The organism is Microbacterium sp. NPDC089987 (assembly GCF_044748505.1).
Classification (GTDB): domain Bacteria; phylum Actinomycetota; class Actinomycetes; order Actinomycetales; family Microbacteriaceae; genus Microbacterium.
On record NZ_JBIVGE010000002.1, the window covers coordinates 279,498 to 336,045 of the forward strand.

Annotated in this window: 52 protein-coding genes and 3 tRNA genes (1 of these 55 running past the window's edge); 26 read left to right on the top strand and 29 right to left on the bottom strand. The window is 67.6% G+C overall.

The features are described 5' to 3' along the window. Positions 1 to 71: the end of a YbdK family carboxylate-amine ligase gene (locus ACIPV2_RS09025; RefSeq protein WP_400840471.1), read on the top strand. Its footprint begins 988 nt before the window's first position; only the last 71 of its 1,059 coding nucleotides appear in the window; its start codon lies beyond the left edge, outside the window; it ends in the stop codon at positions 69 to 71. Positions 72 to 101: 30 nt separating this feature from the next. Further along, positions 102 to 431: a hypothetical protein gene (locus tag ACIPV2_RS09030; protein WP_400840473.1), complete on the top strand. Its 330-nt coding sequence runs from the start codon at positions 102 to 104 to the stop codon at positions 429 to 431. A 59-nt stretch (positions 432 to 490) separates the two neighbouring features. Here the strand turns inward: ACIPV2_RS09030 and ACIPV2_RS09035 are convergent. After that, positions 491 to 574: transfer RNA gene (locus ACIPV2_RS09035), tRNA-Leu, on the bottom strand. Positions 575 to 712: 138 nt separating this feature from the next. On the opposite strand from ACIPV2_RS09035, the gene ACIPV2_RS09040 reads away from it, so the two are divergent. The 7 genes from ACIPV2_RS09040 to pknB are packed head-to-tail and all read left to right on the top strand — an operon-like array spanning position 713 to position 9,623. After that, the gene (locus ACIPV2_RS09040) at positions 713 to 1,417 is read left to right on the top strand and encodes a DUF3662 and FHA domain-containing protein (protein ID WP_101188865.1); all 705 of its coding nucleotides are present in this window, start codon (positions 713 to 715) and stop codon (positions 1,415 to 1,417) included. Continuing rightward, positions 1,414 to 1,905 carry an FHA domain-containing protein gene (locus ACIPV2_RS09045; RefSeq protein WP_400840475.1) on the top strand — a complete coding sequence of 164 codons (492 nt, stop codon included), beginning with the start codon at positions 1,414 to 1,416 and terminating at the stop codon, positions 1,903 to 1,905. Before ACIPV2_RS09040 ends, ACIPV2_RS09045 begins: the two co-directional genes overlap by 4 nt. Positions 1,906 to 1,919: 14 nt before the next feature. Then, positions 1,920 to 3,212, top strand: a complete 1,293-nt coding sequence (locus ACIPV2_RS09050; RefSeq protein ID WP_400840477.1) for a PP2C family protein-serine/threonine phosphatase — start codon at positions 1,920 to 1,922, stop codon at positions 3,210 to 3,212. Beyond that, on the top strand, positions 3,209 to 4,591 hold the full coding sequence (locus tag ACIPV2_RS09055; RefSeq protein WP_400840478.1) for an FtsW/RodA/SpoVE family cell cycle protein: 1,383 nt from the start codon (positions 3,209 to 3,211) through the stop codon (positions 4,589 to 4,591). The genes ACIPV2_RS09050 and ACIPV2_RS09055 overlap by 4 nt, the downstream gene beginning before the upstream one ends. Continuing rightward, entirely contained in the window at positions 4,591 to 6,045 is a 1,455-nt protein-coding gene (locus ACIPV2_RS09060; RefSeq protein ID WP_400840480.1) for a peptidoglycan D,D-transpeptidase FtsI family protein, read from the top strand. The genes ACIPV2_RS09055 and ACIPV2_RS09060 overlap by 1 nt, the downstream gene beginning before the upstream one ends. Continuing rightward, positions 6,042 to 7,820, top strand: a complete 1,779-nt coding sequence (locus ACIPV2_RS09065; protein WP_400840482.1) for a serine/threonine-protein kinase — start codon at positions 6,042 to 6,044, stop codon at positions 7,818 to 7,820. Before ACIPV2_RS09060 ends, ACIPV2_RS09065 begins: the two co-directional genes overlap by 4 nt. A gap of 39 nt (positions 7,821 to 7,859) precedes the next feature. Beyond that, positions 7,860 to 9,623, top strand: a complete 1,764-nt coding sequence (gene pknB / locus ACIPV2_RS09070) for a Stk1 family PASTA domain-containing Ser/Thr kinase (RefSeq protein ID WP_400840485.1) — start codon at positions 7,860 to 7,862, stop codon at positions 9,621 to 9,623. On the opposite strand, the gene ACIPV2_RS09075 is transcribed toward pknB, so the two are convergent. Genes ACIPV2_RS09075 through ACIPV2_RS09085 form a run of 3 tightly spaced genes read right to left on the bottom strand, consistent with a single transcriptional unit; the run spans position 9,599 to position 11,201 of the window. Further along, the gene (locus tag ACIPV2_RS09075; RefSeq protein WP_400840487.1) at positions 9,599 to 10,246 is read right to left on the bottom strand and encodes an anthranilate synthase component II; all 648 of its coding nucleotides are present in this window, start codon (positions 10,244 to 10,246) and stop codon (positions 9,599 to 9,601) included. The two genes, pknB and ACIPV2_RS09075, sit on opposite strands and share 25 nt — an antisense overlap. After that, positions 10,243 to 10,398 carry a hypothetical protein gene (locus ACIPV2_RS09080; protein ID WP_400840489.1) on the bottom strand — a complete coding sequence of 52 codons (156 nt, stop codon included), beginning with the start codon at positions 10,396 to 10,398 and terminating at the stop codon, positions 10,243 to 10,245. The genes ACIPV2_RS09075 and ACIPV2_RS09080 overlap by 4 nt, the downstream gene beginning before the upstream one ends. After that, complete coding sequence (locus ACIPV2_RS09085) at positions 10,398 to 11,201, bottom strand: class E sortase (protein ID WP_400840491.1); 804 nt, start codon at positions 11,199 to 11,201, stop codon at positions 10,398 to 10,400. The genes ACIPV2_RS09080 and ACIPV2_RS09085 overlap by 1 nt, the downstream gene beginning before the upstream one ends. Before the next feature lie 36 nt (positions 11,202 to 11,237). On the opposite strand from ACIPV2_RS09085, the gene ACIPV2_RS09090 reads away from it, so the two are divergent. After that, positions 11,238 to 11,477 carry a cell division protein CrgA gene (locus ACIPV2_RS09090; protein ID WP_071642807.1) on the top strand — a complete coding sequence of 80 codons (240 nt, stop codon included), beginning with the start codon at positions 11,238 to 11,240 and terminating at the stop codon, positions 11,475 to 11,477. A gap of 238 nt (positions 11,478 to 11,715) precedes the next feature. Here the strand turns inward: ACIPV2_RS09090 and ACIPV2_RS09095 are convergent, their stop codons facing one another. Both ACIPV2_RS09095 and ACIPV2_RS09100 read right to left on the bottom strand, forming a co-directional pair. Next, on the bottom strand, positions 11,716 to 12,597 hold the full coding sequence (locus ACIPV2_RS09095; RefSeq protein ID WP_400840493.1) for a rhomboid family intramembrane serine protease: 882 nt from the start codon (positions 12,595 to 12,597) through the stop codon (positions 11,716 to 11,718). Positions 12,598 to 12,622: 25 nt separating this feature from the next. Continuing rightward, the gene (locus ACIPV2_RS09100; protein ID WP_400840495.1) at positions 12,623 to 13,180 is read right to left on the bottom strand and encodes a peptidylprolyl isomerase; all 558 of its coding nucleotides are present in this window, start codon (positions 13,178 to 13,180) and stop codon (positions 12,623 to 12,625) included. A 144-nt stretch (positions 13,181 to 13,324) separates the two neighbouring features. Between ACIPV2_RS09100 and ACIPV2_RS09105 the strand changes: the two genes are divergently transcribed. Together ACIPV2_RS09105 and ACIPV2_RS09110 are read left to right on the top strand one after the other, a co-directional pair. Further along, complete coding sequence (locus tag ACIPV2_RS09105) at positions 13,325 to 13,822, top strand: DNA helicase (protein ID WP_101188876.1); 498 nt, start codon at positions 13,325 to 13,327, stop codon at positions 13,820 to 13,822. Continuing rightward, the gene (locus ACIPV2_RS09110) at positions 13,819 to 14,358 is read left to right on the top strand and encodes an aminoacyl-tRNA deacylase (protein ID WP_400840497.1); all 540 of its coding nucleotides are present in this window, start codon (positions 13,819 to 13,821) and stop codon (positions 14,356 to 14,358) included. Before ACIPV2_RS09105 ends, ACIPV2_RS09110 begins: the two co-directional genes overlap by 4 nt. Here ACIPV2_RS09110 and ACIPV2_RS09115 read toward each other — a convergent pair. From ACIPV2_RS09115 to ACIPV2_RS09135, 5 genes are all read right to left on the bottom strand, one after another. Continuing rightward, the gene (locus ACIPV2_RS09115; protein WP_400840499.1) at positions 14,355 to 14,798 is read right to left on the bottom strand and encodes an NUDIX hydrolase; all 444 of its coding nucleotides are present in this window, start codon (positions 14,796 to 14,798) and stop codon (positions 14,355 to 14,357) included. The two genes, ACIPV2_RS09110 and ACIPV2_RS09115, sit on opposite strands and share 4 nt — an antisense overlap. Before the next feature lie 35 nt (positions 14,799 to 14,833). Continuing rightward, positions 14,834 to 15,145 (bottom strand): hypothetical protein, encoded by a 312-nt coding sequence (locus ACIPV2_RS09120; protein WP_400840501.1) that lies wholly within the window; start codon positions 15,143 to 15,145, stop codon positions 14,834 to 14,836. 97 nt (positions 15,146 to 15,242) lie between these two features. After that, positions 15,243 to 16,178, bottom strand: coding sequence for an AraC family transcriptional regulator (locus ACIPV2_RS09125; RefSeq protein ID WP_400840503.1), 936 nt, complete (start codon positions 16,176 to 16,178; stop codon positions 15,243 to 15,245). Positions 16,179 to 16,284: 106 nt separating this feature from the next. Further along, the gene (locus ACIPV2_RS09130; protein WP_400840505.1) at positions 16,285 to 17,415 is read right to left on the bottom strand and encodes an aminotransferase class V-fold PLP-dependent enzyme; all 1,131 of its coding nucleotides are present in this window, start codon (positions 17,413 to 17,415) and stop codon (positions 16,285 to 16,287) included. A gap of 89 nt (positions 17,416 to 17,504) precedes the next feature. Continuing rightward, positions 17,505 to 17,577: transfer RNA gene (locus ACIPV2_RS09135), tRNA-Ala, on the bottom strand. An 83-nt stretch (positions 17,578 to 17,660) separates the two neighbouring features. On the opposite strand from ACIPV2_RS09135, the gene ACIPV2_RS09140 reads away from it, so the two are divergent. After that, entirely contained in the window at positions 17,661 to 18,209 is a 549-nt protein-coding gene (locus ACIPV2_RS09140; RefSeq protein ID WP_400840507.1) for a DUF3253 domain-containing protein, read from the top strand. Between the two features lie 49 nt (positions 18,210 to 18,258). Here ACIPV2_RS09140 and ACIPV2_RS09145 read toward each other — a convergent pair. From ACIPV2_RS09145 to dnaA, 12 genes are all read right to left on the bottom strand, one after another. After that, positions 18,259 to 18,332, bottom strand: a tRNA-Ile gene (locus ACIPV2_RS09145). An 82-nt stretch (positions 18,333 to 18,414) separates the two neighbouring features. Continuing rightward, complete coding sequence (locus tag ACIPV2_RS09150; RefSeq protein ID WP_400840509.1) at positions 18,415 to 19,218, bottom strand: hypothetical protein; 804 nt, start codon at positions 19,216 to 19,218, stop codon at positions 18,415 to 18,417. Further along, positions 19,215 to 19,916, bottom strand: a complete 702-nt coding sequence (locus ACIPV2_RS09155) for a response regulator transcription factor (protein WP_101188883.1) — start codon at positions 19,914 to 19,916, stop codon at positions 19,215 to 19,217. The genes ACIPV2_RS09150 and ACIPV2_RS09155 overlap by 4 nt, the downstream gene beginning before the upstream one ends. Continuing rightward, a complete protein-coding gene (locus ACIPV2_RS09160; protein WP_400840511.1) occupies positions 19,904 to 21,250 on the bottom strand; it encodes a sensor histidine kinase in 1,347 nt (448 codons plus the stop codon). The genes ACIPV2_RS09155 and ACIPV2_RS09160 overlap by 13 nt, the downstream gene beginning before the upstream one ends. Positions 21,251 to 21,344: 94 nt before the next feature. Beyond that, complete coding sequence (locus tag ACIPV2_RS09165) at positions 21,345 to 23,801, bottom strand: PEP/pyruvate-binding domain-containing protein (RefSeq protein WP_400840513.1); 2,457 nt, start codon at positions 23,799 to 23,801, stop codon at positions 21,345 to 21,347. A 229-nt stretch (positions 23,802 to 24,030) separates the two neighbouring features. Next, a complete protein-coding gene (locus ACIPV2_RS09170; RefSeq protein WP_101188886.1) occupies positions 24,031 to 24,435 on the bottom strand; it encodes a DUF3566 domain-containing protein in 405 nt (134 codons plus the stop codon). A 20-nt stretch (positions 24,436 to 24,455) separates the two neighbouring features. Beyond that, entirely contained in the window at positions 24,456 to 27,014 is a 2,559-nt protein-coding gene (gyrA, locus tag ACIPV2_RS09175; protein WP_400840516.1) for a DNA gyrase subunit A, read from the bottom strand. Positions 27,015 to 27,179: 165 nt separating this feature from the next. Then, entirely contained in the window at positions 27,180 to 29,195 is a 2,016-nt protein-coding gene (gyrB, locus tag ACIPV2_RS09180) for a DNA topoisomerase (ATP-hydrolyzing) subunit B (protein WP_400841790.1), read from the bottom strand. 150 nt (positions 29,196 to 29,345) lie between these two features. Then, positions 29,346 to 29,852 (bottom strand): DUF721 domain-containing protein, encoded by a 507-nt coding sequence (locus ACIPV2_RS09185; protein WP_400840517.1) that lies wholly within the window; start codon positions 29,850 to 29,852, stop codon positions 29,346 to 29,348. Beyond that, a complete protein-coding gene (gene recF / locus ACIPV2_RS09190) occupies positions 29,836 to 31,026 on the bottom strand; it encodes a DNA replication/repair protein RecF (RefSeq protein WP_400840519.1) in 1,191 nt (396 codons plus the stop codon). Before recF ends, ACIPV2_RS09185 begins: the two co-directional genes overlap by 17 nt. 74 nt (positions 31,027 to 31,100) lie before the next feature. Beyond that, positions 31,101 to 32,243, bottom strand: a complete 1,143-nt coding sequence (gene dnaN, locus ACIPV2_RS09195; RefSeq protein ID WP_400840521.1) for a DNA polymerase III subunit beta — start codon at positions 32,241 to 32,243, stop codon at positions 31,101 to 31,103. Between the two features lie 417 nt (positions 32,244 to 32,660). Beyond that, complete coding sequence (gene dnaA / locus ACIPV2_RS09200) at positions 32,661 to 34,055, bottom strand: chromosomal replication initiator protein DnaA (protein ID WP_101188891.1); 1,395 nt, start codon at positions 34,053 to 34,055, stop codon at positions 32,661 to 32,663. A gap of 344 nt (positions 34,056 to 34,399) precedes the next feature. Between dnaA and rpmH the strand changes: the two genes are divergently transcribed. The 11 genes from rpmH (at position 34,400) to ACIPV2_RS09255 (ending at position 43,890) form a co-directional block, all read left to right on the top strand. Further along, the gene (gene rpmH, locus ACIPV2_RS09205) at positions 34,400 to 34,537 is read left to right on the top strand and encodes a 50S ribosomal protein L34 (RefSeq protein WP_019181680.1); all 138 of its coding nucleotides are present in this window, start codon (positions 34,400 to 34,402) and stop codon (positions 34,535 to 34,537) included. Positions 34,538 to 34,544: 7 nt separating this feature from the next. Further along, complete coding sequence (gene rnpA, locus ACIPV2_RS09210) at positions 34,545 to 34,895, top strand: ribonuclease P protein component (RefSeq protein ID WP_400840524.1); 351 nt, start codon at positions 34,545 to 34,547, stop codon at positions 34,893 to 34,895. Beyond that, entirely contained in the window at positions 34,892 to 35,242 is a 351-nt protein-coding gene (gene yidD / locus ACIPV2_RS09215; protein WP_400840527.1) for a membrane protein insertion efficiency factor YidD, read from the top strand. The genes rnpA and yidD overlap by 4 nt, the downstream gene beginning before the upstream one ends. A gap of 3 nt (positions 35,243 to 35,245) precedes the next feature. Beyond that, positions 35,246 to 36,310, top strand: a complete 1,065-nt coding sequence (gene yidC / locus ACIPV2_RS09220) for a membrane protein insertase YidC (RefSeq protein ID WP_400840529.1) — start codon at positions 35,246 to 35,248, stop codon at positions 36,308 to 36,310. Continuing rightward, the gene (locus ACIPV2_RS09225; protein ID WP_101188895.1) at positions 36,310 to 36,795 is read left to right on the top strand and encodes a R3H domain-containing nucleic acid-binding protein; all 486 of its coding nucleotides are present in this window, start codon (positions 36,310 to 36,312) and stop codon (positions 36,793 to 36,795) included. Before yidC ends, ACIPV2_RS09225 begins: the two co-directional genes overlap by 1 nt. Positions 36,796 to 37,014: 219 nt before the next feature. After that, positions 37,015 to 37,641: a 16S rRNA (guanine(527)-N(7))-methyltransferase RsmG gene (gene rsmG / locus ACIPV2_RS09230; protein ID WP_400840531.1), complete on the top strand. Its 627-nt coding sequence runs from the start codon at positions 37,015 to 37,017 to the stop codon at positions 37,639 to 37,641. A gap of 1,196 nt (positions 37,642 to 38,837) precedes the next feature. Next, positions 38,838 to 39,143 carry a GIY-YIG nuclease family protein gene (locus ACIPV2_RS09235; RefSeq protein ID WP_400840533.1) on the top strand — a complete coding sequence of 102 codons (306 nt, stop codon included), beginning with the start codon at positions 38,838 to 38,840 and terminating at the stop codon, positions 39,141 to 39,143. A gap of 945 nt (positions 39,144 to 40,088) precedes the next feature. After that, positions 40,089 to 40,970, top strand: coding sequence for a ParA family protein (locus ACIPV2_RS09240; protein WP_400840535.1), 882 nt, complete (start codon positions 40,089 to 40,091; stop codon positions 40,968 to 40,970). After that, positions 40,970 to 41,953: a ParB/RepB/Spo0J family partition protein gene (locus ACIPV2_RS09245; protein WP_400840536.1), complete on the top strand. Its 984-nt coding sequence runs from the start codon at positions 40,970 to 40,972 to the stop codon at positions 41,951 to 41,953. Before ACIPV2_RS09240 ends, ACIPV2_RS09245 begins: the two co-directional genes overlap by 1 nt. A 188-nt stretch (positions 41,954 to 42,141) precedes the next feature. Further along, positions 42,142 to 43,590, top strand: a complete 1,449-nt coding sequence (locus ACIPV2_RS09250; protein WP_400840537.1) for a sugar porter family MFS transporter — start codon at positions 42,142 to 42,144, stop codon at positions 43,588 to 43,590. Positions 43,591 to 43,599: 9 nt separating this feature from the next. Beyond that, on the top strand, positions 43,600 to 43,890 hold the full coding sequence (locus ACIPV2_RS09255) for a tryptophan synthase subunit alpha (protein WP_177243789.1): 291 nt from the start codon (positions 43,600 to 43,602) through the stop codon (positions 43,888 to 43,890). A gap of 102 nt (positions 43,891 to 43,992) precedes the next feature. Here the strand turns inward: ACIPV2_RS09255 and trxA are convergent, their stop codons facing one another. The 4 genes from trxA to ACIPV2_RS09275 form a co-directional block, all read right to left on the bottom strand. After that, on the bottom strand, positions 43,993 to 44,316 hold the full coding sequence (gene trxA, locus ACIPV2_RS09260) for a thioredoxin (protein WP_101187486.1): 324 nt from the start codon (positions 44,314 to 44,316) through the stop codon (positions 43,993 to 43,995). Between the two features lie 89 nt (positions 44,317 to 44,405). Beyond that, on the bottom strand, positions 44,406 to 45,380 hold the full coding sequence (gene trxB, locus ACIPV2_RS09265) for a thioredoxin-disulfide reductase (protein WP_101187487.1): 975 nt from the start codon (positions 45,378 to 45,380) through the stop codon (positions 44,406 to 44,408). A gap of 154 nt (positions 45,381 to 45,534) precedes the next feature. Next, positions 45,535 to 47,154: a murein biosynthesis integral membrane protein MurJ gene (gene murJ, locus ACIPV2_RS09270; RefSeq protein ID WP_400840541.1), complete on the bottom strand. Its 1,620-nt coding sequence runs from the start codon at positions 47,152 to 47,154 to the stop codon at positions 45,535 to 45,537. Next, positions 47,151 to 49,268 (bottom strand): DUF6049 family protein, encoded by a 2,118-nt coding sequence (locus ACIPV2_RS09275; RefSeq protein ID WP_400840543.1) that lies wholly within the window; start codon positions 49,266 to 49,268, stop codon positions 47,151 to 47,153. Before ACIPV2_RS09275 ends, murJ begins: the two co-directional genes overlap by 4 nt. Before the next feature lie 82 nt (positions 49,269 to 49,350). Between ACIPV2_RS09275 and ACIPV2_RS09280 the strand changes: the two genes are divergently transcribed. Beyond that, a complete protein-coding gene (locus ACIPV2_RS09280; RefSeq protein WP_400840545.1) occupies positions 49,351 to 50,868 on the top strand; it encodes a class I SAM-dependent methyltransferase in 1,518 nt (505 codons plus the stop codon). A 29-nt stretch (positions 50,869 to 50,897) separates the two neighbouring features. Next, positions 50,898 to 51,956, top strand: a complete 1,059-nt coding sequence (locus ACIPV2_RS09285; protein ID WP_400840547.1) for an LLM class flavin-dependent oxidoreductase — start codon at positions 50,898 to 50,900, stop codon at positions 51,954 to 51,956. A 15-nt stretch (positions 51,957 to 51,971) separates the two neighbouring features. Here ACIPV2_RS09285 and ACIPV2_RS09290 read toward each other — a convergent pair whose 3' ends face one another. Then, on the bottom strand, positions 51,972 to 53,735 hold the full coding sequence (locus ACIPV2_RS09290; protein ID WP_400840549.1) for an alkaline phosphatase family protein: 1,764 nt from the start codon (positions 53,733 to 53,735) through the stop codon (positions 51,972 to 51,974). A gap of 139 nt (positions 53,736 to 53,874) precedes the next feature. Next, positions 53,875 to 56,457, bottom strand: a complete 2,583-nt coding sequence (locus tag ACIPV2_RS09295) for a fibronectin type III domain-containing protein (RefSeq protein WP_400840552.1) — start codon at positions 56,455 to 56,457, stop codon at positions 53,875 to 53,877. Positions 56,458 to 56,548: the final 91 nt, after the last annotated feature.

The following is a 56,548-nucleotide window of genomic DNA, read 5'->3' on the forward strand; positions in this document are numbered from 1 at the left end:
CGCAGCGGCAGCTGCGCGCGTACCAGACGGGTGGCGCCCAGTCGCTGGGGGCTCTGTACCGCCAGTGGTGACCGGCGGACTCGCCCGGCTTATCATCCAGTATGGGAAGACTGAAGTACGACAGCAGCGAACCCTCGATCGCGATCGACGACGAGACGCTCGCGCATCTCAAGATCGTCATCGGCACCAAGCTGCGCCGCAATGAGAGCTTCCTGCTGACCTGGCTGCGCGGCGACGACTCAGAGGACGCCCGAACCACCATCTGGGTGCATCCGGCGATACCGATCCAGTTCGGCTTCGACGCCGCCGTCCTCCCGCCCGTCGCGCCGGAGCGCGTCACGACGATCATGACGGCGCTGAACGCCACCGGCGAGCTCGTCCTCGACGAGTACCTTGCCTCTCCCGCCGCCGTCATCGAACCGGCAGGATGACTCTTCCCACGACCAGGGACGGAAAAGGCCCCGGATGATCCGGGGCCTTTTCCATTCTGTGCGCGAGGGGGGACTTGAACCCCCACGCCCTTGCGAGCACTGGCACCTGAAGCCAGCGCGTCTACCTATTCCGCCACTCGCGCATCGTCTTGTTCCGGAGAACTCAACCTCGAAAGGCTATCACGATGGGCGGCGTGCTTCGAACCGGCCGACCTCAAGAAGCGGTTATCCAGCCCGCCTGACTACGATGGCCCTACCGGTCGGCATGCCAGAGGAACCTCGTGGGATTACTTGACAGCTTTGAGAAGGGTCTTGAACGCGCCGTGAACAGCGCGTTCGCCAAGACCTTCCGCAGCGGCATCCAGCCCGTCGAGATCGCCTCGGCGCTTCGGCGCGAGGCCGATACCAACGCGGCTGTGGTCAGCCGCGACCGCATCATCACGCCCAGCGACTACCTCGTGCGGCTGAGCCCCGACGACCACCAGCGGATGCGCGCGCTCGGACGCGCATTGAACGAGGAGCTCTTCGCGCTGATGACGAAGCATGCCCGAGCACAGGGTTACAGCTTCGCCGGCCCGCTGCACATCTCGATGGAAGCCGATGAGCGCGTCGCCACCGGCGTCGTGCGGGTCAACTCCTCTTCTGTCGAGAGCACGGTCGAGTGGCAGGGCGTCGTCGAGATCGACGGCCGACGGCATCCGCTCACCAGCGCCCGCACGGTGATCGGTCGCGGCAACGACGCCGACATCACCATCTCCGACGCGGGCTCCAGCCGCCGTCATGCCGAGATCCTCTGGGACGGCGAGCGCGGGATGCTGCGCGACCTGGGTTCGACGAACGGCACCAAGGTCGACGGGCAGAAGATCCGCGAGACCGCACTCACACCTGGCACCTCGTTCACGATCGGCCGCACCGAGCTCACCTTCGACGTCGTGCCCGTGAGCCCTTCGACAGGCTCAGGGACCCAGAGAGGGACGATCCGATGAGCGAACTCGTGCTCCTGCTGCTGCGCATCGGCTTCCTGGTGCTGCTGTGGTTCTTCGTGTTCGGCGTCGTCTACTCGCTTCGCGCCGACCTATTCGGCGTCCGCGTGCGCAAGATGCCTGCGAGTGAGGCGGCCGCTGTTCCCGCCGCCTCCCCTGCCCCCACACCGGCGAAGGTGCCCTCGAACGGGCGGCTCCCCACTCATCTGATCATCACCTCGGGACCCAAGACCGGACTCGAGGTCCCGCTGGGTTCCGCGGATTCGCTGTCGATCGGACGTTCCAGCGAGTCGGGCCTCGTGATCCGCGATGACTACACCTCCAGTCACCATGCACGGCTGTCGAAGCGCGGCGACATCTGGACGATCCAGGACCTCGACTCCACCAACGGCACCTATCTCGACGGGCGGCGCCTCGGCGACAAGCCCCTGCAGGTCGCGATCGGAACCCCCATCAAGGTGGGCGCCACGACCTTCGAGCTGCGATCGTAAGGCTCCGCATCCAGATGGTCTTCGAGGGCTCGAGCGCAGCGATCTCCCACACCGGGAAGGTCCGCTCCAACAATCAGGACTCCGGATACTCCGGGGCGAACCTGTTCGTGGTCGCCGACGGCATGGGCGGCCACGCCGGAGGAGACGTCGCCTCGACGCTCGCGATCGCGCGCATGGAGGCGCTCGATCATCCCTACGCCTCCACCGACGACGCACAGGCCGAGCTGCAGGCGGCCGCCACCACCGCCGCCGGCGACCTCATACAGGCCTCGAAGGAGCGCCCAGAGCTCGCCGGGCTCGGCACCACGCTCTGCGCCATCGTGATGGTCGACGACCACGCGGTCATCGGCCACATCGGCGACTCGCGCATCTACCTCTACCGTGACGACGCGCTCACCCAGATCACCACCGATCACACGTTCGTGCAGCGCCTGGTCGACTCGGGTCGCATCACGGTCGAAGAAGCCAGGTACCACCCGCGCCGCTCGGTGCTCATGCGCGTGCTGAGCGACATGGACATCGCTCCCGACCTCGACATGTTCGTCATGCCGACCAGGCCCGGCGACCGCTGGCTGCTGTGCTCCGACGGCCTGTCCGGCGTCGTCGACGACGAGCACATCGCCAAGGCGATGCGCCTCGGTCTCGCTCCTGGCCGCACGGCCGACAACCTGCTCAAGCAGGCGCTCGACGGCGGTGCTCCCGACAACGTCACGATCGTGCTCGTCGATGTCGGCGGCGCGCATCCGCTCTCGTCCGGCACTCCGACGATCGTCGGGGCGGCGTCGAACCCCGCCGACCTGCCGGTGCCCGCGCCGCGACCCTCGCTCACCGGCTGGCTGCACCCCGTGCTGCAGGCGGCGAACGAGCCCAGCCACTTCGAGCCCGACTCCGACGACTTCTTCGAGGAGATCATCGAGGAGGATCGGCGTCGTGCTCGCCGGCGCCGCTTCGCCTGGCTGTTCGCGCTCTTCCTCGCTGTCCTCGCCCTGGTCGGCGCGGGTCTCATCGCCTACAACTGGACGCAGACCCGCTACTTCGTCGGGGCGGATGACGACAGCGTCGTGATCTACCGCGGTGTGCAGCAGAGCATCGGTCCGTTCTCGCTGTCGACAGAGGTGAAGGACACCGGCATCCTGCTCGCCGATCTGCAGTCGTACCAGCGCTCGTCGGTGGAGCGGACGATCAACGCCCGTTCGCTCGCCGACGCCGAGGCGATCACCGATCGCCTCGCGAAGATGGTGCTGCACGTCGAGCCGCCGCAGCCCCAGCCCTCACCCACCGCGACCACGGAGGTGCCGACGCCATGACTGCCGTCTCGGCCGACACCAGTGTGCTGAAGGCGCTGAAGAAGATCCGGATGCCGCAGAAGCAGCGCAACCGGGAGTTCTGGCTGCTGCTGTTCGCCCTGCTCATCTCGGGTGCCGCGCTGACCCTCGTGCAGCTGGGCGCGCTCGGCACGATCGATCCGATGATCCTCGCGATCGGCGGCGGACTCGGCGTGCTCGTCTTCGCGCTGCACGTGGTGCTGCGCGTGGTGGCATCCGACGCCGACCCGTTCGTCCTGCCCATCGCCACGGTGCTCTCCGGGCTCGGCATCGCGATGATCTACCGCATCGACATCGCCAAGAAGTACACCGGCTGGGAGATGTTCTCGACCAAGCAGCTCGCCTGGACGGCGATCTCGCTGGCCGGCGCGATCGCGATCGTCATCGCGCTGCGCAACTACCGTGTGCTCTACCGGTTCACGTACATCTCCGGTCTCGCCGGCATCGTGCTGCTGATCCTGCCGTTCATCCCCGGTCTGCGTGCCCGCGGCGTCAACGCCGACGTGTGGGTGTCGCTCGGCGGCGTCGTGTCGTTCCAGCCCGGTGAGCTGGCGAAGATCTGCCTGGCGATCTTCTTCGCCGGCTACCTGGTGCGCACGCGCGAGAGCCTCAGCTCGGTGGGCAAGCGGGTTCTCGGCATCACGTGGCCGCGCATGCGCGAGCTCGGCCCGGTGCTCGTCGTGTGGCTGCTCTCGCTGCTGATCATCGTCACGCAGCGCGACCTCGGCACCGGCGTGCTGATCTTCGGCATGTTCATCGCGATGCTCTACGTCGCCACGGGCAAGACGAGCTGGGTGCTGATCGGCCTGGCCGGCGTCGCGGCCGGGGCTTTCCTCGCCACCCGCATCCTCGACTACGTGCAGCGCCGCTTCACCAACTGGCTGGATGCCTTCAACCCCGACATCATCACCCGCGAGGGTGGCAGCTTCCAGCTTGTCGAGGGCATCTTCGGACTGGCCCACGGCGGTCTGATCGGCACGGGCTGGGGTCAGGGCCGCCCCCAGATCACCCCTCTGGCGCACAGCGACTACATCATCCCGAGCCTCGGCGAAGAGCTCGGCATCGTCGGGCTGTTCGCCATCCTCTGCCTGTACATGGTGTTCGTCAGCCGCGGTCTGCGCATCGGGATGGCGGGCCAGGACGACTTCGGCAAGCTGCTCGCCGCCGGTCTGTCGTTCACGATCGCGCTGCAGGTGTTCATCATGGTCGGCGGCGTCACCCGGGTGATCCCGCTCACCGGTCTCACGACGCCGTTCCTCGCTGCGGGTGGGTCGTCGCTGGTCGCGAACTGGCTCATCGTCGCCCTGCTGCTGCGCATCAGCGACGCGGTGCGCCGCCAGCCCAGGGTGGTGATCGGCTGATGACGAAAGAGCTGAGACGCCTGAGCTTCGTGATCCTCGCGATGTTCATCTCCCTGTTCGCCGCGACGAGCTGGATCCAGGTGGTCGACGCCGACAGCCTCGGTCAGAATCCCGCCAACACGCGAACCCGACTGGACAGCTACCAGATCCAGCGCGGATCGATCATCGTCGACGGCACCGCCATCGCGACCTCGGTGCCCGCCGACGACCGCTACCAGTACCAGCGGGTGTACACCGATCCCACGCTGTGGGCGCCGATCACGGGCTACTACAACCCTGTGCTCGACTCGCGCACAGGCATCGAGCGCGCCCTGAACTCCGACCTGTCGGGAACCGGCTCGAACGCGTTCTTCGGCGAGATCGAGCGCATCCTCTCCGGCCAGCCGCAGCAGGGCCTCAGCGTCGAGCTCACCATGGACCCACGCGCACAGCGCGCGGCGTACGATGCGCTGCAGGGTCTGCAGGGGGCCGTCGTCGCCATCGAGCCCACGACGGGACGTGTGCTCGCGATGGTCTCGACTCCCGGCTTCGACACGAACACCCTCGCCGCGCATGACCCGCAGGCCGTCGAGGCGACGTACGACAGTCTGTCGGCCGATTCCAGCAAGCCGCTCTACAACCGCGCCATCGGCGGCAACCTGAACCCGCCCGGCTCGACCTTCAAGGTCGTCGTGGCGGCCGCGGCGCTGGCATCCGGTGAATGGACGCTCGACTCGACGTTCCCGAACCCCGCGCGCTACACCCTTCCGGGCACGACCACGACGGTGTCCAACGCGTGGGGCGGCGCCTGCGGCGACGGCGAGACCACGACGCTGGCACAGGCGCTGAAGCTGAGCTGCAACATCCCGATGGCTGAGCTCGCCGTCGAGCTGGGCGACAAGCGCATCCGCGAGATGGCCGAGAAGTTCGGGTTCAACACCGATCTCGAGATCCCGCTCGCCGTCACGCCGTCGAGCTACCCCTCGGGGCTGAGCGACGACGCGACCGGACTCACCGGATTCGGCCAGGGCAAGGTCACCGCCACCCCGCTGACGATCGCGATGGTCGCCGCCGGAGTGGCCAACGACGGCACCGTGATGAAGCCGCGAATGGTGGATGCCGTGATCGGCGACGACTTCGCCGTGCACAAGCAGTACGACGATGAGGCGTTCGCGCAGGCTCTCGACCCCGAGACAGCCGACGCGCTGACCGCCGTGCTCGTCGAGGGCGTCGCGTCGGGAGCGGCGACGGGTGCAAGAATAGACGGCGTCGATGTCGCCGGAAAGACGGGCACGGCGGAGAACGGCGGCAAGCCGTACACGCTGTGGTTCACAGGTTTCGCGCCTGCGGAGGATCCGCAGGTCGCGGTGGCAGTCGTCGTCGAAGACGGCGGTGGAAGAGGCACATCGGGCAGCGGCAACGCGATCGCCGCTCCGATTGCCAAGAAGGTCATAGAGGCGGTGCTGGGCAGATGAGGCCGACGCAGGGTGTGTCGTTCGGAGGACGCTACGAGCTGTTGTCGCGGATTGCGATCGGCGGCATGGGCGAGGTGTGGGAGGCGACGGATCACGTCATCGGACGCACCGTCGCCATCAAGATCCTCAAGGACGAGTACATGGGCGACCCCGGGTTCCTCGAGCGCTTCCGCGCCGAGGCCCGTCACGCCGCGCTCGTCAACCACGAGGGCATCGCCAGCGTGTTCGACTACGGCGAGGAGAACGGCTCCGCGTTCCTCGTCATGGAGCTCGTGCCCGGCGAGGCGCTGTCGACGATCCTCGAACGCGACGGCGCGCTGAGCGCCGACAAGACCCTCGACATCGTCGCGCAGACCGCGTCGGCGCTGCAGGCCGCGCACGCGGCGGGTCTCGTGCACCGCGACATCAAGCCGGGAAACCTGCTGATCACGCCCGACGGACGCGTGAAGATCACCGACTTCGGCATCGCCCGCATCGCCGACCAGGTGCCGCTGACCGCCACCGGGCAGGTCATGGGCACCGTGCAGTACCTGTCGCCCGAGCAGGCCTCCGGACACGCGGCCTCGCCGGCGACCGACGTGTACTCGCTCGGCATCGTCGCGTACGAGTGCCTAGCCGGCAAGCGGCCGTTCACCGGCGAGTCGCAGGTGGCCATCGCGATGGCGCAGATCAACGAGCAGCCTCCGCCGCTGCCCGACTCGGTGCCGGTGCCCGTGCGCAACCTCGTGATGGCGATGATCGCGAAGAAGCCCGCCGACCGGCCGTCGTCAGCCGCGACCGTGTCGCGCGCGGCGCAGGCGCTGCGCCGCGGCGACCTGAACTCGGCCGCGATCGCGGTGCCGGCCATCGCGGGTGCTGGTGTGGCGGATGCCGATGACGCGACGCGGATCCTCACGGGGATGGGCGGCGAGGACACCACGCGCATTCTGCCCACCACCGCTCAGCTGCCCTCCGGAGCAGCCGTCGCCTCGACGACGACGGCCGAGCCGGAGGAGGAGAAGAAGCGCAAGCGCAGCCCGTGGACGTGGCCGCTCATCGCTCTGATCGCCCTGCTCGTGCTCGTTCTCGGCGGAACGCTGATCGCCATGCTCAGCAACCAGGACGAGGCCAAGCCCGCGGCGTCGAGTTCGACGCCTGCCAAGCCGAAGCCCAAGCCGAGCTCCGCCACTCCGAGCGCGCCGGAGAAGGCACTGGTCAACGTCGGCGACCTCGACCTCGTCGACCGGCCGTGCGAGGACGCCAGGAAGACGCTCGTCGACGCCGGCCTCGACGGCAACTGCGTCGCCGGCAACACCGCCGCCCCTTCCCCCGATCGCGAGGGCTGGGTGCAGAGCGTCAGCGAATCGGGCAACGTCGAAGAGGGCACCCTGATCACCCTCACGACGTACAAGGCCGCGGTGACCATCCCGACGCCCTCATCGGCCCCGAGCCTCAGCGGCACGCCCACCACCGGCGCCACCGTCACGCTGAACTGGACGAACTTCGAGTGCCCGAACGGGGTCCCGGCTCTGTCGGCGTACGAGGTCAAGCTCACCAACGCGACCTTCGACGACGGCAACGCCGATCGCACGTTCGGCCGGGGCCAGCTCAGCGCTCCGATCACGATCACCGGCACCCCCGGTGCCACCGTGACGGCCAGCTACGTGGCCTACTGCGGAAACGACCTGCCCTCCCCGCGTTCTCCGCAGATGGAGAAGCAGATCCAGGCGGCCGCCACGCCGACTCCGCCCGCCGGCGGGGACGACGACGCTGAGGGCGCTGCCCCCAACCAGTAATCTGGAGGAATCGTCCACGAGGTCTGAGGGGAGTCGTCTGTGTCGCCAGAGCCGCGAATCATCGCCGGTCGCTACCGCGTCGATGAGGTCATCGGGCAAGGCGGCATGGCCAGCGTGCACCGCGGATACGACCTGACACTCGGTCGAGAGGTCGCGATCAAGATCCTCGACCCCGAACTCGCGCGCGACACGGCCTTCCGCACCCGCTTCCGTCTCGAGGCGCAGGCAGCATCGCGCATGTCGCACCCCTCGATTGTGCGCGTCTACGACGCGGGCGACCCTTCGACAGGCTCAGGGACCCACTCGACAGGCTCAGGGACCCACTCCACCGCGTCCGGGATGCAGAGTTCCGGCGGCGCTGTGGAGCAGACCGAGCCGTACATCGTGATGGAGCTCGTGCAGGGCACCCTGCTCAAGGACATCATCGCGAAGGGGCCGCTTCCCGTCGCCGACGCGATCCGGTACGAGGACGGCATCCTCGAGGCACTCGAGTACTCGCACCGCGCCGGCGTCGTGCACCGCGACATCAAGCCGGGCAACGTGATGATCACCGACAGGGGCACAGTGAAGGTGATGGACTTCGGCATCGCCCGTGCCGTGTCCGACTCCTCGTCGACCGTCGCCGAGACGACGCAGATCCTCGGCACCGCAGCGTACTTCTCGCCCGAGCAGGCGAAGGGGGAGTCTGTCGATGCACGCACCGACCTCTACTCCGCCGGCGTGGTGCTGTACGAGATGCTCACGGGTCGTCAGCCGTTCCGGGGGGACTCCCCCGTCGCCGTCGCCTACCAGCACGTCAGCGAGACGCCGCTGCCGCCGACAGAGGTCAACGAGCAGCTGCCGCGGTCGATGGATGCCATCGTGCTGCGCGCTCTCGCGAAGGATCCCTACCAGCGGTTCCCCGACGCAGGATCGTTCCGTCTCGCCCTCAAAGCGGTCTCCGACGGTCAGGCGCCGACCAAGAGGGACATCGGCGCGCTCACCAGTGAGCTCTACGGCCCCAATCCACGGCAGGCGCAGGAGACCGCGCGGTCGCTGCGTCAGCTGAGCACCGACACCACCATGACCCGCACGCAGTCCGGTCCGCCGGTCGCGTGGATCTGGGCAGGCGTGGCCCTGCTCGCGGTGCTGCTGATCTCGGTGCTCATCTGGGTGGTCACTCTCGCCATGCAGCCGAACGACGTGCCGACGTCGTCGGTGACCGTGCCGAACCTCGTGAACCTCACAGCCGACGATGCTCAGGATGCCCTCAAGGACAGAGGGCTGGTCCCCGACATGCGCGAAGAGTCGAGCATGGACTTCGACGAAGGGCACGTCATCCGCTCGGCTCCGACCACGGGCGCCAAGCTCACGGCCGGCACCTCCGTGATCGTGTACGTCTCGACCGGGGCCGACACGGTCGAGATGCCCGGGGTGGAGGGGCTGTCGCAGGATGCCGCGAAGCAGGTGCTCGCTGAGGCTGGGCTCGAGCTCGGCACGGTGCGACCGCAGAACGACAAGGACGCGCAGGCGGGAACCGTGCTCAGCGCGAGTGAGGAGGCAGGTGCTCCGGTCGCTCCGGGAACGGCCGTCGACCTGGTCATCGCCAACGGCTACGTCACGCTCGAGGACATGACCGGCTTCTCGATGGACGCGGCGAAGGGCCAGCTCGAGAAGCTCGGCCTCGCAGCGGAGCCCGTCGAGCTGGGCCCGTGCGCCGAGGGGCAGACGCCGAACGTCGTCGCCTCGATGTCGAAGTCGCCCGGTGAGGTGCCCATCCACTCCACCGTCGAGCTGCGCTACTGCGTGCCACCGGCCGCCTGATACTCGAACGCGGTCGGCGGCACCGACGCGAGCCAGTTGCCGAGCAGGCGGTGTCCGTGCTCGGTGAGCACACTCTCCGGGTGGAACTGCACACCGGCGATCGGCAGCATGTCGTGCTCCACCGCCATGATCGTGCCGTGCTCGGCGCGAGCCGTGACTCGCAGCGTCTTCGGCAGCGATGCGTCTTCGAGAGCGAGCGAATGGTAGCGCCCGGCCGCGAACGGCGACGGGATGCCCTCGAACAGCGCAGATCCGTCATGGCTCACCTGCGAGATCATGCCGTGCATCAGCTCAGGCGCTGAGCCGACCGTGGCGCCGAAAGCCTCGCCGATCGTCTGGTGACCGAGGCACACGCCGAGCAGCGGCATCCCCGTCTCGGCCGCCAGACGCGCCACCGCGACGGACGCGCCGGCGTCAGCCGGTGCGCCGGGTCCCGGTGAGATCATCACCGCATCGAACCCGCGCAGGAGTTCTCGCCAGTGGCGGTGCACCACGGCATCCGGAGCAGCGCCCGCGACATCCGCCTCCACCATCACCACCTCGGCGCCGAGCTCGCGCAGGTAGCCGATCAGGGTGTGCACGAAGCTGTCGTGGTTGTCGACCACGAGCACCCGGCGCGTCACTGCAGGTCCACCTCGCCGGGGGTGATCAGCGGACTGATCCACGGGAACACGTAGAAGAACAGGGCGTACAGCACCGCAGCGACCAGCACGAGGGCGATGAACAGGCGCACCCAGCACGGTCCGGGCAGGAGGCGCCAGAGGGCTGCGTACATCAGCGGGCTCCTTCGGCAGACGGACTGGCCTCTTCGACGGATGCCAGCGATGCGGGCGGTCCCTCGGCGCGCGGCTGGAAGCTCTCGAACACTCCGTACGCGACGATGCGCTCCGCGAGCGAGTACAGCGGCGAGCACGCCGTCAGGGTGATGAACCGGTCGGACGGAGCGACCTCCGGCATCTGCGGCACGTCGAGCAGCACGTCGCCGGCGGACGGCTTCACGTACTGCAGATTGCGGAACCGGTACGTGTACCAGCCGACCTCTGTCTCGACGACGATCGCGTCGTCGAGCCGCAGCTTGTCGATGCGGTTGAAGGGCTTGCCCCACGTGGTGCGGTGACCGGCAAGTGAGAAGTTGCCCACCTCTCCCGGCATCTTCGACTGCTCGTAGAGACCGATGCCGATCCTGTCGAGCGTCCGCTCGCGCGTCGTACCGCCGGCGATGTGCACGTTGTAGTCGTCGCCGAAGCGCGGGATGCGCATGTTCGCGAAGACCTGCGCATCCCCCGGGCGCGGCAGCAGGGGTGGCTCGTAGACCGTCTCCTCCCCCTGCTGCACGACGGGTGGCGGTTCGGGGGGCGGCATCTGGGCCCACTGCTCGGAGAGCTCAGCGCCCTTGACGTTGTTCTCGGCGCCGATGATGAGATCGCCGATCCACATCTGCCAGGAGACGAACAGCAGCACGAGCACCCCGGCGGTCAGCAGCAGCTCGCCGACGACGCTCGCGAACGTCGCGCGGGACCGCCGTCGAGCGGGCTTCGCGTCCCGCAGCGAAGCCCGGTACGTCGCGACCGCATGCATATGGGGAAGTCTATTCGCCCGGCTAGAATGATGCGCATGGCACGTGATCGCAACCCCGAAGAGCCCGCCGTCGAGCGTCCTGAGGGCGATGCCGCTCCGAACGCCGTCTGGTTCAAGCCCGTCATGGTCGGCTTCATGCTGCTCGGCCTGGCGTGGATCCTCGTCTACTACATCTCGGGTTCACGCTTCCCCATCCCGGGTCTGGACTCGTGGAACCTCGGCATCGGCCTCGGCATCGCGCTGATCGGGTTCCTGATGACCACGCGCTGGCGCTGACACTTCGACCCGTCGGGCCTCTGCGCCCGTTCTGAGACGCCCTCTCACCGTGCGGTGAGGGGGCGTCGCGCTTTCCCCAGATGGTTGTTAACAACCCTGTCCACCTGTGAATAACACCGGTGTAATTCTCCCCAGGTGTGGACAGATCTGTGGATAACTGCGGGGAATGCTGTGCAGAGCCGTGTGGAGAGCCTGTGCAGAGGGTGTGCAGAAGTCTGCTCTGTACGGTGCCGTCGCCTCAGAACAGGCTTCGCAGCACGACCGGAGTCACGAGGAACGCGACTACCAGAAGCACGACCGCGAGCACCACGAGCAGCAGGATCTGCACCGTGCGCTGGGAGTGCCGGCGCGTGCGGGCGAAGATCAGGCCGATCAGCGCGCCGACGATCGCTCCGCCGATGTGGGCCTGCCACGCGATGTTCAGCGTCTGAATGAACCCGATGGCGAGGTTGATGGCGAGGATCACCAGGATCCCGCGGATGTTGGCGCCGATGTGGCGGCCGATCACGAGAAGCGCGCCCATCAGCGCGAAGATCCCGCCGGAGGCGCCGACGGTGGCGACGACCGGATCGAGCACAGCCATCGCCACGGAGCCGCCGAGTCCGCCGATCAGATAGAGAGCGACGAACCGCCATCGGCCGAGCATCGGCTCGAGGCTGCGGCCGATCATCCACAGCGCGAGCATGTTCAGCAGGAAGTGCGTGATGCCCGAGTGCACGAGCATCGTCGTCAGCAGCCGCCAGGGCTGGAAGGAGAAGTCACCGCCGAACATGTCGGGGAAGAGGTACGGCGTCGCGAACAGCATGGTGCGGTTGACGATCGGTCCGAGCAGCAGCTGCAGCACGCCCACGACCGAGGTGACGGCGATGATCGCGTACGTCGCGACGGGCCGCGATGAGTCGCCCCCGGATCGCCACACGCGACTGGCTCGGCGCTGCGCCGGTGTCTGCGCCTTGCGGTCGGCCTTCATGCACTCGGGGCAGATGACTCCGACGGGCGCCTGAGTCTGGCAGTCGGCGCAGACGGTGCGTGTGCAGCGTTGGCAGAGCACGAAGCTCTGCCGATCCGGATGCCGGTAACAGAAGTTCTCGCGGTTGCGCGTGAAGTCAGGAGAGGTCATCCGGATCGGCTCGAGCGGTCGTGACTCAGTTGGCGACGACGTCGACCGAGTGCAGCACGACGTCCTCGACGGGACGGTCCTGCGCGCCGGTGCGCACCGCCGCGATCTCGTCGACGACGGCCTTCGAGGCGTCGTCGGCGACGACGCCGAAGATCGTGTGCTTGCCCTGCAGCCACGGGGTGGGGTCGGTCGTGATGAAGAACTGCGAGCCGTTGGTGCCCTCGGCCTGGCCCGTGATGGCGTTGCGGCGCAGCCCGGCGTTGGCCATGGCCAGCACGTACGGGTCGTTGAAGTTCAGCTCGGGGTGGATCTCGTCGTTGAAGTTGTAGCCGGGGCCGCCGACGCCCTGACCGAGCGGGTCGCCGCCCTGGATCATGAAGTTCGGGATGATCCGGTGGAAGATGACGTCCTTGTACAGCGGGCCCTCGCCCGGCTTGCCGGTGGCGGGGTGCGTCCACGCCTTCGAGCCGTCGGAGAGGCCGACGAAGTTGGCGACCGTGTTGGGAGCGTGGTCTCCGAACAGGTTGATGACGATGTCACCGTGGTTGGTGTGCAGGGTTGCGACGTGAGATGCGTGAGGCATGGCTCCATTGTCGCAGAGGCGTCGCGTGCGGGCGCGGCGTATTGTGCCGTTTTCGCGCTCGGATCGCCAGACTCTGCTCGTATTCAGTGTGTTGTGGTTGGATGATCAGCGGAACGGACATCGACCGACCGACGGGAGAGCAACGTGAATCTCAGCCGCAAGCGCAAGAAGGAACTGCGTCGACTTCAGCAGGACGCCGGACGACTCTGGGAGTCGCAGCAGGTTCTCGTCGGGCACGCTGCCGACGTCGCCCGTGAGGCCGGTCGCCAGCTCGGGAACTTCAATCGCGAACAGGTCATGCCCAGCGTGCACGACTCGTATGAGCGTCACCTCGCCCCCGCGGTCGACCGCAGCGTGAAGCTCGGCAAGCACGTCGTCGACCATCGGGTCGTGCCCGTCGTGGGTGGCGTCGTCGGCACCGCGATGTCGGCCTGGGATGTCGCGAACAAGAAGCGTCAGGATCTCGGATGGGGCCCGCGTCACGTCGCTCCGCCCAAGAAGAGCATGGGCTTCGGCTCGGTCGTCGCGATCGTGCTCGGCGCCGCCGCGGCGATCGGCGTCGTGGTCGCCGCATGGCAGGCGCTGCGCGCCGACGACGAGCTGTGGGTTGCCGACGACCCGCTGTCTCCGCCCAACGCATGACTCAAGCCGACCCGCATCAGCGGGTGCGTGCTGCTGCGGCCGCCCGCGGACTCGACATCGAGATCCGTGAGCGGCCGCAGGCGCACAGTCTGACGGAGGCGGCCGCTCTTCTCGGTCTGCATCCGTCCGACATCGTGAAGACGCTCGTCGTCAAACGCCCTTCACTTCGACTCGCTGACGCTCGCTCAGTACAGGCGACGGGCTCAGGGACCCAGCCTCAGTATCTCTTCGCGCTGGTGCCCGGTGGGCGCTCCATCTCGTGGCCGAAGCTGCGCGCGGTCGTCGGTGTGAACAGACTGCGTCTGCCTGAGCCGGAACTCGCGCTGGCTGCCACCGGGTACGAGCGCGGCACGATCGTGCCGATCGGCAGCAGGACCGACTGGCCCGTGTACGCAGACGAGAGCATCGTGGGGCGTCGCGTCGCGATGGGGGCCGGTTCCCACGGGTACAGCCTGTTCACCGAGGCCGACGATCTGATCCGTGCCTACGGCGCGACAGTTGCCGACATCTCCCAGCCCGAAGACGCTCGCGACTAACTGTCTTCCGCCGGCAGCAGGCCGGCCATCCGCAGGCCGATGTCGACGAGCTTCACCCGCTGCAGCGTGACGACCTCGTCGAGCGTGAACCAGGCGGCCATATCCGTGGACCCGTTCTTCTCGAACCGCAGCGCACCGCCCGTGATCTCGGCCCGATACACGATCCGAAGCGTGTGCAGCGGCACCTTCTTCTCGTCGCGGCGCACGCGGCGCGACGACGGGATCACGCGTGAGTGGATGCCCAGCAGAGCTGACGTCTCGATCCGGAAGCCGGTCTCCTCGCGAAGCTCGCGACGCACGGCGAGCTCGGGATCCTCGCCCTCCTCGAGTCCCCCGCCGGGAAGCGTCCACGCCACCCGACGCCCCTCGGTCCAGCGGGCCAGCAGCACCCGGCCGTCATCGTCGGTGACGATCCCGTAGGCGGCGACGCGCAGGTCCATGGACTCACAGTAGTCGTGGTCGCGCGCAGCGGAGGTCAGACGGCTTCGAGCGGCTCGATGTGCTCTTCGGTCAGCAGGATGCCCCCGCTGGTGTTGGCGGACTGGGACAGCTCGTTGAGCCACTGCGGACTCAGCGCGGGCGGGATGGGTTCATCGAAGACGAAGCGCAGAGGAATCGACGGGTGCAGCCACAGCGTCGATCGACCCGAGGCATTCGGGTGCCGCCATGACAGGGTGAAGCTCTCGTTCCGCCGCAGCTTCAGGGCGATCACCACCTTGAGGTGCGCGAGCGTGCGATCGTCCACCTCAATCGGATCGGGCGAGTTGCCGTAGTAGATGAGTCCCATTTGTCTTCACCGTACGATGCAGCGACGTGCCGCGCATCTTTGTCGCCTCGAATGGACCGTGGGCGCAGGGTGTCTTCGTTCTGTGGACAAGGGCTCGTCAGCCGCCGCCCAGCGTCTCCTTCGCGCTGCGACCGTATGTCTGCCGATACACGCTGTTGAAGCGGGACGAGTTGCCGAAGCCCCAGCGCCGTGCGACCTGTGCGACTGACTCGTCGCCGGCGCTGTTGCGCAGATCCCGGTGGGCGCCGTCGAGGCGCACCCTTCGCAGGTACTCCGTCGGCGTCGTGTCCAGGTTCCGGCGGAAGGAGTACTGCAGGCCGCGTGTGGAGATATGCGCCGCCTCCGCGACGTCATCGACGGTGATCGGCCGGTGAGCGTGCTCGGCTATGTACGCCAGCGCCTTGCGCACCGTCGCTGCACCGACGCCGCCGCCGTCGCGCGTGATCGCCGAGGAGAACGTCGAGGGGAAGCAGCCGAGAATCGTCGTCAGCGCGTGTCGTGCGAGACCGGCCTCGATCAGCTCGTCGCCGCTGTCGAGCGACATCGCGGACGCGAGCAGGTAGTCGAAGGCGCGAACCCATTGGCGCGCCGCGAGATCAGAGCGGGGATGCACCGAGGTCAGCCGCAGCGAGAGCAGTTCGTCACCGGTGATCCGTCGTGCCAGTTCCTGGGCGCGCACGCGATCGAAGATGAGCGCCGAGACGTCTGCGGCTCCGTCCCATTCCGCTTCGACCTGCGCGCTGTCCGTCGCCCAGGGGATTCCGGGCTCGATGAGCGCCCGCCGGCTGCGGAGGACGCCGTCGGCGACCATAGAACGGCACGCCAGGAGCTGATCCTCGGGCTGCACACGGGAGTGCACTTCGGCGGTGAGCGAATACCGCACGATCGACAGCTCGCTCAGCGTCGCCGAGCGCCACCGGAATGCGAAGTTCTCCGGGTCGATGCGCAGCAGCGACGCCGAGGGCACGAACGTCTTCCAGATCTGCTCGACGTCGGCGACGTCGCCGGAATCCACCCGCAGAATCTCCGCCACAGAACCTCCTGTGCGCGCCGTCGGCGATAGTGCAGCGCACCCTCAGAATAAACCGGGATCGCCGTCTTCACCCGGAACGACGGCACCGCTGTGGGCGCGTCGGCGCTCAGCCGCGAAGTGCGACGAGCGCCGTCTCCAGCCGCCCGACTGCGGCATCGACGTCGTCGAGCTTGTCGAGGCCGAACAGTCCGACCCGGAAGCTCGAGAAGCCCTCCGGCTCGTCGCAGTGCAGAGGCACGCCGGCGGCGACCTGCACGCCATTCTCCTTGAACGCGGCGGCGCTGCGCAGATCGGGGTCCGTGGTGTGCACGACGACCACGGTGGGGGAGGCGAAGCCGGGTGCCGCGACCGACGGCAGACCGTGCTCGGCGAACAGCGCCCGCACGCGCGTGCCGAGCTCGACCTGCGCGGCGCGCAGCGCGTCGAAGCCGCGCTCGCGCGTCTCGATCATCTGCTGCAGGTTGCGCGCGATGGTGTCGGTGGGCATGGTCGAGTGATAGCCGGCCGACCCGTCGCGGTAGCCGTCGGAGATGCCGAGCCAGCGGTTCAGGTCGAGGGCGAAGCTGGTCGCGGTGCCGGATGCCACGGCATCCCTTCCCCTGTCGCTGAGCATGACGTAACCGACGCCCGGTGACCCGCTCCATCCCTTCTGCGGGGCGGAGAGCAGCACATCGACGCCGAGGGAGCGCATGTCGACCCACATCGCACCGGATGCAATGCAGTCGAGCACGAGCACGCCACCGACCTCGTGCACGGCGTCGGCGAGCGCGCGCACGTAGTCGTCGGTCAGGATGATCCCGGCGGCGGTCTCGACATGGGGAGCGAAGACGACCTCGGGCCGCTTCGAGCGGACGGCGGCCACCACGTCGTCGATGGGCGCCGGACTCCACGCGGCCTGCACGTCGTCGCTGTCGGGTCGGGCGAGGCAGACGGTGATGTCGGAGGCGATACCGCCCATCTCGAGGATCTGCGACCAGCGGTACGAGAAGAGACCGTTGCGGACGATGAGGGCGCGCCTGCCTGTGGCGAGATGCCTGGCGACGGATTCCATCGCGAAGCTGCCGCCGCCGTTGACAAGCACGGCGCTCTCGGCGTTGTAGGCCTCGCAGAGGATGTCGATGGTCTGCTGCATGATGCCGATGAAGCGCTTCGACATGTGGTTGAGCGACCGATCGGTGAACACCACCGAGTACTCGAGCAGTCCGTCCGGATCGATGTCAGCGTGCGGCAGAGTCATACGTCCAGCCTGGCACTGTCTGCTGAGGGGGAGGACAGAGCTTCCGTGAAGCGGAAGAACGCCCCGACGATGCCGGGGCGTTCGATCTGTGGAGCCTAGGAGATTCGAACTCCTGACATCTTGCTTGCAAAGCAAGCGCTCTACCAACTGAGCTAAGGCCCCTCAACGGTGCGAGCACCGCGGTCAATGATACATGCCGCAGGGTTGGCCACTGTAATCGCCCGGCCGGCGCCCCGGATCCGCGCGTGTCGCGCAAGGGGGGACGCGGGGTCAAGTCCCTCGCGATGGCCGGGAACGAGGCGGATGCTGGGGAGATGGATCCGGAGAAGACGGCCGACGGCCACCATGTCATCATCGACGGACGGCGGTGGCGGGCGACCGACCCCGCCATTCCCGACTCGTTCCGTCAGGAGCTGGTGGACGAGCTGATGGCCGCGCGACGCGCGGTGAAGGCGGGGGAGAGCGACGCCCGACGCCGGGTGAACGACGCGAAGACCGCACTCGGTGAGCGGGGAGCGCCCTGGTGGGACGAGCGCTCGGGTGCCGACTTCGACGAGCGGATCGCCGCGGCTGTGCGCGCCCTCGTGCGCAAGCGCCAGGCGTCGTCCATCTGCCCGAGTGACGTGGCGCGCACCGTGGGCGCGGATTCGTGGCGGTCGATCATGGATGACGTGCGGCGCGTGACCGCTGGCCTCGCGGACGAAGGACAGGTGATCGTCACGCAGAAGGGCGAACCGGTGCGCATGGCCGATGCCCGCGGGCCTGTCCGGATCGTACGCGGCCCAGAGCTGTGAACTCGACGAAGAAGACCCCGCCGAAGCGGGGCCTTCTTGTTGTCTTGAGTGGGGCTACCAGGACTTGAACCTGGGACCTCTTCATTATCAGTGAAGCGCTCTAACCGCCTGAGCTATAGCCCCGTCAACCTCCAAGACTTTACCGGATGATCCTGGGCAAAAGCGAATCGACGCCCGGCCTGCGCGCAGGCCGGGCGTTTCGGATTCACTGCCCGCTGCCACCAGGACGCAGAGTGGCGGATCCGGCGGAGACGTCGCCCGTGATCCGGTGACGGCTGCCGCTGCTCTGATCGAGGCTGCTGTCCAGCGATCCCGCGCTCGCCTGGCCGCGCAGGTCGTACTCCTGGTCGGGCAGCGTGAGCTCGAGCGCACCCGCCGACACCGTGAAGTCGACGCTGTCGGGCACGCTCAAGAGCGTCGACACCACGCGACCCGCGCTGATCCGGTACTGGGCCTGCTCGACGCCGCGCAGCTCGACCTCCGCGCGCCCCGCGTTCAGCTCGACGTCGAGGGCGCGAGCGTCACCGGTCAGGGTCAGAGATCCGGCGTTCACGTCGATCCCGAGGTCGGCGAACTCACCCGCGACGTCGAGCTGCCCGGCCTGCAGGGTCAGCTCGGCATCCACTCCCTCCAGAGCGAGAGGCAGCACGAGCGTCGCCCGCTCGTCTCCTCGCAGCCAGTCCGGACTCCACCAGTCGAAACCGCGATCGGGGCCGCGGACGTCGAGCTGACCGCCGTCGGCTCGCAGCAGCCAGCCACTCGTCGACGCTCCTTCCACCCGCAGCTCGGCGTCATCGACGTCATCGAACATGACGCGCATGTTCGCTCCCCCGACTTCGACGTCGATCGAGCTCACGCTGCCGACGTCCGCCGTCAGCTGCCCGGACTGCGGTCCGATCTGCTGCAGCCCGGTGACGGCGGCGGATGCCGCGGAGCCGAGCATCACGACCCCGCCGAACGCGGCGACCACCACGGTGATCGCGCCGATGCTCTTCTTCGTGCCGCTCATCGCAGCCCTCCCTGGTCGTTGCGGCCGGCGTCTGCCGAGCCGTGATTCTCGATGTGGGCGAGTGCGGCCAGCACCCGCCGGTTGCCGTCTTCGGGCTCCAGCCCGAGCTTCTGGAAGATCGCGGTGATGTGCTTCTCGACGCTGGCCTCGCTGAGGAACAGCATCCCGGCGATCGCGTTGTTCGACTTGCCCTCGGCGATCAGCGCGAGCACGGTGCGCTCGCGCTCGGTCAGACGCAGCATCCGCTCGTCGCGGTTGCGGCGGGTGAGCAGCTGCGCGACCACCTCGGGGTCGAGAACCGTGCCTCCGGCTGCGATCCGCTCGACCGATTCGACGAACTCGCCGACGTCGGCCACCCGGTCCTTCAGCAGGTACCCGAGGGCACCGCCCTGGTTCTGCCCCGTCTGGGCGGCGATGAGTTCGCTGGCGTAGCGCTCCTCGACGTACTGCGACAGCACGAGGATGGGCAGCGCCGGCTGGACCGCTCGGATGGCGAGTGCCGCGCGGATGCCCTCGTCGGTGAAGGTCGGCGGCAGACGCACGTCGAGGATCGCCAGATCCGGCGCGGATGCTGTGACGGCATCCATCAGCCCGGTCGTGTCCGGCAGGGCCGCGACCACCTCGTGGCCGGCGTCTTCGAGCAGTCGGACGAGACCTTCGCGCAGAAGGACCGAGTCCTCGCAGATCAGGATGCGCATGGCACCGACACCTCCAGGCTGGTCGGACCGCCCGCGGGGCTGTCGAGGCGGAAGGTGCCGCCGGCGGCGAGCACGCGGTTGGTGATGCCGTCGAGGCCGCCGCCGGGCTGCACCTGCGCGCCGCCCATGCCGTTGTCCTCGACGCGGGCCCAGAGTCCACCGTCGCGGCTGCGCACCACGACGCGGCACTCGCTGGCACGGGAGTGCTTGGCCGCGTTGGTGAGCGACTCGGCGATCGCGAAGTAGACGGCCGCCTCGGCATCACGACAGGAGGCGCCGGCACCCGTCGCCGACGGATCGATGCGCACGTCCAGCTGCACGGGGATGTGCGAGCGACCGGCGAGCGCCGACAGGGCGGCGTCGAGGCCGCGGTCGTCGAGCACGGAGGTGTGGATGCCACGGGCGAGCTGCCTGAGCTCGGTGATGGCTGCCTTGGTCGAGGTGTGCGCCTCGTCGATCAGCGCCTTGGCGACTGCCGGGTCGGCGTCGATCTTCTGCTTGGCGAGTCCCAGCGTCATGCCCACCGACACGAGTCGGGGCTGAACGCCATCATGAAGGTCGCGCTCGATGCGGGTGCGCTCGAGTTCGGCTGCGCGCACGGCACCGGCGCGCTGTGCGGTCGTGGTCCGCACCTGAGCGGTGAGCTCGGCCTCACGACTGGGGATGACGAGCGCGCGACTCAGCACGCGGTGCAGCAGCGCCAGGCCGATCAGGCCGGCGACGCCGGCGATGAGACCGAGGATGCCGATCAGCGGGGCCCACTCAACGGCCAGGTAGTTGCCGAACGGGCCCTCGATGCTGCCCTCGGAAGACAAGGGCGCGAACGCGAAGAAGACCGACCAGATCATGCCCCAGAACACCCGCAGGAGGATCGTGCCGAGGATGCACGCGAGAACGAAGTTGAGCATCGTGCGCCACATGCGCCCGTCGACCGACTGGCGGGCGAGGTTGCGCAGCCATCCGCCGAACCCGGGCTTCGTGCGCTCGCGCCAGCGCAGATCGGGAACCTCGGCGCCGTAGAGGCTTCCCACCCGGCGCACCTCGATCCACGCCACACCGTAGATCGCATAGACGACGCCGACGAGGAACAGCAGGCCGATGCCGAAGACGAACAGCAGCGCCAGCCCGACGCCGAGCACGGCGCTCAGCGCGGCCAGCGTCGCCGAGCCGACTGCTCCGAGCGCGGCGAGCTCGAGGACGGTGAGAACGATGCGCAGCGGTGGCCGCGGACCGTCCGCGCTCGGACGAGTCGCCGCGGGGGCAGGCGCCGGCGGCGGCGCGATGTGCGCGTCCGCAGCGCGAGGCGGTGCCGGGGGAGTCGGGTTCGTGGTCATGACTCAAAGCTACGGTTCTCGTGAGCATCCCGACACGGAGCCAGCCCGACACACGCGTTCGGGTTTTCCCTACCGTCTGCTCGGCTCCGCGAGCTCAGGCGCGGGTGACCCTCCCGGTGGTGCCGTCGACCATCACGCGCTCGCCGTCGATGAGCGTCCGTGTGCCGTCGCCGGTGCCCATGACCGCCGGGAGCCCGTACTCGCGGGCGACGATCGCCGCGTGGGACGCGACGGATCCGGTGTCGACGACGACCGCGACCGCCTTGAGGAACAGCGGCGTCCACGCCGGGTTGGTGTAGGGGCACACGAGCACATCGCCCTGGCGCACCCTGTGGAAGTCGTTCGCATCACGGACGACTCGCGCGCGGCCGGTGGCCGAGCCCCCTCCGGCCGGGGTGCCCACGGCGAGCGCATCGCGGCTGCTTTGGCGGGTGAAGACGCCCCGCAGATCGACGACCGGGATGCCCGTCAGCTCGGATCTCTTCGCCGCGCGCTGCGCGACGAGGCTGCGCAGCGCATCGACCTCCGCCGACGGGATCTGCCGCACATCGCGTATCGCGGTGACCTCGTCCCACCGCAGGTGGAAGACGTCGAACGGCTCGTCGACGACTCCGGCACCCCGCAGCCTCTCGCCGACCTCGAGCAGCGCCCGGCGCAGTGCCGGCAGCGTCGCGGTGAAGAAGAAGTGCGTGTCCTCACGCAGGGCCATCCCGCCCTGTGCGGCCCGGATCCACCGGGTCATGACGCCGCGCGCCCACCGCGTGCGCAGCAGCGGATGGGCGAGGAGCTGAGTGCGGGCATCCGCCGAGCGAGAAGACGGGTCGCCTGCGGGGGGATGGTCGACGAAGCCCGCGATCATGCCGACGGCGACGCCCGGCGATTCAGCGAGCGTGGGCGGGCTGACGAGCAGAGGGGAGACGGTCTCCCTGCGACCGAACTCGCGGAGGTACGCGTCGAGCTGCGCGCTGAACTGGGGGAAGCGCCCTGCGTGGAGTCCGGTCACGATCTCATCGGGTGAGCGGGCGGCGAAGAGCGCGCGCAGCTCGGCATCCGCGCGCACGGAAGCGGCCAGCGCGACAAGCGCCCTCTCAGCTGCCGCCGTGCGCGTCGGAGCACCGCCGGTGAGATCACCCAGCATCCGGCGACGGCCGAGCAGCGTCGTCGCGATCGCGAGGCGGGCGATCGCCACACCGGCGGCGGGAAGATAGTCGATGCGCAGGTCGCGACTGATGTCCATCGCGGCGAGTGCTCGAGGCGGCACCTGCAGCAGCTCGCGCCAGGGCATCCGCGGCAGGTCCAGCTGGTCGAGCGCATCGGCACGACCCAGCAGCACGGCCAGACGGGGATCCTGCTGCCACGCGTCGATCGGGAACCGGCGGGCTTTCGACGCGACCTGGAACGGGGTAAGAACAGCGGCGACGCCGAGATGCGGGTTCGGCGGCACGAATTGCACCACGACGCCGTCCTCCTCACGCAGGTAGTCACGGAACGCGCCGCGCAGTCCGTAGTGCTCGGTGATCTGCCTCATCATCTCCGCGGGCCCGTGGCCGAGCCAGGTGGTGACGTCGAGCGGATAGGGGCGCACCGGCAGATACTCGCTGAAGATCGTGCTCTGCAGACGCTGACGGCGATTGAGCTTCTGCGGCGGGGGCGGAAGCGCCGTCATCGGTCGCGCCTGGAGGATGAAGATCCGCCCGTCGGCGACCGCCCACTCCATGTCCTGCGGACGCCCGAAATGCTCGGCGGCGGCGCGGGCATGCCGAGCGAGAGCGCGCAGCAGATGCGCAGAGAGCAGCGGGTTCTCGGATGCCCTGACCTCCGCCTCTTCTTGCACACCGCCGCCCGCCGCGGGGCGGATCGCGACCTCGGCGCGGCCGGCGCGGAACTCGAGCTGCTCGCCGTGCTGGTCGAGAACATGGTGATCGGGCGTGACCAAGCCGGAGACGACGGCCTCCCCGAGCCCGGCGGCCGCGTCGACGATCACGCGGTCTCGAGCACCGCTGACCGGATCGGCGCTGAACATCACCCCGGCGATCTCGGCGTGCACGAGCTGCTGCACCACCACGGCGATGCGGACGGTGCGCTGGTCGACTCGTCGCTCCCGTCGATACGACACCGCGCGGTCAGTCCAGAGGGATGCCCAGCAGTCGCGCACCGCGTCGACCACGGCGTCCACGCCGACGATGTTCAGGTAGGTGTCCTGCTGCCCCGCGAATGCCGCGCCCGGGAGGTCTTCCGCGGTCGCGCTCGACCGCACCGCCACCGGCACCTCGTCACCCAGCGCCCGATAGGCCTCGGCGATCTGCACCCGCAGCTCTTCCGGCAGCGGCGCGGATGCCAGCATGCCCCGCAGTTCCGAAGGCGGCGCATCCGCCAGCCGCGACGCGAGCCCGACAGCGCCGGCCGCCTGCGCATAGGCATCCGTCGTCACGACGAATCCGCCCGGCACGGGCATCCCGGCTCGGATCATCTCCCCGAGGTTCGCACCTTTCCCGCCCGCGACCTCCAAGTCATCCCGCCCGACCTCCTCGAGCCCCACCACCCACCGCATGCCGACTCCTCGTGAACTCCCCTTCCCTCCCCATCCTCCCCGCCTCTGCCGTCGGCACAAGAGCAGATTCACTGAGGAGAGGACGCAGAAATCCCCTTTTCGAGAGCATCGGGGAGGGACCCGCGAAGCGGGAGGGGCATGGGCCGTGGTTCCTGAGCGAGCGCAGCGAGTCGAAGGGCTGCGAACGAAAAGGGGATTTCGGAGTCCGGCAAACACCGGAGGAGAGAGATCAGTTCGACATGAACCCGACGAGCAGCCCGCCGGTCACCTTCACTGCCAGGTTGTAGATTCCCGCGATGACCGCGCCGAGCACGGTGAACACGATGAGGTTCAGGATCGAGACGACGGCGCCGAAGGCCATGATCTGCGGCAGCCCGATCAGGCTCGACAGATCGATGGCTCCGTCGGTGAGGGTGTCGAGGATCTTGCCGACCTGCGCGATGACGTTCGTGGCCTGCAGCACGAGGTACACCAGGAAGAACGAGACCATGGTCACGATCGCCAGTGCCACCGCTCCGAGGAACGACAGCTTCACGGCCGACCAGAAGTCGACGTAGACCAGCCGCAGGCGCACCTGCTTGCCCCCGGTCTTCCGTGTGGACTTCTTCGCCAGCTTGTCAGCGACTGTACTCATCTATCGGTGCTCTCTTCGGATCAGGCTTCGGGGGTGTCAGCGGGTGGCGTGGCGGGCTCGGAGACCTCGATCTCGCCGAGAGACTCGTCATCCTCCTCGATGCCGCGCTCGCTGTTGCGGGCCACGGCGAGGATGCGGTCGTCACCGGACATGCGGGCGAACACGACTCCCATCGTGTCCCGACCCTTCGCCGGCACCTCGGCCACGGCAGAGCGTACCACCTTGCCGCTGGAGAGAACCACCAAGACCTCGTCGTCCTCTGAGACGACCAGACCACCCGCGAGAACCCCTCGTTCGTCGCTCAGCTTGGCGACCTTGATGCCCGTTCCGCCGCGCTTCTGCACCTTGTACTCGACGATCGACGTGCGCTTGGCGTACCCGCCGTCGGTGACGGTGAACACGAACGAGTCGTCGTGGACGATGGATGCCGAGAGCAGGCAGTCGTGGTCGTCCCTGAACTTCATTCCCCGCACGCCCTCGGTCGCGCGGCCCATCGGACGCAGCGCCTCGTCGGTCGCGTGGAAGCGCACGGACATGCCCTTCGCGCTGATGAGGAGGATGTCCTCGTCGGAGTCGACCAGCTTCGCGCTGACCAGCTCGTCGGTCTCGCGCAGGCGGATGGCGATGACGCCGCCCTGGCGGTTGGTGTCGTAGTCGCCGAGGCGGGTCTTCTTCACCAGGCCGCTGCGGGTGGCGAGCACCAGGTAGTCCTTCGCCTCGTAGTCGCTGATGGCGAGCACCTGGGCGATCTTCTCGTCGGGCTGCAGCGCGAGCAGGTTGGCGACGTGCTGGCCCTTGGCGTCGCGGCCGGCCTCAGGCACCTCGTAGGTCTTGGTGCGGTAGACGCGGCCCTTGTCGGTGAAGAACAGCAGCCAGTGGTGCGTGGTGGTGACGAAGAAGTGCTCGACGAGGTCGTCGGCGCGCAGCTGCGCACCCTTCACGCCCTTGCCGCCGCGGTGCTGCGAGCGGTAGTTGTCGCTGCGCGTGCGCTTGATGTAGCCCTCGCGAGTGACGGTGACGACCATCTCCTCGACGGGGATGAGGTCCTCCATCGACATGTCGCCGTCGAAGCCGTGCAGGATGTGCGTGCGACGCTCGTCGCCGAAGCGGTCGACGATCTCGGTGAGCTCGTGGCGCACGATGCCGCGCTGACGCGACTCGGTGGCGATGATCTCCTTGTAGTCCGCGATCTTCAGCTCGAGCTCGGTGGCCTCATCGATGATCTTCTGCCGCTCGAGTGCGGCAAGGCGGCGCAGCTGCATCTGCAGGATCGCCTCGGCCTGATCGTCGTCGATGTCGAGCAGCGTCTTCAGACCCTCGCGAGCCTCGTCGACGGTGGGCGAGCGCCGGATCAGGGCGATGACCTCGTCGAGCGCATCGAGCGCCTTCAGGTACCCCTGCAGGATGTGCATGCGCGCCTGCGCCTTGCGCAGCCGGAAGCCGGTGCGGCGCACGATGACGTCGAGCTGGTGATCGAGCCAGTGCGTGATGAACCCGTCGAGACCGAGCGTGCGCGGCACGCCGTCGACGATCGCGAGCATGTTCGCGCCGAAGTTCTCCTGCAGCTGCGTGTGCTTGTACAGGTTGTTCAGCACGACCTTGGCGACGGCGTCGCGCTTGAGCACGATCACCAGGCGCTGACCGGTGCGGTCGGAGGACTCGTCGCGGATGTCGGCGATGCCCGTGATCTTGCCGTCGCGAGCCAGGTCGCCGATCTTCACCGCGAGGTTGTCGGGGTTGACCTGGTACGGCAGCTCGGTGATCACCAGGCAGGTGCGGCCCTGGATCTCCTCGACCTCGACGACTGCGCGCATGGTGATGGAGCCGCGGCCGGTGCGGTACGCCTCGTGGATGCCCTTGGTGCCGAGGATCTGGGCGCCCGTCGGGAAGTCCGGGCCGGGGACTCGCTGGATGAGACCCTCGAGCAGCTCCTCGCGGGGGAGCTGCGGGTTCTCGAGCGCCCACAGCGCTGCGGCCGACACCTCGCGCAGGTTGTGCGGCGGGATGTTGGTCGCCATGCCGACCGCGATGCCGATCGAGCCGTTGACGAGCAGGTTCGGGAACCGCGCCGGCAGGACGTCAGGCTCCTGGGTCTGCCCGTCGTAGTTGGGCGAGAAGTTGACCGTGTCCTCTTCGATGTCGCGCACCATTTCGAGCGCGAGCGGGGCCATCTTCGTCTCGGTGTACCGGGGAGCGGCGGCACCCATGTTGCCGGGGGAGCCGAAGTTGCCCTGGCCGAGCGCGAGCGGGTAGCGCAGCGACCACGGCTGCACGAGGCGGACGAGGGTGTCGTAGATCGCGGTGTCACCGTGCGGGTGGTACTGACCCATCACCTCGCCGACGACGCGCGCGCACTTCGAGAACGACTTGTCGGGACGGAACCCGCCGTCGTACATGCCGTACAGCACGCGGCGGTGCACGGGCTTGAGACCGTCGCGCACGTCGGGCAGCGCGCGACCGACGATGACAGCCATCGCGTAGTCGAGGTACGACCGCTGCATCTCGGACTGCAGGTCGACCTGGTTGATGCGGCCGTGCTCGTGGCCCGCGGTGATGTCGGGGCGTTCTTCGTCAGTCATGGTGTTCTTCTTCTCCGGATACTGCCGGACTCCGGAATCCTCCCTTCGTTCGCAGAGCGGGGGCCCCGGCGCTGGCGCGCCACCCCGATGCTCACTCCGGGAAGATTCCTCCGTCCTACGTGCGTGTGTTGTTGTCCGAGATCAGCTGTGTGGGGGAGGGATGTGTCAGATGTCGAGGAAGCGGACGTCCTTGGCGTTGCGCTGGATGAAGGTGCGTCGCGACTCGACGTCCTCGCCCATCAGCACGCTGAAGATCTCGTCCGCCGCGGCGGCATCGTCGATGGTGATCTGGCGGAGCGTGCGCGTGGTGTGATCCATCGTGGTCTCCCACAGCTCCTTGGCGTTCATCTCGCCCAGACCCTTGTAGCGCTGCACACCGGCATCCTTCGGCAGACGCTTGCCGTTCTCGGCCCCGTGCTGCAGCAGCGCATCGCGCTCGGCGTCGGAGTACACGTACTCGTGGGGTGAATTCGACCACTTCAGGCGATACAGCGGGGGCATAGCGAGATAGACGAAGCCGGCCTCGATGAGCCCGCGCATGTAGCGGAAGAGCAGGGTGAGCAGCAGAGTGGTGATGTGCTGGCCGTCGACATCGGCATCCGCCATCAGCACGATCTTGTGATAGCGGGCCTTCTCGATGTCGAAGTCCTCGCCGATGCCGGTGCCGAAGGCCTGGATCATCGCCTGGACCTCGCGGTTGCCCAGCGCCTTGTCGAGGCGAGCGCGCTCGACGTTCAGGATCTTGCCGCGGAGCGCGAGGATCGCCTGCGTGTGCGGGTCGCGGCCCTGCACGGCCGAGCCGCCGGCCGAGTCGCCCTCGACGAGGAAGATCTCGCTGATCGACGGGTCCTTGCTCGTGCAGTCCTTGAGCTTGTCGGGCATCGCGGCCGACTCGAAGACGCTCTTGCGACGCGCGGTCTCGCGGGCCTTGCGTGCGGCCATGCGGGCCGTCGCCGCGTCGATGGCCTTGCGGATCACGTTCTTCGCCTGCTGCGGGTTGCGGTCGAACCAGTCGCCGAGCTGGTCGTTCACGATCTTCTGCGTGAACGCCTTCGCCTCGGTGTTGCCCAGCTTGGTCTTGGTCTGACCCTCGAACTGCGGCTCGCCGAGCTTGATCGAGATGACCGCGGTGAGGCCCTCGCGCACGTCGTCGCCGGAGAGGTTCTCGTCCTTCTCCTTGAGCAGGTTGTTCGCGCGGGCGTAGCGGTTGACGAGGCTGGTGAGCGCAGCGCGGAAGCCCTCTTCGTGCGTACCGCCCTCGTGGGTGTTGATCGTGTTGGCGTACGTGAACACGTTCTCGGTGTACGAGGTGGTCCACTGCATCGCGAGTTCGAGCGAGATCTTGCGCTCGGTGTCCTCGGACTCGAACGCGATGATCTCCTCGTTGACGACCTCGGCCTTGCGCACCTTGTTGAGGTACTCGACGTAGTCGACCAGACCGCGCTCGTAGAGGAAGACATCCGCGGGCTGACGTGTGACGACGGTGCCGTCGACCTCGTCCTCGAGGGCGGATGCCGGACGCTCGTCGCGCAGCGCGATGCGCAGCCCCTTGTTCAGGAACGCCATCTGCTGAAAGCGGGTGCGCAGGGTGTCGTAGTCGAACTCGATCGTCTCGGTGAAGATCTCGGGGTCCGGCCAGAAGGTGATGGCCGTGCCGGTCTCATCGGTCGGCTCGCCCTTCTCCAGCTTCTGCTGCGGCATCCCGCCCTCGCCGAACCTGTGGCGCCAGACGAAGCCCTTCTGCCTGACCTCGACGTCGAAGCGGGTCGAGAGCGCGTTGACCACCGAGGAGCCGACGCCGTGCAGACCGCCGGAGACGGCGTAGGCGCCGCCCCCGAACTTGCCGCCCGCGTGCAGGATCGTGAGCACGACCTCGACGGTCGACTTGTTGGGGTCGGAGGAGTGCGGATCGACGGGGATGCCGCGGCCGTTGTCGACCACGCGCACGGCACCGTCTTCGAGGATGGTGACGTCGATGTTGTCGGCGTAGCCGGCCAGCGCCTCATCGACGGAGTTGTCGACGATCTCGTACACGAGGTGGTGCAGACCGCGTGGCCCGGTGGAGCCGATGTACATGCCGGGTCGCTTGCGGACCGCCTCGAGACCCTCGAGGATCTGGATCTGTTCGGCTCCGTAGTCGCCGGATACCTTCGCGGAGCTGTTCTCGGTCGCGTCGCTCATCGAAGCGTCGTCGGCGTTTTCTTCAGGCGTCATCAGAAATGGTTCTCCACATCGAAGGTACGACCCGATTCTACTGCGTTTCGCCGGTCGATATGCGCCTCAAACGCCGTGTGACGGCTTCTGAGCGCTTGGAGGTGCGGACGTGGTGTCCTACCCGTAGGTATCCCGTGGGCCCCGTCCCGGTACAACACGCGGACCCCATTTCCACGAGGGGACGTCTGGTCCGATGAAGCGGATGTTCTGCACACCGGCATCCGGATAACGATTGCCGATCTCGGTCATGATCACCGCGCGCATGAACTGCAGGTTCTTCGCCCACGCCGTCGAGTCGCACTTCACGGTGAGCACACCGCGCTCGAGCGACACCGGCTCGGAGTGCTTCGCCGTGTCCGCGCCCGCCAACTCGGCCCACTGCCTCACCAGGTCCTCGGCGGCGAGGGTCTTCTCCCAGCCGGAATCCCTGGTGAGCTTCGCCAGAACATCGCCGAGCGTGCCCGGGTCGCGCCCCTTGGTGAACGGCGCGTTGTCGTCGTCCACCTCGATGCGCTTCTTGCGCTTCCAGTTCTTCGCGCTCGGCTTCAGCCCGCGCAGGCGCAGATAGGTGGCGATGGTCTCGGGGGGCTGCGGCCCTTCGACGGGCTCAGAGACCTGGGTCATCGGCATCCTCCTCCGTCTCCCGGTCATCGGTGATCGCGCCGGCGCTGATCCGCACGACATGACGGTGCAGCGGCTCGGGGATGTCGGCTTCGACCGCCGCTGTGACGATCACCTGCTCGTATCCCGCGGTCAGCGCCGCAAGGCGCTGCCGGCGGTCGGCATCGAGCTCGGCGAACACGTCGTCGAGGATCAGCACCGGGTCACCTGCCGGCGATTCGGCTCGCAGCAGCTCGGCGGATGCCAGTCGCAGCGCCAGGGCCACCGACCAGGACTCGCCGTGGGAGGCATAGCCCTTCACCGGGAGGTCGCGGACGCGCAGGATCAGATCGTCGCGATGCGGACCGACGAGCGTCAGGCCGCGCTCGATCTCCTTGCTCCGCTTGGCCTGCAGCGCAGAGCGGAACTGATCGGCGATCTCGCCGCGCGGATCGGCGTCTGCATCCCCATCATCATCGGAGTCGTCCTCGGGATTCGCGCCACGCACCGACAGCGCCCATTCCAGCTGCGGCCGGTGATCCGCACCCGCGATGGCCGCGTAGGCGTCGGTCACCGGACCGTGCAGATCGGCGGCGAGCCGAAGCCTCGCGTGGATGATCTCCGACCCCAGTGCGATGAGCTTGTCGTCCCACACGTCCAGGGTCGACAGACCCTCACCGCGCACTCCGCGGGCGCGCGCCGACTTCAGCAGCGCCGTGCGCTGGCGCAGCACGCGCTCGTAGTCGGCGATCACGCCGGCCATGCGAGGGGTGCGCTGAATCAACATCTGATCAGCGAATCTTCTGCGGGAGGACGGGTCACCGCGCACGATCTGCAGGTCTTCCGGGGCGAACAGGACCACGTGTGCATAGCGGGGCAGCTCGTTGGTCTTCGACGGGGACCCGTTGATGCGCGCCTTGTTCGAACCCTGCCTGTTCAGCTGCACCTCGACGAGCACCTTGCGCTCACCGTGCACGAGACGCGCACGGATGACCGCGAAGTCCTTCGCGTCCTTCACCATGGGGGCATCGGATGACACCCGATGGGAACCGAGTGTGGCGAGGAACACGATCGCCTCGGCGAGATTCGTCTTGCCCTGTCCGTTGCTGCCGACCAGCACGTTGGGACCGCGGTGAAGGGCCAGATCAGCGGTCGCATAATTGCGGAAGTCGACCAGGTTCAGGTGCTCCACGATCACCGCTACAGCCTACCTTCGAGCCCCGACATCGGCCCTGGAACCCCGTCGTCTGGGTCCCCGAGCCGGTCGCCGGGTCACCGCAGCAGGAGGTTCGGCTGCAGCAGGTACTTGAACGAGTCGAGCCCGGCCTGGTCGACCGAGGTCTGACTCGTGATGAGCACCGGGCTCAGCTTGTTCGCGTTGTCGCTCGAGGTGAAGGTCACGCGGGTGAACTCGCTCTTGACCGCACCGAGAGCCTCGAGCAGGTACTGAGGGTTGAGGCCGAGGGTCACGTCATCGCCGCCGTTGAGATGCGCGTCGACCGACTCGGATGCCCGTGCCTGCTCGCTGCCCGAGGCATCCATCGTCACGCCGTCGGCGCCGAACGTGAACCGCAGCGGCGCCGAGCGATCGAGCACCAGCGCGACGCGGCGGACAGCCTCGATGAGCTCTGCCGTGTTCACGACGGCATAGTGGTCGGTCTGCTCGGGGAACAGCCGGCGCACCGGCGGGAAGTTGCCCTTGATCAGGAGAGAGGTGACGGTCTTGTTGCCGGCGGTGAAGGCGATGATCTCGCGATCTCCGGCTCCCGAGAAGGCGACCTCGATGGTGCCGGCATGAGCGAACGTCTTGCCCACCTCGGTCAGGGTGCGCGCGGGAACCAGGGCGGACTGCTCGGCCACCTCGCCGTCCCACGGCACGTCGCGGAGCGACACGCGGTAGCGGTCGGTGGCGACCAGGCTCAGGTTGTGATTCGCGACCTCGAGCTGCACGCCCGTGAGCACCGGAGTGACGTCGTCGCGGGACGCGGCGAAGGCCACCTGGGCGATCGCCGTCGCGAAATCCTCGGCCGGAACAACTCCGGTCGAACCCGTGACCTCGGGGATCGAGGGATATTCCTCGACGGGCATGGACGCGAGAGTGAAGCGCGCTGAGCCGCAGGTGACGGCGACGCCCCCGTCGTCTTCGACCGCGATCTCGATCGGCGCATTGGGCAGTCGGCTGGCGATGTCGGAGAGCAGACGCCCGTGCACGAGGATCGTGCCGGGTTCGTCGACGGTCGCCTCGATCGTCGTGCGAGCGGACGCTTCGTAGTCGAATGCCGAGAGGGTCAGTCCCTCACCGGATGCCTCGATGAGCACACCAGCGAGGATCGGCTGCGGATTGCGCTGCGGGAGCAGCTTGACGACGAAGGACACAGCCTCGCTGAACACATCGCGGTTGACCTGGAACCTCACGGGCGCTCCCTCGTTGCCTCGGCGCACTGCAGCGGGCGCACTGCAGGCGATCCCATGCTAGCCGCAGGTGACGAGCGGTCCACTACCCGGATCGGGTCGATCGGGTCGGTTCGTCCACATCCGTCTGGTCATCGGATGAACCCTGACATGAAGAATTTCTCTTAACGGTGTTAACAACTGTGGATTCTGTGGATAACTCGGTGGATATCAGCCAGGAGTAGGAAACTACACACGTGTCACATGTGGAATTCGTGAGGAATCCGCGGGATACCGAGGTGTGGGCGTCTGGCCGGCTCTCGCCAGTTATCCACAGGCGGGTCGTGGGGCGGGCATCCGGAACCCGATGTTTCCACAAGTTATCCACAGGGGCTGCGGAGAACCTCTCGGATTTTGCCTGGGATCAGGCGTGTCGCTGTGTCAGCGCCGGCTGATCTGAGTGGTGATCTCGGTGACCTGGTTGTACAGCGATCGACGCTGCTTCATCAGCTCGCTGATCTTCTTGCAGGCGTACATCACCGTCGTGTGATCGCGGTTGCCGAAGAGCTGACCGATCTTCGGCAGCGACAGGCTCGTGCGCTCGCGGCACAGGTACATCGCGATCTGCCGGGCGGTGGCGATCTGCTGGGAGCGGCTCGAACCGTACAGGTCGTCGACCGTGAGCTTGAAGTAGGCCGCCGTCGCCGTGATGATGTCGGTCGGCGAGATGATGTTGTCCTCGGTGGTGTCGACGATGTCGCGCAGCACCGTCTGCGCCAGCGAGATGTCGAGCATCGAGCGGTTCAGGCTGGCGAACGCCGAGACGCGGATGAGGGCGCCCTCGAGCTCACGGATGTTCGACGAGACGACCGTCGCGATGTACTCGAGCACCTCATCGGGGATGTGCAGCGACTCGCTCTGCGCCTTCTTGCGCAGGATCGCGATGCGCGTCTCAAGATCCGGCGCCTGCACATCGGTGATCAGGCCCCACTCGAAGCGGCTGCGCATGCGGTCCTCGAAGCCGGTGAGCAGCTTGGGAGCCACGTCGCTCGTGATCACGACCTGCTTGTTGTGGTCGTGCAGCTGGTTGAAAGTGTGGAAGAACGCCTCCTGCGTCTCGGCACGACCCTGCAGGAACTGGATGTCGTCGATGAGCAGGATGTCGACCTCGCGGTACCGGCTCTGGAACGCCGCGCCGCGGTTGTTGGCGATCGAGTTGATGAAATCGTTCGTGAACTCCTCACTCGAGACGTATCTCACCTTCACACCCGCGTAGAGCGACTGGGCGTAGTCGCCGATCGCGTGCAGCAGGTGCGTCTTGCCGAGGCCCGAGTCGCCGTAGATGAACAGCGGGTTGTACGCCTTCGCCGGTGCCTCCGCGACGGCGACCGCTGCGGCGTGGGCGAAGCGGTTGGACTGGCCGATCACGAAGTTGTCGAAGGTGTACTTGGGGTTCAGTCGCGACTCGTGCCGCAGGGGAGCGGGCTGCTGCTCCATCGGCGACTCGACGCGTGCCGTCTCGGCGATCGGGAATTCCGGAACGGCGATCGCGGCGGCCGGCTGATCGATGAGCTCGTGGTTCACGACCGTTCGGTACGAGGTGACCTCGTCTCCGAGCGCTGAGAGTCCCTCCATCATCGGCACGCGCAGCCGCTTGTTGATCTGCGCTGCGGTGAGGTCGTTGGGAACGTCCAGGTAGAGCACGCCGCCCATGACGCCCGCGGGCACGACGAGGCTGAGGAACCCATGAAGCTGCGGGCTGACGCGATCGTCTTCGGCGAGTCGCTCGAGCAGGGATGACCAGATGGGCACATCGGGATGGGCGGCAGAGGTCATGGTGCTCCGGGCGAAGTTGTGGAAAACGCGCCGTCAAGCGTGATCTTCCCCTGTGGATAACGTCGGATGCCACGGTAGTCATCGGTGCGATGAACAGCAAGCCGCCCGCGGAAACACGCGGGTGTGTCGCATGTGAACCGGATCTCCACAGTTGTGGATAATGGGTGTGCGCAACTTGGCGGCCGCGGTGCCGGAATCCGGTGCGGGCGGCCGTGGGCATCCGGGCGCGCATTTGCCCTGCGCCGTGGCAGGTCGTATCCTTAGTCGGTTGACTTATGCCATTACGGCAGTACCCCCCGTCTCCGGATGTTCAGACCCGGTGACACCATCCCCGGAGTGATTCCATGAGCAAGCGCACTTTCCAGCCCAACAACCGTCGTCGCGCCAAGAAGCACGGTTTCCGCGCCCGCATGCGCACCCGCGCCGGCCGTGCCATCCTGGCGGCCCGCCGCTCGAAGGGCCGCACCGAGCTCTCGGCCTGACCGCCCAGTGCTGGCCCGACCGAATCGACTGACTCGCGGCGTCGACTACCGACAGGTGGTCCGTCGGGGAACACGATGCGGCGGGCCGCGCCTGATCACCTCGGTGCTTCGCAGCGCGGAGGATCGGGCACCCCGGTTCGGGTTCATCATCAGCAAGCAGGTAGGAACCGCTGTGGTTCGCAACACCGTTCGCCGACGCCTCAAGGCAGTGTGCGCGGAGTTCATCGACATGGTTCCTGAGGGCACGGATGTCGTCATCCGTGCCCTTCCTGCATCCGCCGACGCGGACTTCGCCTCCCTTCGCACCGATGTCGAGCGCTGTCTGCGTCGAGTGCTCGCCGGATCGGCGCGGGCATGAGCGCGTTGCCCTCTTACGCCTTCGGAACGGCGCAGTTCCGGGCATCCGACCTTCTGCGTGGCACCCTGCTCGTTCCTCGCAACGTCGTTCTCGCGATTCTCGCGCTGTACCGCGCGGTGATCTCCCCGCTCTATGGGGATGTGTGCAGGTACTACCCGTCCTGTTCCGCGTACGCTGTAGGAGCGGTTCAGCAGAACGGCGCCCTGTGGGGAGCAGTGCTCTCCGCCTGGCGCATCCTGCGTTGCAATCCGTGGAGCGCGGGTGGCGTCGACGACGTCAGACCTCACGCTCATTTCCGATACGAACTGACCCCGCGCGGGTTCGTCGTACCCGCTCGAAAGGACTGAACAGTGGGTCTTGACCTTCTGCTCGCGAACTCACCCTCGCCTGACCCGAACGCCGGCGGTTTCGACCTGTTCGGCATCATCCTGTGGCCGCTGAAGTGGGCCGTCGAGCTCATCCTCGTGGCCTGGCACTGGCTGCTGACGGCGATGGGACTGCCTGCCGCAGATGGTCTGACCTGGGTGCTGTCCATCGTCGGTCTTGTGATCGTGGTGCGCGCGGCGGTCTTCCCGCTCTTCGTCAAGCAGATCAAGAGCCAGCGGAAGATGATGGAAATCGCTCCTGAACTGCGAAAAGTTCAGGAGAAGTACCGGGGCAAGAAGGATCAGCTCTCTCGTGAGGCGATGAGCCGCGAGACCATGGCGCTGTACAAGAGGCACGGCACGACGCCGATGTCGAGCTGTCTGCCGCTGCTCGTGCAGATGCCGATCTTCTTCGCGCTGTTCAGCGTGCTGCGCGACGTCAAGATGCACGCCGAGGCCCAGGTCGGCGGCGTGGGACTGCTGAGTCCCGAGCTGACCAAGGAGTTCTACGACGCCAAGCTCTTCGGCTCGGTGTCGCTGCACGAGACCCTCGGCGAAGCGTGGAACTCCGGCAACACGCCGGCCATCGTGCTGCTGGTGATCCTCGTGGTGCTGATGATCGGGTCGCAGTTCTTCACGCAGCTGCAGATCATCTCGAAGAACCTGTCGCCGGAGGCCAAGACCGGTCAGGCGTACCAGATGCAGAAGATCATGCTGTACGTGCTGCCGCTCGGCTTCATCTTCTCGGGCGTCTTCTTCCCGCTCGGCGTCGTCATGTACTGGTTCGTGTCGAACCTGTGGACCATGGCTCAGCAGTTCCTCGTCATCCGTGAGATGCCGACTCCCGGTTCTGAGGCCGCGAAGGCTCGCGAAGAGCGTCTGGCTCGCAAGGGCAAGGCGATCAACGCGCAGGGCAAGGTCGTTCCGATGGCCATCTACGAGGCGGAAGAGCAGCGAAAGTTCGAGGAGCTCGAGAAGGCGAAGGCGGAGACGCCCAAGCGCGAGCAGCCGATGAGCAAGAAGCGTGCGAAGAAGAAGGGCTCGAACTGATGACCGATGACGTGAAGACCGCCCCGTCGGTCGAGGAGCTCGAGAACGAGGGCGACGTCGCCGCGGACTTCATCGAAGAGCTGCTCGACATCGCCGACATCGACGGCGACCTGAACCTCGATGTGCGTCAGGGCCGGGCCTATGTCTCGGTCGAGGCGGAGGGCGACGCGCTTTCGGTTCTCTCCGAGCCCGACACGGTGCAGGCCCTGCAGGAGCTGACCCGTCTGGCCGTTCAGAGCAAGACCGGAACCTTCTCGCGACTGATCCTCGACATCGGGGGGTCCCGCGACACGCGCCGGCGTCAGCTGGAGCAGCTGGTGGATGCCGCGGTCGCCAAGCTCGACGCGGGGGCCACTCAGGCTTCACTGCCCTCGATGTCGAGCTACGAGCGCAAGCTCGTGCACGACATCGTGTCGGAGCGAGGCCTCACCTCCGAGTCGTACGGAGATGGTGCTGACCGGCACACGGTGATCTCCCGCGGCTGATGTTTCACGTGGAACGGTCGGCTTCCCGCTTCTCCGGTCGTTGAGCTCGCACTCCCCGGTCGTTGAGCTCGCACCCCCGGTCGTTGAGCTCGCACCCCCGGTCGTTGAGCGAGCGAAGCGAGTCGAAACGCACCCGCGACCAGCCTCCCCGCCACCGCTGCGCTCTCCGCGCGTCGAACCCTCCACCCACCGCATCCCTCGATCCCTAGGATTCTGTTCATGACCACTCCCATCGTCGAGCCCGAACCAGCGGTGGCCGCCGAGCTGTTCGGCGATCGTATTGATCTGGCTCGGTCCTTCACAGCAGCCCTCGTGGCCGAGGGCGAGCTGCGTGGTCTGATCGGACCGCTTGAGCTGCCGCGAATCTGGACACGGCACATCCTGAATTCTGCGATCGCTGCGCCTCTCTTCTCCGGGTCGGTCGCCGACATCGGTTCCGGTGCGGGCCTTCCCGGTCTGGTGCTGGCAATCAGCCGTCCCGACGTGCAATGGACTCTGATCGAACCGATGGACCGACGTGTCACCTGGCTGCACGAGCAGGTGGACTCGCTCGGGCTCGACAACGTGAAGGTCATGCGCGCACGTGCAGAGGATGTGGGCCTCGAGTTCGATGTGGTCACGGCGCGCGCGGTGAGTGCGATGCGCACTCTCGTGCCGATCACCGCTCCGCTGGTCAAGGACGGTGGCGAGCTGATTCTGCTCAAGGGGCACAACGTGCCGGCCGAGATCGAGTCTGCGCAGAAGGTGCTGAAGAAACACAAGGTGTCCAACGTGTCCGTTGAGGTCCTGGGGGAGGGCATCCTCTCCGAGCCCACCCGCGTGGTCCGGGCCCGCGTCCGCGCCTGATTTCGCCCCATTCCGGGACGCATCCGGCCCCCCGGTCGTTGAGCGAGCGCAGCGTGTCGAAACGTACCGCAACGCGGAAGGATCGCCTGGTACAGGTACCCGATCCCCCCCGGTCGTTGAGCGAGCGAAGCGAGTCGAAACGGCATACCGATGCGGATGCCCCATCCCCCCGGTCGTTGAGCGAGCGCAGCGAGTCGAAACGCACCGCCACGCCGAAGGATCGCCTGGTACAGGTACCCAATCCCCCCGGTCGTTGAGCGAGCGCAGCGAGTCGAAACGCTCCGACGGCGAGAGGGTCGCCCGATACGGGTCCCCGATCACCCGGTCGTCCACCCGGCGAAGCGATTCGAAACGCACCGTCGTGTCTGGGCTCAATCCGATTACGCCCTCCTCTCGGGCGATGCGGCCCACTGTGTTTCACGTGAAACCCCCGCAGAACGCCCGACTATCGGGCGGCCAGAGCCGATATTGCGGGTGCGCAGCGAGTAGTCGCCGGAGTGCGAGGATGTGAAGGGCGGGTAGAGCTACGGGTCCGCTCGCGCTTTGGTGCCGGTGAACTGCGCGGCCCCATGCGCCAGGGCCAAGGGCGCGTCACGCGATTTGCCTGCCAAGCGCAGGGACGGGCGGCCGTACCGCTTGATGTGCACGCAAGCGGGTTCGGTCCGTCTGCCGTCGACATCTCTGGGTCCGTTTCACGTGAAACTGATGCCATGTCCTCGCGACTGGCTGACTTCCCGCGCTCAGCGGAAAGCTCCCGGCCGTTGAGCAAGCGCAGCGAGCAGAGAAGCGCATTCGCGCCGACCTCATGAGTGTGCGCGCTTCGAAAACGACGATCCCGACTGCCGGTGCACGCGAAACGCCTAGAACCGCCACCTCGCCGTAGACGGATACTTCCGGTCCTTGATCAAGGGAGCGGCTCCCAAGGTAAGACGCAGACCGTCCGCGCTTACCCACCGAGTCCGCTGCGGGAACCCTTGAAGCTGGACGGCGGGTTCGCATCGCTGAGCGCGTTCGCTCCACACAGGCGGGTGTTGAACAGCAGAGGGGTCGAGCCAGGAACCGACGGCGGGTGCTCATCACGAAGCCACCCGATGTCTGCGCGACTCGTCCTGCACACTGCTGCGTACCAGCACCGCTCTCCCCAGCGCCGTACTTCGAGGAGCTGACCCGCCAGGACGCCTCACTAGATTCTCTAGATGACCGGATACACATACATCCTCCGATGCTCTGATGGAACCTTCTATGCGGGCAGCACCAAATACCTTGAGGACCGACTTGAAGCTCACCAGCAGGGCCTGGGGAGCAACTACACGACCAAACGCCGGCCGGTCGAACTGATCTGGTCAGCGGAGTTCGAGCGCATCGACGAGGCCTTTGCGTTGGAGAAGCAGATTCAGGGATGGAGTCATGCCAAGCGCTTGGCGTTCATCGAGGGTGGCTTCGACGCCATCAGGGGCTGGAGCGCTCGCGAGCGTGCACTTCGGTCCTCGACGAGCGCGTGAGCGTTCCACGTGAAACGGGATTTCGGCTCTTGGGAGTGGCGTAGGTTAGCGCCCAGGAACGCACGGTCTGCGAAGACGGCGGTGTCGAGGCTTTCGTTTGGCGCGGGGTTGGGCAGCACGTTGAGAGCGCGGGGGAGTCGAACGATACGGTTCTGCACTCGTCCGCAAGTGATCAAGCGCGCCACACTGCGCGTTACCGCGTGTTTCACGTGGAACGGACTGCATACGCTCAAACGGGGTACCTCGTGACTGCGCCTGTGTGCCGTACGTGTCGCAGGTGGGGCGACGGTCCAACTGTGCCGACTGCGAGCAGGTAAAGACTGAGGCAAGCGTTTCACGTGACACGCGAATCGCCGGGAAAGCCGGACTCCGTCGATCCGGTGCTCTCGGTCGTTGAGAGAGCCAGTGCGTCGAAACGCCTACGCTTCCGTCGGTGCTTCCAAATCTCGTCAGCGGCGCGGGGCGGCACCCGCCTCATCGTGGCGTGCGTTTCGCGTGAAACGCGGTGCCCGGGTGTTCTGGGCATTTCGACTCGTCGCTTCGCTCCTCGCTCAATGACCGGGGGTGCAGCGTGGGCGCATTTCGACTCGTCGCTTCGCTCCTCGCTCAATGACCGGGGGTGCAGTGGGGGTATTTCGACTCGTCGCCTCGCTCCTCGCTCAATGACCGGGGGTGCGGAGGGCATTTCGACTCGCCGCTGCGCTCCTCGCTCAATGACCGGAAGCACGCAGCGGAGGGGCATTTCGACTCGTCGCTGCGCTCCTCGCTCAATGACCGGGGGCGCGGAGGGGCATTTCGACTCGTCGCTGCGCTCCTCGCTCAATGGCCGGGGAGGGGTGGCGGGGGAGTGGGGGAGGGATCACGTAGAGTGGAGGACGGTCCCGAAAGGAGTCGATGTTTCACGTGAAACCATCCGACAACGCATCGCCGAACCAGAATTTCGGGATGGATACCCCGCTCGCTCGGGAACTCGCAGACCTCTCGTCGCGACGCAAGGCGCTCAAGGACGTCGAAGTGCAGTTCAGCAGCGACACTCGGGTCTTCACCGTGTCCAACCAGAAGGGCGGAGTCGGCAAGACCACGACGGCCGTCAATCTGGCATCCGCTCTCGCCGATCTCGGCGCGAAGGTACTGGTGATCGATCTCGACCCGCAGGGCAACGCTTCGACCGCTCTCGGAGTGAGACACTCCGCTGACACGAAGAGCATCTACGACGTCCTGATCAACGACCTCCCGTTCGGCGAGATCGTTCAGGACAGCCCCGAATCCGAGAATCTCCGCTGCGCCCCCAGCACGATTCACCTCGCCGGCGCCGAGATCGAGCTGGTGTCGCAGGTCGCACGAGAGTTCCGGCTGCGGCGGGCACTGGAGGAGTACCTGAGCGACAACCCGGTGAACTTCGTCATCATCGACTGCCCGCCATCGCTCGGACTGCTCACCATCAACGCCTTCACGGCAGCTTCCGAGGTGCTCATCCCCATCCAGTGCGAGTACTACGCGCTCGAGGGCCTGAGTCAGCTGCTCGGCAGCATCCAGATGATCCAGAAGCACCTCAACCCCGAACTTCACCTCTCGACCATCCTGCTCACGATGTACGACGCGCGCACGCGCCTCGCCCAGCAGGTCGCCGACGAGGTGCGTACCCACTTCCCGCAGCAGGTGCTCAACGCCGTGATCCCGCGCTCGGTGCGGGTTTCTGAGGCGCCCAGCTTCGGACAGACGGTCATCTCGTACGACGGAACGTCGGCGGGAGCGGTCGCCTACCGGGAAGCAGCAGTCGAGATCGCGCAGCGCAAGGAATCCGCCGCGCAGAACAAGGGAGCATGATGGCCAAGCGCACTGGACTCGGTCGGGGAATCGGCGCACTCATCCCGACGACAGATCAGGCGGAGCGCCCGGTCGATGTCTTCTTCCCCGGCGCGGGGAAGGCGAAGGCGGATGCCGCACTCGCAGAGCCCCAGGAGAGCATCGCCGCCCCCGACGAAGCGGAGCTCGCGCAGGTGCCGGGCGTGCGTCTGATCCAGGTCGACCCGAACAGCATCGTTCCGAACCCGCGGCAGCCGCGCACGCACTTCGACGAGGACCACCTCTCGGAGCTCGTGCACAGCGTGCGCGAGTTCGGTGTCCTTCAGCCGGTGATCGTCCGTCAGAACGCCGACGGCGAGTACGAGCTGATCATGGGTGAGCGTCGTACCCGCGCCGCTCGCGAGGCCGGTCTCACCACGATCCCTGCGATCGTGCGCGAGACGGCGGACGAAGACCTGCTGCGCGACGCGCTGCTCGAGAACCTGCACCGATCCCAGCTTAATCCGCTCGAAGAGGCATCCGCTTACCAGCAGCTGCTGGAGGACTTCGGCATCACCCAGGAAGAGCTTGCCACCCGCATCGGCCGCTCCCGCCCGCAGATCAGCAACACCATCCGTCTGCTGCGTCTGCCCGTCGCCGTGCAGCAGCGCGTCGCCGCCGGGGTTCTCTCCGCGGGCCACGCTCGTGCGATCCTCGCAGTCGAGACGCCGGAGCAGATGCAGCGCCTCGCCGACAAGGTCGTGAACGAAGACCTGTCGGTGCGCGCCACGGAGGCCGCTGCCAAGACACTGTCCACGACGCCGACCCCGGCGACCAAGCCCACGGCCGGCGCGCGCCGCGCGTACCTCGATGAGGTGTCGCACAAGCTCGGTGATCGCCTCAACACCCGAGTCCAGATCGCCCTCGGTGCGCGAAAAGGGCAGGTCAAGATCGAATTCGCGTCGATCCAGGATCTCAACCGCATTCTCGCCGAACTCGGCGAGGAGGAGTTCGGCTCGCGCTGACGCGAATCCGCCTCAGCAACGACAGATGAGCACCGGGGAGCGCCCGGTGCTCATCTGCCGTTCAGGCCTCAGCGAACCGGTGCATTCCCGGCCACCTGCCCTAGCGTCTCCCGCTCCGCGGCGCACGCCCCTTTCTGAGCGCGCAGGGCTCCGCTAGCATCCGGAGCACCGGAAGAGGAGGGGGCACCATGACACACACAGCAGGCACAGGCCCGGCGAAGGGCATCCGCGGACGCGTCATAGGGGTGAGCATCGCCGCAGCGCTGGGAGGATTCCTCTTCGGCTTCGACACCGCGGTGATCAACGGCGCGGTGGATGCACTTGCCGGGGCGTTCGATCTCGGCGTGGGCCTCAAGGGCTTCGCCGTGTCGTCGGCGCTCATCGGCTGCGCGGTCGGCGCGTGGTTCGCAGGCCCCCTGGCCAACCGGTTCGGTCGCATCCCCACGATGATCGTCGCGGCGGTGCTCTTCCTCATCTCGGCGGTCGGATCGGGCCTCGCCTTCGGTGTGATCGACCTCATCATCTGGCGCGTCGTCGGCGGATTGGGCGTCGGGGCCGCATCGGTGATCGCCCCGGCGTACATCGCCGAGGTGTCGCCGGCGCATGTGAGAGGACGGCTGGGCTCGCTGCAGCAGCTCGCGATCGTCACGGGTATCTTCGTCGCGCTGCTCTCGGATGCCCTGCTCGCCAACGTGGCGGGTGGCGCAGCGGAGCCGCTGTGGGGTCTGGATGCCTGGCGCTGGATGTTCATCGCCGAGGCCATCCCCGCGGTGATCTACGGAATCATGGCGATGCGGCTCCCGGAGTCGCCGAGGTACCTGGTCGCCCGCGGCAAGGTAGACAAGGCGGCCGAGGTGCTGACCCTCGTCACCGGCACCGTCGACGTGAAGGCCAAGATCACCGAGATCACCGGCACGATCAACACCGAGCGCACCGAGTCGCTCAGCGATCTTCGCGGTCACCGGTTCGGGCTCAAGCCGATCGTCTGGGTCGGGATCCTGCTGAGCATCTTCCAGCAGTTCGTCGGCATCAACGTGATCTTCTACTACTCGACCACGCTGTGGCGCTCGGTCGGCTTCGACGAGTCGGATGCCCTGACCATCACCGTCATCACATCGGTGACCAACATCGTCGTGACCATCATCGCGATCCTGCTCGTCGACCGCGTCGGTCGCCGCCTGATGCTCATGGTCGGCTCGATCGGCATGGCGGTGACGCTGGGACTGATGGCGGTCGCCTTCTCGTTCGGAACGCTGGATGCCGAGGGCGCGGTCACCCTGCCCGACCCGTGGTCGACGATCGCGCTCATCAGCGCCAACGCCTTCGTGGTGTTCTTCGGAGCCACGTGGGGTCCGCTGGTCTGGGTGCTGCTGGGGGAGATGTTCCCCAACTCGATCCGCGCCGGCGCCCTGGCAGTGGCTGCGGCCGCGCAGTGGGCGGCGAACTTCTTCATCTCGACGACGTTCCCGGCGTTCGCTGAGATCGGCCTCACCTTCGCCTACGGCTTCTACGCGTTCTTCGCGCTGCTGTCGTTCTTCTTCGTGTACTTCAAGGTGGCGGAGACCAAGGGCAAGGAGCTCGAATCGATGACGGAGGATATGAAGGTCGAGCGCCGTCCACGCCAGCCGCGCTCGTAGAATTGTCTGGTGATCCCCTCCTTCCCCCGCCGCGCGAGTCTTGAGGTGCTGCGCGCGGAGGCGGGGGACGAGCGCTCCGTGCTGGTGCACGAGCGGCTGCGGAGCGGGGAGGATCCCTGGGACTTCATGTCGGAGCTGCCCTCGGTCGACGAGCTCGTGGTGCTGCTGCTGCGCACCGACGTGTACGAAGACAGAGGCGGGAACCCGCGCGACCCACGGTGGAATGACAGCGTGCTGCGCAGCATCGCACACGAGTACCCGGAGCTCAGCACGACGGTCTGGCGGATGCTGGCGGCGTGAGACGACGAAGGGCCTGTCATCGCGGATGGTGACAGGCCCTTCGACAAGCTCAGGGACCCAACTTGGGGTAAGACCCTTCGACAGGCTCAGGCTTCGACAGGCTCAGCCGATGAACGGCGCGAGGTCCTGCTCGAGGGCGAACTTCGGCTTGGCGCCGATGATGGTCGTCTTGACCTCACCGCCCTGGAACACCTTCATCGCGGGGATCGAGGTGATCTGGTACTTCATGGCCAGATCCGGGTTCTCGTCGACGTTGAGCTTGAGAATCGTGATCTTGTCGGGGTTCTCGGCCTGGATCTCGTCGAGCACGGGCGCGACCATGCGGCACGGTCCGCACCACGCGGCCCAGAAGTCGACCAGCACGGGTCCGTCGGCCTGCAGAACGTCCTGCTCCCAGGTTGCCTGAGTGGTTGCCTTGGCAGTCATGGATTGTCTCCTTGTTCGGTGTCCACCTGATCAAACGTCAGAGGGGGCGATTGTGTTCCCGGGGTCGCGAATGCGCCGCGTCGAGGCCGTCAGCCGGCGATGATCTCCGCGGCGAGGGCCGCCGGCTCTTCGACCGACACGTCCTCGAGGTCGGCGATGAAGTGCTCGGCATCGAGCGCCGCCACGACGCCCGAGCCCGCGGCGGTGGCCGCCTGACGGTAGGTCGGGTCGATCACGTCACCGGCGGCGAACACACCCGGAACCGAGGTGCGAGATGAGCGGCCGTCGACCCAGATCGTGCCGGCATCGGTGAGCTGCAGCTTGTCGTGCACGAGGTGGGTGCGCGGGTCGTTGCCGATCGCGACGAAGACGCCGTCGACGGCGAGCTCGCGGGTCGAGTCGTCAACCGTCGAGCGCAGCCGCACGCCGTTCACCGAATCGCCGCCGAGGATCTCGTCGACCGTGCTGTTCCAGATGAACTCGATCTTCTCGTTGGCGAAGGCGCGTTCCTGCATGATCTTCGAGGCGCGCAGCGAGTCCTTGCGGTGGATGACGTAGACCTTCGAGGCGAAGCGGGTGAGGAAGGTCGCCTCTTCCATTGCGGAGTCGCCGCCGCCGACGACTGCGATCTCCTTCTCGCGGAAGAAGAAGCCGTCGCACGTCGCGCACCACGACACCCCGTAGCCCGAGAGACGCTCTTCGCCCTCGATGCCGAGCTTGCGGTAGGCGGACCCGGTGGCGTAGATGACCGTCGACGCCTCATGCTCTGCGCCGCTGCCGAGGACGACCTTCTTGACCGGTCCGTCGAGCTGAAGCTCGGTGACATCGTCGTACAGCACCTCGGTGCCGAACTTCTCGGCCTGCGCCTGCAGCTTCGCCATCAGGTCGGGACCCTGGATGCCCTCGGGGAACCCGGGGAAGTTCTCGACATCGGTCGTGTTCATCAGCTCGCCACCGACCTCGACGCTGCTGGCGACCAGCAGCGGCTTGAGGTTGGCGCGTGCCGCGTAGATCGCGGCGGTGAATCCGGCCGGGCCTGAGCCGATGATGATGACCTGACGCATGTGCTCTCCTAAGGCTGCGGATGTCCAGCAGGCGCGGGATGGCCCGCGTCGTCTGCTTCAACCCATGGTAACCGCGCGACATTCCCGCGCGCTGTGGGCACCGCACCGCGGAATGTCGCTCCGGATGCCCGATGCCGGGCGGGGGCGAGGGCGCTCAGCGTCCGGGCAGGAGACGCGTGACGAGCCTGCGGGCGGCGCTCATCTCCGGCGCACGCAGCACCAGCAGAACCAGCGCGTAGACGACGACGGCGACCAGCCCGATGACCCCGGTGCCGGCTGCACCGAGCAGCTTGTCGATGAACGTGGAGCGGGTCTGACCGGCCGTCCATCCCCGGTCAGCGCCGAGCAGCAGGTACGTTCCCCAACCCGCGAGTCCGGCCGGCACGGCAGCGATCAGGAAACGGCCGAGAGACAGCAGCGTCTGCGGCAGCTCGAGACCGCCCAGCCGGCGGCGCAGGATGAGCACGGCGATCACAGTCTGCACGAGACCTGCGATCGACTGTCCGAGCGCAACGGCGGCGGCGAGCTGACTGAGCGGAGCCACCGCGGCCGCGAGATACGAGAAGCCGATGATCAGGCCGACCTGCACGAGCGTGAAGACGAACGGGGTGCGGGTGTCGCCGAAGGCGTAGAACGCACGCTGCACGATGAACAGCACCGACAGCGGCAGAAGACCCACGAGGTAGCAGACCAGGACGGGCGCTGCGGAGACGGCATCCGCGGGGCTCTCGGTGAAGATGCGCGTGGCCGGCACAGCGGCGACGGCGAGGGCGATGCCCGAGCCGACGATGAACAGCGACACGACCCGGATGCAGCGAGCGACGTCAGCGCGCACCTCGTCGCGCCGGTTCGCGTGGGCGTGCTCGGCGATCTGCGTGAAGTACGGGGTGCCGATGGAGATCGCGAAGATCGAGTAGGGCAGCATGAACACCAGCCAGGCGGCCTGCATCATGAACACCGAAGGGTGATCGCCCGAAGAATCGGTGACCACGCGCGTCTGGATGAGTCCGGCGATCTGACCGGCCATGACCATCAGGAAGGTCCACCCGGCGAGCGATCCGATCTGACCGAGACCCACTCCTCGCCAGCGGAAGTCGGGGCGCAGGTGCAGCCCGGTGCGGCGCCAGGCGAACAGCAGCAGTGCGGCCTGCACGGCGATGCCCAGAGTGGCGGTGCCCCCGAGCACGGAGATCATCGTCGGATCCCAGACCTCGACGCGGCGCTGGTTGTCGCCGAACAGGGCGATGAAGACGAGGAAGCCGGCGATGGAGACGATGTTGTTCGCGACCGGCGTCCACGTGTACGGTCCGAACACGCGCTTCGCATTCAGCGTCTCGCCGATGAGCGCGTACAGCCCGTAGAAGAAGATCTGCGGCAGGCACCAGAACGCGAAGGCCGTGCCGAGGGCCAGCTGATCGGGGGTGAACTCCGGCCCGTAGAGCGCGACCAGCCCGGGAGCGGCGAGCATGGCCAGCGCCGTCGCACCGAGGAAGACGACCGTGCCCAGAGTGAACAGCTTCGAGATGTACGCGCCGCCGCCGTCGGTGTGACTGGCCGACTTCACGATCTGCGGGATGATCACCGCGGTGAGGATGCCCGTCTGGATGATCGTGAAGACGTTGTTCGGCAGCTGGTTCGCGACGCCGAACGCGTCACCCGCCTGTCCGATCGTGCCTATGGCGGCGACGAGCACGATCGTGCGGATGAGACCGGTGATGCGCGAGATCAGCGTCCCTGCACCGAGTATGGCGCTGGCGCGGCCGAGACTTGTCACTGCTCTCCTTCTGCTGGCTCGTGCGGCGCGTGAGCCTGGTGCAGGGCATCCGCTCTGCGGCGACGCACCATGCGCACGCTGCCGACGATCAGCAGCACGACGATGACTCCGCCGAGGATGCCGAGCCCGATGCCCTCCCAGTCGGCTCGCAGCGTGACGTCGGCGACCTCCGGCTGCCCGATGGGCACGCCCGTCGGGCTCTCGAGCCAGAAGCGCACATCGACGCGTCCGCTCGCGACGCGGGCCTCGATCGGGATGTCGACGCGGGTCGAGCTCGAGGCGAGCGCGGTCACCTCGGTCGCCGGCTGGATGTCGAGCCGATTGTTGGACGGCGTGCTGAACAGGGTGACCGTGACCGGCCAGGGCAGGTCGTTGCGCACCCAGACCGGAAGAGGTGCAGCCGACGTGAACAGCTGCACGGGCTTCGGCTTGACGACGTTCACAGAGGTGAGGGTGGTGTTCACGCGCTTCGTGTGGTCGGCGGCGCGCTCGGCGAACTCGTCGTCGCTGAGGCCGGCCCCGATCACACGCAGCATGCGGATGCGGTCCGGGACGAGCAGCACGGCCGGCTCGTCGAGGATGCTCGCGAAGGCGGTGAGCCGGTCGGCCCCGGCCATCATGCTGTTCAGCTCTGCCACACGCGCACCGGCGGTCGTCTCGGCGAGGGAGACGGAGGCCGATTCCCCGCCACGCAGCGCGCTGAGCGTCGCCCCGGGGCTGGCGAAGGCGACGAGGGCATTGCGCAGCGCTTCGGGGGAGCGGGTCTCGGATCTCTCGAGCGCGACAGCGGTGAGAGAGCTGCGCTGCCCGGCGAAGAAGAGATGCCCGGCGACCGCAGCCATCTCGGAATCAGCGGCGGCGGCGGATTCCGTTCCCTCCACGGCGGCGGACAGACGTGCCGACGCCGACGCGTCGGTGACCAGCAGGTCGCGCGCGTCGACCGCACTGTGCACGCTCGCGTCGCCCTGAACAGACGTGGAGGGGAGGATCGTGGTCACCTTGTCGCCGAGGTACGCGCCGAAGGTGGCGAGATCCTGCTCTGTCACGGTCGGCCGAGGCCAGAGGATGCCGCCCTGCGCACCGCGCACGGCCGTCAGCTCGCTGTTCGCGGGCAGGTCGGGCTCAGCCGTGGGGATCGGCGTCGGGGTGGGCTCTGACGTCGACTCGAGCTTCGGTTCCACGGCGGGGAAGTCGGCAGGGTCGAGGAGCGGGGTGAGATCGGGCGTTCCCAGCAGTTCGGTGCGGCCGGCCTGGGCCTGCACCGTGGCATCCGCATCGCCGAACTGCAGGGTGAACATGTCGTTCGGCAGCGCCTCGAACTGCTCGAGCCACCGGGTCGAGCTGGCGGGAGCGCGGTCGCCGAGCACGCGGATCGACGCGGGGATCGCCGGGTCGATCGCCAGGATCGCGCTGGTGCCGGAGACGGCATCGACCAGCTCGGCGAGGTCGCCGCCATCGGAGGTGAGGGTGGTCAGCTCGTCGGCGGTGAGCAGCGCGCCGTTCTCGGGAGTCGCCGTGACCGGCACGATCACGGCCGTTCGGGCGTCGGAGGGGGCGGGAACGACCAGCACCGATCCGGCTGTGACGCTCAGCGGGACGGTCTTGCCGGCCGAGTCCGTGGTGGTGGCGCCGGTGAGGCGGGCCTTGAGCGGATAGACACCGGGTGCGAGCTCACCCAGCGCAGCGGGTTCGACGGTCAGGTCGATCGTCTCGTCAGACCCGTCGGCGACCGCGGGGGAGCTCTCGACGGCCACGCTGCGGAAGGCGCCGTCGACAGCGTCGCCGTCGAGCCAGGCGTCGAGCGCAGCGCCGTCGGGAAGGGGAGTGCTGTTCAGCTCGACGCTGACACTGCCCGCGGTGAGGTCGCTGTCGGTGGGATTCTCGATCGTCACGCTGCTCGGCAGCGGCGCCCCTGGCGTGACCTGCCCGGTGTCGCCGACCGACAGGAACATCTCCACGGCCGCGTCGGCCGGCTGCTCGGCATCCGCATCATCGGCGACCGCCGCCGGGGCGGCGCCGAGGCCGAGAGAGCCGACGACGAGCACCGCGGCGAGGCGGCCCAGCAGCCGCCGCGCGCGCGGGCGTCGGCCTTCGCGATGGAGTGTCGAGATCATGAGTGCGGGTCGCCGGATGCCAGCACCGACGACGCCCCCGATTCTAGGGCGCACCGCGCCGGGAACCCTGAAGGCGCGTAGAGTGACCGCCGTGCCTGATCGCGCCCAGCCCCGCCCCGACGCCCCTCTGACACAGGCGCTCGCCGCCGATCTCGACGCCGCCGACTTCCGTTCCGAACCGCTGCGGTCGCTGTGGGGCGAGGAGGCGGACGACGCGCTCGGCCGTGGCCTGCGCGAGCCCGTCCTGCGTGCGCTGCACGCGCGCGACGACGAGCTCGCGACGCTGGGCCGCCTGTGGGTGCTCGGGATGCCGCAGCCGCAGGACGCCGTCGAGCGGGCGCTGCCGAAAGCGGGCGTCGCAGGAGTGGTCGCGCTGGGCCTTGCCCGCGTGGAGGGGGCGATCGTGCATCCGCAGGCGCTGATCCGCCCGCAGTCGTTCGTGGATGCCGACGGTGTCGGCGAGTGGTGGATCGCCAGCGACCTCGACGAGGCCGCCCTCGGCGCGGCCCTGCCCGCCGATCACGTGCTGGGCGTCGGCGGCGCGTCGCGAACGCTGGCCGAACTGATCATTCCCGTGCCCGTCGAGCGGGCGCTCGATCTCGGCACCGGATGCGGCATCCAGGCGCTGCTCGTGTCGCGGCACGCGGCCAGGGTCGTGGCGACCGACATCTCGGCGCGCGCCCTGGCCTTCGCGGAGCTGAACGCGCAGCTGAACGGCGTGCACGACATCGAGTTCCGGCTCGGCAGCCTCTTCGAGCCCGTCGCGGGGGAGACGTTCGACCTGATCGTCTCGAATCCGCCCTTCGTGATCACGCCGCGCGCCACCGACGTGCCCGAGTACGAGTACCGCGACGGCGGCCTGGTGGGGGATGCCCTTGTCGAGGAGTTTCTGAGGCACGCGCCCGCGCATCTCGCTCCCGGCGGCATCGCGCAGCTGCTCGGCAACTGGGAGTCGCGCGCGGACGCTTCTGGTCTCGATCGCGTCCGCTCATGGGTGGGCGACGATCTCGATGCGTGGGTGATCCAGCGCGAAGAGCTCACCCCGCTCGGCTATGCCGAGTTGTGGATCCGCGACGGCGGCACCCTGCCGCGCGACGCGGAGTTCACCAGCCTGCTCTCCGCCTGGCTCGACGACTTCGCCGAGCGCGGCGTGACGGCGGTCGGCTTCGGGTACATCCTGCTGCGGCGGCCAGTGACGGGTGCCGCGGTGCTCCGCCGGTTCGAGACCGTCTCGCAGCCCGTGTCGAACCTCGGCCGCGCCCTCGGTGCTGGACTTGCCGCACACGACGCGCTGGCCACGGGCATCCCGGACCGTCTGGTGGTCGCTCCCGACGTGACCGAAGCTCGCCACCACATGCCCGGCGAGGACGACCCGAGCGTCATCGAGCTGCGCCAGGGCGGCGGCTTCGGGCGCACGATCGGGGTCGACAGCGCGCTCGCCGGGTTCGTCGGAGCGTGCGACGGCGAACTCACCGTGGGGCAGATCGTCGCCGCGCTCGCCGATCTCTTCGATGTGCCGCTCGCCGCCCTGTGGGCAGACATCGAACCGCGCATCCGCCAGCTGGTGCTCGACGGACTGCTGCTGCCGGCTGCGGAATAGCATCCACCTTTCATGCGTTTGCATACGACATGAAGGCATTCGGCTTCCTCTCCTTCGGGCACTACGCAGACGTGCCCGGCTCCCTGACCTGCACCGCCGGCGACATGCTGCGCCAGACCATCGAGATCGCCGAGGGCGCCGATGAGATCGGCGTCAACGGCGCCTACCTGCGCGTGCACCACTGGGCGCGCCAGGCCGCGTCGCCCATGCCGCTGCTGTCGGCCATGGCGGCGCGCACGAAGCGCATCGAGGTCGGCACCGGTGTGATCGACATGCGGTACGAGAACCCGTTCCAGTTCGCCGAGGAGGCCGCCGCCCTCGACCTCATCGCCGACGGCCGCATCGCGCTCGGCGTGAGTCGCGGTTCACCCGAGACGGCGCTGCGCGGCTACGAGACCTTCGGCTTCCACGACGAGCAGGACACCGAGCGCGGCAGCGTGCTGGCGCGCGAGAAGTTCGACCTCTTCCTGCGGGCGATCGACGGAGAGCGCGTCGCGCCCGGCGACCCCCGGATGGTCGGCGAGGGCCAGTACCTCGCCATCGAGCCGCAGTCTCCGACGCTGCGGGACCACATCTGGTGGGGTGCCGGCTCGCGTGCGACCGCCGAGACGACCGGACGCATGGGTCTGAACATGATGAGCTCGACTCTGCTCACCGAGGCGACCGGCCAGCCGTTCCACGAGCTGCAGCGCGAGCAGATCGACCTGTTCCGCACGGCGTACAAAGAGGCCGGGCACACCGGCACGCCGCGTGTGTCGGTGAGCCGAAGCGTCTTCCCGCTGGTCAGCGACCGCGACCGTACCTACTTCGGGCTGCGCTCACGGGAGAACAGCGACCAGGTCGGCATCATCGACGGATATCGCTCGACGTTCGGCAAGACCTACGCGGCCGAGCCCGACGAGCTGATCGAGCAGCTGCGGGCCGACGAGGCGGTCATGGCGGCGGACACCCTCATGCTGACCATCCCGAACCAGCTCGGCCCCGAGTACAACCTGCACGTCCTGCAGGCCTTCGCCGAGCACGTCGCCCCTGCGCTGGGATGGAAGCCCAACACCGAGGGGCCGGTCGAGGGGCATCCGATTCCCTGACTTCTCGTCGTGGACTCAAGACCCGTCGGGCGGGCCGAACAGTCCTTCGCCGTGCTCGTGCAGCAGGCGATAGGCGTCGGCGAACGTCTGCGGCTCCGGCTCATCCGCTCTGCCGTAGCGGGCGATGAGCAGACCCAGCAGCCCCCGGGCGGGAGGAGTGAGCGGCTTCAGCTTCCGGGCCTCATCGGGTCCGGGCGCTGTGCTCTCGGGATTCGGTGGCGTGTAGGCGGGTCTGGTGATGGGCCAGTCGGCCGGATGCCGTGGCTGCTCGAGATTGACGATGTTGAACAGCGCGTTCGCCGAGGCATCGCGGTCGTTGAGCGGCTGCAGCCCGTGCAGCCGGCTGAGCGTGGCCGTCACCGACCCGTGATGCATCTCGTCGTGGACGATCGTCCCGCGCTTGGTGTACGCCGACACCGCGATGGCGGGCACCCGGCATCCGAGACGGTCGAAGGTGAAGCCCATCTCGCCGGGACCGGTGTCGCGGGTCGGCCTGGTCGCGGGCGGCGGCGGCACGTGGTCGTAGCATCCGCCGTGCTCGTCGAACGTGATCAGCAGCAGGGTGTTGACCGCGTTCGAACCGTCAGGCGACGCGCTCGTGCGCACCGCCTCGTAGACGTCATGGACCAGTCGGTCACCCGCGCGCACGTCGGAGATCGCGCTGTCGAACACCTCCTCGCCGTCGGCCGTGCTCTCACGCGGCGCGCCGAAGGGCGGATGGAAGTCGTTGTGGTCGTAGACCATCCGCGGCTCGATGAACGCGTACGCCGGCAGAGTGCCGTTCTTCGCGTCGGCGTAGAAGTCCTCCATCGTGCCGAAGTGGTCGGTGCGCCAGTACTTCTCCAGCACGGAAGCATGCAGCATGCCGGTGAACGAGACCAGCTGGATGCGGTCGATGTAGATCCGCCAGCCGAGCTTCTTCTCCTCCAGCCGGTTGAAGATCGTGGGGGCAGCCGGCGCGCCCAGCCATTTGAGGTAGCCGCCGCCGGCCTGATTGGTGACGAAGCCGTGCGAGGTGGACGCATGAAAGAACGAGCGGTTGCAGAACGTCTGGGAAGGAACCGCCGCATACCAGTGATCGAAGACGGCGAACTCGGCCGCGAGCGTCGACAGCACAGGCAGCATCTCGGGCGAGAACGAGCCCATGATGTGCGCGGCCTCCTCGGACGTGGGCTCGGCGCCCCGACGCAGCCGCCGGATGTTGATGAGATAGTCCTCGAGGAACCCCGACATCGTGGCCTTCTCGCCGTGTGTCGGAGTGTTGAACGGCGCCTCCATCTGGTCGACGAAGAGCTCGGCGTTGGTCCTCGGATCGACGGTCCCGAAGATCTGGGTGTTCACATGCGGATATTCCTCGCCGGGGTCCGGATCGGGAAGGCTCATGATCCGGTCGGTGCCGCCGTCGTAGACGTGGGCGGCCACCACGGTGCCGTCGGAGGCGGTGTTGCTGTGCGTGCCGAAGGCGAGCCCCTCGAACCTCTCGCCGTCGGGCAGGTTCTCGGCCGAGTACAGGTAGCCCAGCAGGTTGTCGAAGGAGCGGTTCTCGCCCATGAGCACCACGATGTGGTCGAACCCGGGCTCGTGGCGAGGGGTGAGGGCGGCGAAGGGATCGGGCGCACTGGCGAAGCCGCTTCCCCGGCCGGATGCCAGCGACGCGCCGATCGCCGCTCCGCCCGCTCCGCCGATGACCGCACCGGCGAGAGCGGCCCCGCTCAGCTTGAGGAAGCCCCGCCGGGAGGGATCCCCAGTGGGTTCGTGCGCGGGTGCGTCGTCGGCCACGAGGCGATCATAAGCGCGCGGGCTCAGCAGGGGAATGCCTTCGGTGCTGAGCGAGGGCTCGAGAGCGCAGCGCGGCGCGCATCACGCAGAAGGGCGTCGCCCGGAGGATCCGGACGACGCCCTGTGCCGATGCCCTCGGCTATGCCTTCTCGATCTCGGAACGAGCGCGACGTCGGCTGATCGCGACCACTGCCGCGCCGGCCAGAAGCAGCACGACGGCCGCGGTGATGTACGGCGCGGCCTCGGCACCGGTCGTCGCGAGGCTGCCGCCGGCGGCGTTCGCCCCACCGGCATCCGCCCCACCGGCATTCGTCCCGCCCGCATCGCCCGAGCCCGGCGTCGCACCGTCGCCCGCCCCAGCGCCGCCGCCCGGCGCCTGCGCGGCGGTGACGGTCAGAGCCGCCGTGACCTCTGCGCCGCTCTCGCGGATCGCCGCGAGCGTGTGGCTGCGGGCAGGGGTGGAGGCTGGAATGGTGAGGGATGCGCGAAGAGCCCCATCGGCATCCGCGGTCGCCTGCCCGAGCTGCACCGGCTCCGAGCGCAGCTCGATGCGCACCTTCTCGCCCGCGTTGAAACCGGTGCCCGAGAGGGTCACCGTGTCACCTGCGCGCACGGTTCCGGCATCCACGGTCACCGATGCGGGAACCTTCTGCGCCGGCGGCGTCATTCCTGCCTCGGTGACCCACTTCTCGCCGTCGTCGTACTTCGTGACGGTGAACTGGTCGTAGACCTCGCCGACCTGCTTGTCGGTGGTCGCTCCGACGACCTTCTCGGCGACGTACGAGCGGTAGACGAGCTGATCCTTCGACACATCGACAACCTGGTAGGTGGTGATGTTCTCGCCGCGCAGCACCTGCGTGGCGCCGTTGTTGGTCCACACGTTCTTCGCGTCGGTCTCGAGGTCGTAGTGCTTCGCGCCCGAATTCGACACCATGTACACCGGACCGGTCGTGAGGCCGGGGGTGTCGGTCGCGGTGGTGTTCTTGTAGCCGCGCGCGTAGGTGTGGTCGTGGCCCATCATCACCAGGTCGATGTCGTTGCGCTCGAAGACCGGCACCCATTCGTCACGCAGGATGGGCTCGTCGCGTCCGGCGGAGGTCGAGTACACCGGCTGGTGGAAGGTGACGACGTTCCACTTCGACGGGCTGGTGGTCAGGATGCCGTCGAGCCATGCCGCCTGGAAGCGGGTCCACAGCCGGGAGACGTCGTTCTTCGGGCACTCCGCGACCGTGCACTCGGGCAGGTTCGACGGGGTGAGGAAGGTCGTGTCACGGGTCGCGTTGAGGGTGATGAAGCGCACGTCCTGGTAGTCGGTGTAATACGCGGTCTCCTGAGCGAAGGCGCTCCAGTGCTCGAAGTACGCCTTATACTGACGTGCCACCGGATCGTCTCCCTGGGCGAGGTTCGCGAGCTCGCCGACCGATCCGATCGTCGGGTTGTTGTGCGGGTACTCGAAGTTGGCCTTCCACGCCGTGAGCAGCTTGTCGCCGCTGTACTCGTGGTTGCCCGGGGCGGCCATGACGTTGGTCGTCGCGGCGGAGTCCTTCATGCCTGCGAACCAGTTGATCCACTCCGTCTCGTTCGACGAGGTGTTGATCAGGTCGCCCGCGTGCACCGACCCGATCGACCGCGGGGCGTTGGCCTCGGCCTGCTTGACCACCGATGGCCAGGTGGAGTCCAGCCCGATCTGCGCGTCGCCGTAGTAGACGAACTGGAAGTCGGATGCCTGCGGGTCGGCGGTGGTGAACTCGCGCCATTCGCTCCAGCTGCCCTCGAGGCCCACGCGGTAGCGGTATGCGGTCGCCGGGGTGAGACCGTCGACCGTGGCGGAGAAGTGCTGCAGCGGGTTGCCGTTGACGACTCCGGCGGAGTATCCGTCGACCGTGCGCACCGCGCCGCCCGCGACCGGGGCGATCTGCACCTGACCCGTGGCGTGCGACGCATCACCGGCCTGCCACGAGAAGGCCTGCGAGGTCTCGGGCGTTTCGGTGGGGGTGAGGATGACGCGGCTCGGCGGGGCGGCCACGGGCTCGATGCTCTCCGAGACGAGCGTCAGCTCGGAAAGGTCGAAGTAGATGTCCGAGCTCGACTCGCGATCCTGGTAGAGCGCGACCGCGATGGTGTTCTCGCCGTCGACGAGCAGGTCGCCCGTGGCCGAGAACGTGCTCGTCAGGGGGTCGCTCTTGCCCTCGCCGGCGTATTCGAGGTTGGTGGTCTCGGTGATGCGGCCGTCGGCGTAGCTCGCCACCTTCTTGCCATTGATCCACACGACGAGCGCGTCGTCGTACGTGACCTCGCCGGCGAGGGACGCCACCTGATCGGCGACGCCCTTATCGAGCGTGAACTCGGAGCGGAAGAAGTAGGTGGGGACGGCGGTGGTCGTGCCGCTGATGTAGTGGTTCAGCAGGGTGCGCGGAGTGTGCGGTCCCACCGTGCCGAATGCGCCGCGCTTGGCGCCGAAGGCACCCTGAGCGCTCTTCCATGCGCTGTCGTCGTACGACGGGGTCGTCCATACGCGCAGGTTCGCGTCGCCGCGCGCCGGGTCGGTGTTGTCGTCGAGGTACCGCCAGGTGCTGTCGGTCGTGAGCAGCGGTGTCGTCGGCACCTCCGCCGGGGCGGCGGCGCTGGCTGCAGCCGGGGCGAGGAGGATGCCGCTGAGCAGCGTGACGAGCGCAGCGGCGGTCACCGGTGCGGTGCGCCGTGCGACGGGTCGAGATTGCATGTCGATCCTTTTCTGCGGGGGGAGGTCGTGCTGAGCGCACGCGCCCCTCAGGCAATCGAGGTCAGGTGACGGGCGGGTGGCCCCGCAGGGG

Bases quoted from the DNA above. Each gene is read 5' to 3' on its own strand.
- ACIPV2_RS09030 (WP_400840473.1), top strand. From the start codon at position 102: ATGGGAAGACTGAAGTACGACAGCAGCGAACCCTCGATCGCGATCGAC.
- ACIPV2_RS09045 (WP_400840475.1), top strand. From the start codon at position 1,414: ATGAGCGAACTCGTGCTCCTGCTGCTGCGCATCGGCTTCCTGGTGCTG.
- ACIPV2_RS09050 (WP_400840477.1), top strand. From the start codon at position 1,920: ATGGTCTTCGAGGGCTCGAGCGCAGCGATCTCCCACACCGGGAAGGTC.
- ACIPV2_RS09055 (WP_400840478.1), top strand. From the start codon at position 3,209: ATGACTGCCGTCTCGGCCGACACCAGTGTGCTGAAGGCGCTGAAGAAG.
- ACIPV2_RS09060 (WP_400840480.1), top strand. From the start codon at position 4,591: ATGACGAAAGAGCTGAGACGCCTGAGCTTCGTGATCCTCGCGATGTTC.
- ACIPV2_RS09065 (WP_400840482.1), top strand. From the start codon at position 6,042: ATGAGGCCGACGCAGGGTGTGTCGTTCGGAGGACGCTACGAGCTGTTG.
- ACIPV2_RS09080 (WP_400840489.1), bottom strand. From the start codon at position 10,398: ATGTACGCAGCCCTCTGGCGCCTCCTGCCCGGACCGTGCTGGGTGCGC.
- ACIPV2_RS09085 (WP_400840491.1), bottom strand. From the start codon at position 11,201: ATGCATGCGGTCGCGACGTACCGGGCTTCGCTGCGGGACGCGAAGCCC.
- ACIPV2_RS09090 (WP_071642807.1), top strand. From the start codon at position 11,238: ATGGCACGTGATCGCAACCCCGAAGAGCCCGCCGTCGAGCGTCCTGAG.
- ACIPV2_RS09095 (WP_400840493.1), bottom strand. From the start codon at position 12,597: ATGACCTCTCCTGACTTCACGCGCAACCGCGAGAACTTCTGTTACCGG.
- ACIPV2_RS09100 (WP_400840495.1), bottom strand. From the start codon at position 13,180: ATGCCTCACGCATCTCACGTCGCAACCCTGCACACCAACCACGGTGAC.
- ACIPV2_RS09110 (WP_400840497.1), top strand. From the start codon at position 13,819: ATGACTCAAGCCGACCCGCATCAGCGGGTGCGTGCTGCTGCGGCCGCC.
- ACIPV2_RS09115 (WP_400840499.1), bottom strand. From the start codon at position 14,798: ATGGACCTGCGCGTCGCCGCCTACGGGATCGTCACCGACGATGACGGC.
- ACIPV2_RS09120 (WP_400840501.1), bottom strand. From the start codon at position 15,145: ATGGGACTCATCTACTACGGCAACTCGCCCGATCCGATTGAGGTGGAC.
- ACIPV2_RS09130 (WP_400840505.1), bottom strand. From the start codon at position 17,415: ATGACTCTGCCGCACGCTGACATCGATCCGGACGGACTGCTCGAGTAC.
- ACIPV2_RS09150 (WP_400840509.1), bottom strand. From the start codon at position 19,218: ATGAGCGGCACGAAGAAGAGCATCGGCGCGATCACCGTGGTGGTCGCC.
- ACIPV2_RS09155 (WP_101188883.1), bottom strand. From the start codon at position 19,916: ATGCGCATCCTGATCTGCGAGGACTCGGTCCTTCTGCGCGAAGGTCTC.
- ACIPV2_RS09160 (WP_400840511.1), bottom strand. From the start codon at position 21,250: ATGACCACGAACCCGACTCCCCCGGCACCGCCTCGCGCTGCGGACGCG.
- ACIPV2_RS09165 (WP_400840513.1), bottom strand. From the start codon at position 23,801: ATGCGGTGGGTGGTGGGGCTCGAGGAGGTCGGGCGGGATGACTTGGAG.
- ACIPV2_RS09170 (WP_101188886.1), bottom strand. From the start codon at position 24,435: ATGAGTACAGTCGCTGACAAGCTGGCGAAGAAGTCCACACGGAAGACC.
- gyrA (WP_400840516.1), bottom strand. From the start codon at position 27,014: ATGACTGACGAAGAACGCCCCGACATCACCGCGGGCCACGAGCACGGC.
- gyrB (WP_400841790.1), bottom strand. From the start codon at position 29,195: ATGAGCGACGCGACCGAGAACAGCTCCGCGAAGGTATCCGGCGACTAC.
- ACIPV2_RS09185 (WP_400840517.1), bottom strand. From the start codon at position 29,852: ATGACCCAGGTCTCTGAGCCCGTCGAAGGGCCGCAGCCCCCCGAGACC.
- dnaA (WP_101188891.1), bottom strand. From the start codon at position 34,055: ATGACCTCTGCCGCCCATCCCGATGTGCCCATCTGGTCATCCCTGCTC.
- rpmH (WP_019181680.1), top strand. From the start codon at position 34,400: ATGAGCAAGCGCACTTTCCAGCCCAACAACCGTCGTCGCGCCAAGAAG.
- yidD (WP_400840527.1), top strand. From the start codon at position 34,892: ATGAGCGCGTTGCCCTCTTACGCCTTCGGAACGGCGCAGTTCCGGGCA.
- ACIPV2_RS09225 (WP_101188895.1), top strand. From the start codon at position 36,310: ATGACCGATGACGTGAAGACCGCCCCGTCGGTCGAGGAGCTCGAGAAC.
- rsmG (WP_400840531.1), top strand. From the start codon at position 37,015: ATGACCACTCCCATCGTCGAGCCCGAACCAGCGGTGGCCGCCGAGCTG.
- ACIPV2_RS09235 (WP_400840533.1), top strand. From the start codon at position 38,838: ATGACCGGATACACATACATCCTCCGATGCTCTGATGGAACCTTCTAT.
- ACIPV2_RS09240 (WP_400840535.1), top strand. From the start codon at position 40,089: ATGGATACCCCGCTCGCTCGGGAACTCGCAGACCTCTCGTCGCGACGC.
- ACIPV2_RS09245 (WP_400840536.1), top strand. From the start codon at position 40,970: ATGGCCAAGCGCACTGGACTCGGTCGGGGAATCGGCGCACTCATCCCG.
- ACIPV2_RS09250 (WP_400840537.1), top strand. From the start codon at position 42,142: ATGACACACACAGCAGGCACAGGCCCGGCGAAGGGCATCCGCGGACGC.
- trxA (WP_101187486.1), bottom strand. From the start codon at position 44,316: ATGACTGCCAAGGCAACCACTCAGGCAACCTGGGAGCAGGACGTTCTG.
- trxB (WP_101187487.1), bottom strand. From the start codon at position 45,380: ATGCGTCAGGTCATCATCATCGGCTCAGGCCCGGCCGGATTCACCGCC.
- ACIPV2_RS09275 (WP_400840543.1), bottom strand. From the start codon at position 49,268: ATGATCTCGACACTCCATCGCGAAGGCCGACGCCCGCGCGCGCGGCGG.
- ACIPV2_RS09285 (WP_400840547.1), top strand. From the start codon at position 50,898: ATGAAGGCATTCGGCTTCCTCTCCTTCGGGCACTACGCAGACGTGCCC.
- ACIPV2_RS09295 (WP_400840552.1), bottom strand. From the start codon at position 56,457: ATGCAATCTCGACCCGTCGCACGGCGCACCGCACCGGTGACCGCCGCT.